The organism is Kribbella sp. NPDC051587 (genome assembly GCF_044453945.1).
Lineage (GTDB): Bacteria > Actinomycetota > Actinomycetes > Propionibacteriales > Kribbellaceae > Kribbella.
On record NZ_JBITDE010000008.1, the window covers coordinates 109,998 to 166,059 of the forward strand.

Sequence of the window (56,062 nt, forward strand, 5' to 3'; positions counted from 1 at the left end):
GGTTGGCCAATGGGGTGGTGCGGAATCGGTTGCGGGAGGAGGTTCCGTACGGGCGCCAGGAGGCGGCTCGGGCTCGGTTGGTGGAGCCGATGCTGCATGAAGCGTGGCCGAGGCTGCCGACTCACGACGCAGCCGCCGGGCAGCAGGTGGCCGACGAGATCCGCACCAGCCTGAACTCCACCGTCGAGGAGCTCCGTCACGAACACCACCCCGCCAGTACGGCGCAGGCTCCGACCGGTACGTCGATGGACGGGCAGCTGCGGTTTCTCGCGGGACAAGCGAGCCCGGCGCGCGCGACGTCGTACCGGCCTGAGCTCGGCGACGGGGCGCGCGGGCGCGGCGGTCCGAAGACCCAGGCGGTGGAGCGTGGCCTGGAGTAGGCGCTACGATCTCCTAACCGAAAGATCGATCATGACCGGTTAGGGAGGGATTGTGGGGCGGAGTCGGGTGGTGGTGGACGGGCCTTCGAACCTGGGCTTGCGGCCACCGGCGGAAGGGACCGTGCCGGGCTGCTACAAGCTCGCGGGCGCGTTGCGGGATCAGGGGATCGTCCAGCGGATCGGTGCGACCGATGCGGGCTGCGTGGTGCCGCCGCGCTACGACCGCGGCGACTGGAAGCCCGGCGACGGCGTCTTCAACGCCGAGGCCATGGCGTCGTACAGCGTGCGATTGGCGGATCGCGTGGGCGCACTACTGGACGACCAGAAGTTCGTGGTCCTGCTGGGCGGGGAGTGCAGCAACCTGCTCGGACCGGCTCTGGCGCTCAAGAGGCGAGGCCGGTACGGCGTCGTCTACCTGGACGGGCATTCGGACATGAGGACCGTCGACAACGACGAGTACGTCGGCGCTGCGGGCGGTGAGGCGTTGGCGCTCGTGACCGGGCGTGGGCAGGACGACCTGACCGACCTGGAGGGGCTGAAGCCCTACGTGCGCGACACGGATGCCGTGATGCTGGGCTACCGCGAAGACGAGGCCTACCTGGACACGCTCAACCAAGCAGGCATCCCGCACTGGTCGGCGCTCGACGTCATTGCCGACGCCGCAGGCGCGGCCGCCGGGGTGCTCGACCATCTCCAAGGGCTCGACGGATTCTGGGTGCATCTCGACGTCGACATCCTGGATGCGGAGATCATGCCCGCGGTCGACAGCCCGAATCCGGGCGGCATCGACCACGCCCAGCTCCAGGCACTCCTCCGGCCGTTGCTGGCCGACGAGAAGTGCGTCGGGATCGACATCGGCATCTACGACCCCGACCTCGATCCCGACCAAACCTATGCGGCGGAGCTCACCGACAGCCTGGTAGCAGCACTCAGCTAGCTAGACGGCGTTCCAGACCAGCCCTTGGCCGTGATCCCCGATCCGCCCGAGCACCCGCCGTACGCCGCCCGGCCAGGTCTCCAGCTCGATCAGGAAGTCGCCACTCGCTGTCGTCGGCTCGAACCGCAGTCGTGCCAGCGGCGCCGACGCATCCGCCCGCTCTCCCAGCTCAGCCAGCTGCGCGTCCACCGCTGCGCGGTCCGCCTCGGTCAGGTACTGCCACATGATCGAGTGCCACAGCACCGTCACGTGGCCCGGTGACAGCTCCAGCCCGCGCACGAACGAGACCGCGTCCTCACGGCGTACGTCGGCCGGCACCTGCCGCGCGACCTCCAACGCACCGCGCAGCCGCACCAGCCGCTCGGACATGTCCGGCCACACGTACGACGTCAGCGTCCGAGCGCCCTCTGCCGACAGCGGGTTCACCGGCGCGATGTCGGATCCGACCCGCTCAGCGATCCGCAGCGTGACTGGCTCAAGCCTCCGCCCCGACCAGGCGTCCTCAATGACCACCGGGCTGTCGGTAGCGCCGTACGACTCACCATCCGCGAGGTAGTGGAAGTGATCCGCTCGCAGGTTGAGCCCAGCGCTCGCACCGATCTCGAACAACCGCACCGGCAGCGGGACTTCCTGCATCAACTGCAGCAGACCGCCGTAGAGCGCGGCCGCCCGCCGAACCTCGTTGGTCTGCGGCGGCTGCGTCAGCAACGCCCGCACCTCGGCGGACCGGGACTGCAGCACCTGCTCGAACGCCTCCCACCCGAGCACGGGGTCCCACTCCCCACCAACGCTCGGATAGAAGACCGCCAGCTCAGGCACCTCCCCCGCCAGCACCAGACCGTGTACGGCGCCCAGCAACCGCAGCCCGATCACCGCCCCGGGCGGCGGGTCCTCATACCCAGCCAGTACGTCGGCAGCCACGCCACCGACCTCGTAGTTGTCCACGAGCCGCCGCAGGATGTCGGCGTACATCGGGGACCCGAGGTCTTCGCACCGGACGGCCTGACGCTGAAGAGACCCTAGGAGACGCACAGCACCGAGGTTAGAACGTCAGGCGATCCAGCACGGTCTTGGACGTGGTCCGCGCGTCCTCCTCCTCAAGAGGAGAGCCATGGCGATCAGTGAGGTAGAAGACGTCCACACACTCGGCACCGAGCGTGCTGACGTGCGCTGACCGGATGTCGGCCCCGGTCGCCGCTATGGCCGAGGTGACGTCGTACATGAGCCCGGGTCGGTCATGGGCTCGCACCTGCAGCACCGTCGCGGTTTCAGATGCCCCTGGCAACAAGTCCACCCGGCTGGCGACTCTCGGCGCAGACGAGTCGCGTGCGGCCAAACGCCGTACCAGGTCGGTGTTGTCGCGGAGGGCGACGGCCAGCCGGTCGCGCAGGCGCACTGGGTCGGGAGGCGAGCCGGCGACGGACCACTGCGAGATGCCAAGGCCGTCGACGGAGGAGACGACGGCGGCCCGGACAGCGAGCCGTTCCACCGCCAGTACGGCGGCCACCGTCGACAGCGTGCCTACCTGATCCGGTACGGCGACGTTGACGCGGAGGTCGCCGTGGTGATCAGTGACGGAGACTCCGATCTGGCCGATGCCGACGACCTGGTGCAGAGGCGGGACCGGGATCGGCGGGTTGTCGGTCCACATCCCCTCACCGCCACCCGACAGCTCACCGCGCACGCGACGGCACAACTCACCGACCAGCCGCATCCGCCACGGCGACGACGCAGCGGGGCCGGCCGCGCGCGCATCGGCGTACGTGAGCGCCTCCAACAGATCCAGCGTCTCGGTGTCCCGGACGATGCCCGAGACAAGCTCGACCGTCATCGGGTCGTCCAGATCGCGTCGGGTGGCGACCTGCGCCAGCATCAGGTGCTGGCGGACCAACAGCGTGATGATGTCGGAGTCTGCCTCGCTGAACCCGATCCGGCGCGCAACGCGAGCTGCGATCACCGCACCGGTGACACTGTGATCGCCGTCGACCGCCTTGCCGAGGTCATGCACCAGGGCTGCGATCAGCAGCAGGTCAGGCCGCCGTACGTCGCGGACCATCTTGGACGCCTCGACACACGTCTCCAGCAGATGCCGGTCGACGGTGAAGCGGTGGATCGCCGACTGCGGCGGCCGGAACCTCACGGTGTCCCACTCGGGCAGGATCCGCGTGATGTAGCCGGCCTGGTCCAGCGCCTCCCACACCTCAAGCAGTCCCTCACCCGCACCCAGCAGAGCGCACAGCAACCGCCGCGCCTCACCAGGCCAAGGCTCAGACAGCGCCAGCGCTTTAGAGGCCAGCCGCGTGCACACAGCAGGAGACAGTCCCAGCTCACGATCCGCAGCAACCGCCGCAGCCCGCAGACCCAGTACGGCGTCCCGCTCCGGCCGCGCATCCGGCATCAGCACGACTTCGCCCTCGTGCTGGGCGACACCCTCATCCAGCGCGAGCAACAGCGGCCCACCGGTACGTTGGAACCGTCGCGTCCGTGGCGGCCGAGTCAGCAGACTCTCCACCCGCCGCCACGACATGTCGCAGACGTAGGCGAGCGTCCGGCCCGTCTCGTACACGTGGCGCAGCAACGCATCCCGGCCATCCAGTCCGAGCCCAGCCGCGACCTCTCCGGCCACATCCGCAACCAGCCGGTCGGTCGCACGGCCAGCCACCGTATGCAGCTCGTCACGCACGTCCAGCAGTTCCCGCCGCACCCGCTCCACCACGGGATGCGGTACGTCGATCAACCACGAAGCCACCAAGGCACGCAGTACGACGGCATCCCGCAGACCGCCGTACGCCTCCTTCAAGTCCGGTTCGGCCAGATGCGCGAGCTCACCGACCGACGACGCCCGGTCCCGGCAGGCCTGCGCCAGCTCGGGCAGTCGGGTCTTCGCCGTCCGCCGCCAGTCGGCCATCAGCACGGACCGCAACTCCAGCGTCAGATGCGAGTCCCCCGCGACATGCCGGGCGTCCAGCAACCCCAGGGCGACCCGTACGTCGTCCGCCGCGGACTCGCGAGCCTGGACGACCGTCCGGACACTGTGGTCCAGCTTGGTGCGCGAGTCCCACAACGGGTACCAGATCTGGGACGCCAGCTCGTCCAGCCGTGGGTACCCGTCGACGTGCAGGAGCATCACGTCGAGATCGCTGTACGGCGAGAGCTCCTCCCGGCCGTAGCCGCCGACAGCGACCAGGGCAACGCCCTCGGTAGGTGTACCGAGGGCGTCGCATGCCTTGGAGAGGAGCAGGTACAGCAGCGCGTCGGCCTCCTCGGCTCGGGCGCGCCGCTGTTCTGCTCGGTCCACCATCTAGAGAGCGTCTCCGTCCAGCTCACCGGTGCGGACGCGGACGATCGTCTCGACCGAGGTCACCCAGACCTTGCCGTCACCGATCTTGCCGGTCTGCGCGGCCTTCACGATCACGTCGACCACGTCGGCGCCGTCACTGTCCTCGACGACCACCTCGAGCCGGACCTTCGGTACCAGGTCCACCTCGTACTCCGCGCCGCGGTAGACCTCGGTGTGGCCCTTCTGCCGGCCGTAGCCGCTGGCCTCGGACACCGTCATCCCGGTGACGCCGAAGGTCTCCAGGGCCGCCCGGACGTCTTCCAGCTTGTGCGGCTTGACCACCGCGGTGATCAGCTTCATGCGTTGGCACCTTCCTTCTCGGAAGTCTCGGTGGAGCCATTGTCCGTGGTCGCCACGACGCGGGCCGACAGCGCCCCGCGGACACCGCTCGCGCTGAGGAAGTCGTACGCCGTCTCGGCGTGCTCGACCTGGTCGACACCGGTGACCTCGTCCTCTTCGGACAGCCGGAAGCCGATCGTCTTGTCGATCACCTTGCCGAGGATGAACGCGACCCCGAAGGAGTACACGCCGACCACCACGTTGGCCAGTGCCTGCTTGCCCAGCTGCGAAGCGCCACCGCCGTAGAACAGACCGTCGACCGCCGACGGCGCCGCCGCCGTACCGAGCAGGCCGATCGCCAGCGAACCGAACAGACCGCCGACCAGGTGCACCCCGACCACGTCGAGGGAGTCGTCGAAGCCGAGCTTGTACTTCAGCGAGACCGCGAAGGCGCAGATCGCACCGGCGAGCACGCCGAGGATGATCGCGCCGATCGGGCTGACCGCGCCACAGGACGGGGTGATCGCGACCAGACCGGCCACCGCACCCGAGGCCAGACCCAGCGTGGTCGCCTTGCCGTGCACGAGCCGCTCGACGATCAGCCAGCCGATCACCGCGGCGGCGGTGGCGACTTGCGTGTTCACGAAGGTGACCGCGGCGGTGGTGCCGGCGCTCAGCGCCGAACCGGCGTTGAACCCGAACCAGCCGAACCACAGCAGACCGGCACCGAGCAGGACCAGCGGCAGGCTGTGCGGCCGCATCGGGTCCTTCTTCCAGCCGACCCGCTTGCCCAGCACGATCGCCAGCGCCAGCGCGGCCGCACCGGCGTTCACGTGCACCGCCGTACCACCGGCGAAGTCGATCGCCTTCAGCTTGTCGCCGATCCAGCCACCGTTGCCGTCGTCGAGGAACCAGACCGAGTGCGCGACCGGGAAGTACACCAGGCACGTCCAGCCGACCACGAACGCGATCCAGCCGCGGAACGTCACCCGGTCGGCGATGGCACCTGAGATCAGCGCCGGGGTGATGATCGCGAACATCAGCTGGAAGGCGACGAAGGCGAGCGTCGGGGTGCTCCCGCTGATCGCCTCCGGGGCCATCAGGCCCTTCAGCCCGACCTCGGAGAAGTTGCCGATCACATGCCCGCTGTCACCAGCGAACGTCAGTGAGTAACCGACCACCACCCACAAGATGGTGACGACGGCGATGGTGACGAAGCTCATCATCATCATGTTCAGCACGCTCTTCACGCGCACCATGCCGCCGTAGAAGAAAGCCAGGCCCGGTGTCATCAGCATCACCAGGGCGGCGCTAGCCAAGACCCAGGCGGTATCGCCGGCGTTGATCTCCATCAACGTCATCCCTTCCATGTCATCAGGGGGTGGCCGGCGTCCTCGTTCGGGAGAACTCCACAACTCCGGGGAGCCCGCGCCCAGCCACATCGCCCACGGTGTCGGCGCGCCGTTTCAGCCGATCGGTCCGTTTGTTTCCGGCATGTGACAAAGCGCCCGCCCAGGTGACATCGGCGTGACATGGCCACCGTTGGGCATCGGTGTGGCACTCTGGCCTGGACCACACGGGACCGCAGCCGCGCCACTGCACCCGTCCGAAGTAGGGAACGAAATGGAGATCGATCACGGGGTGACGCCGCGCCGCGGCAGGCCACGAGACCCTGACGCGGAGCCGAGGATCCGCCAGTACGCCGTGCAGCTGCTGTTGGAGCGTGGGTTCGACGGAATGACGGTGGACGACGTCGCGGAGGCCGCAGGAGTCGGCAAAGCGACGATCTACCGGCGGTGGGCGAGCAAAGAGGAGCTCGCCAACGACGCGATGACCGGCCTGTTCGACATCGAGATCCCGGATGCCGACACCGGCTCGCTGGCCGGAGACCTGCGAGAGGTCTACGGCACTGCTCTGATGTTCGTGAACACCCCGGCCGGGGTCGCCTTGATGCGGCTCGGGATCACCGAGGCGAACCGTGACGAGCGGTCCGCGGTGATCTACAAGTCGTTGCTCGATCGCCGGATCGAGCTCACGAAGGCTGCTCTGGAACGCGCCTGGGCCCGCGGTGAGCCGATCCGGCGCGATGCCGATCCGGTGATGATGGTGCAGTGGCTGTCCGGTTTGTTCGTGTTGCGCACCGTGCTCAACGAGTCGATGCCGAAGCCCGAGGACGCCGATCGCCTGGTCGAACTGACACTGCGCGTGATCCGCGAGCCCTCAGCGGGTGACGGGTAGCCAGCCGTAGGCGAACGCCGCCAGGACGGCCAGCGCGATCCCGACCGCCAGCAGTACTCCGACAAGCGCCGTACGGCGTCGGCGGCGGTTGAGGATCACGCCGGCCGTCCAGGCCGGGTCGGCCAGGCTGACCTCCGGCAGGTCGTCGGAAACCTGGTGCAGCAGCGGTCCGATGTCCTCACGCCTCATCTGGTCTCCCCTGCCGCGATAGCCCTCCGGAAACGCTCGAACGCGGACAGTCCCTGGGCATGCACCGCCGTGTGCGACATGGTCAGTACGTCGGCCACCTCGAACTCGGTGAGCTCTTCCAGATGCAACAGGACCAGAACCGTCCGCTGGGTAGGTGTGAGGTCCGCCAGGGCCCGTTCGACCGGGTCCTCGGTCTCCGGAAAGGGCCGCACCCGGCTCCACCGCGTCAGGGCCGGTTGGTAGAGCAAACGCTGGACGAAGACGTCCGGGTCGTCCACCTTGGGCCAGTGCAGTGACAGCCGGGTGAAGGCGCGCAACAGAGTGTGCTCGGCCCGCTCCAGCTCTCCGTACACGAGGTACGCAGTACGTAACCATCTGCCCTGTCTCGCATCAACGTACGAAGCGAACTCGGGGTCGACCGTGTCGAGCACGGCCCTATTAGACCTCTCAACTACGTCGCGCGGCGAGAGCCAACCGCGTCTCTTCTGCAATCAGGTCGCCGTTGATCGCCGCACCGGCCCGCAGCCCCGCACCGGCCGCGTGCAGGACCTGTCCCATCGGGTCGGTCACGTTGCCGGCTGCGAAGACTCCTGGCACCGCCGTCTCGCCCTTGGCATCGACCACGAGCGCATCGCCGTACACGACACCAGCAGCCTCCTGAGCGGTCACCTCGAGACCCAGTCCGGTCAGGAAACTCGCCTTGGCGCGCAGAGTGGTCTGGACCGTGAGGACGTCTCGCGAGATGACCTTGCCACCCTCCAGCCGGACGCCGGTGAGCTTGCCGTCCACCACCTCGACCTGCTCGACTTTCCCTTGTACGACGGCGATCTGGCGCGCGGCGAGCTCCTCCCACTGCTCGTCCGTCAGGTCTGGACCGGTGTGCAGGAACAGCGTCACGTCATCACTCAGCTGCCGGAACATCTGCGCCTGGTGCACTGCCATCGGACTGGTCGCCAGTACGCCGATCGCTTGGCCCTGCACCTCCCAGCCATGGCAGTACGGGCAGTGCAGCACGTCCTTGCCCCACTGCTCAGCCAGCCCGGCCACATCCGGCAGCAGGTCGGTCAGTCCGGTGGTGACCAGGATCCGTCGGCCCTGGTACGACGTACCGTCCGCCAGCTCGACGGTGAACACGTCACCGCGTCGAACCTCGGTGACAGTACCGCTCGCGAACTCACCGCCGTACCCGGCGACCTCGTCGCGGCCGAGCGCGTAGATCTCGCTGGGCGGCGTCCCGTCCCGGGTGAGGAAGTTCTGCACGTGGCCGGCCGGGGCGTTCCGCGGCCGGCCGTCGTCGATCACCAGCACCGACCGGCGCGACCGCACCAGCGCCAGCGCCCCACTCAGCCCTGCCGCTCCCCCGCCGACCACAATCACGTCATACATCGTCAAGCTCCTCTCGTTGATGAGAGGATCCGCAATGATTCTCGTTTTCGACAACATTCTTTGCCATAGTGGCAACATGGAAGACTTCGAGGATGTCCTGGACGCTGTCGGACCACGCTTGAAGATGTTGCGCGTCGAGCGCGGCACGACGCTGGCTCAGCTGTCGGAGTCGACGGGGATCTCGGTGAGCACGCTGTCCCGGCTGGAGTCCGGACAGCGCAAGCCGACGCTGGAGCTGTTGTTGCCGTTGGCACGCGCTCACCAGGTGCAGCTGGACGAACTGGTGGACGCGCCGACCACAGGTGACCCGCGGATCCATGCGAAGCCGGTCAAGCACCATGGCGGCGCGACGATCATTCCGCTCAGCAAACGGCCCGGTGGGCTGCAGGCGTTCAAGCAGATCGTGCCGAAGGGCTGGCCGGGCGGAGAGGTCACCCAGAAGACCCACGAGGGCTACGACTGGGTCTACGTGCTGTCGGGCAAGCTCCGGATCGTGCTCGGCGACAACGACTTCATCCTGACCGCCGGTGAGGTCGCGGAGTTCGACACCCGGGTGCCGCACTGGTTCGCCAACGCCGCTGCCGGACCGACCGAACTGCTGTGTCTCTACGGACCGCAGGGGGAACGGATGCACGTCAGGGCGCGCACCCGCTAATCTTCGGCAGTCGATCTCGGCTATTGAGGAGCTGGTAGTGAGCGTCGCGTTGTTCACCTTGGGCGGCACCATCGCGATGGCCGGCGGCCGCCGGCTGAACGGAGCGGACCTGACCGCGGCTGTGCCCGGTCTGGCCGAGCTAGGCCATCCAGTGGAGATCCAGGACATCGAAGCGGTCCCGAGCGCCAACCTGACCGCAGCGAAGGTGCTTGAGGTCGTCGACGCCGCCTCGAAGGCAGTGGCCGCCGGTGCGACTGGAGTCGTGGTCACGCAAGGCACGGACACCCTGGAGGAGACGTCGTTCCTGGTTGACCAGGTGTGGCCGCACTCGCAGCCGTTCGTCCTGACTGGCGCCATGCGCAACCCCACCCTCGCAGGACCCGACGGGCCGGCCAATGTGCTGGCTGCCTGCCGCGTCGCGTGCTCACCAGTCGCCCGCGACCTCGGTGCGCTGGTGGTGTTCAAGGAAGAGATCCACGCCGCCCGCTGGGTTCGCAAGACCCACAGCACCAGTACGGCGACCTTCGTGTCGCCCAACGTCGGTCCGATCGGCCACGTGGTCGAGGACCAGGTCCGCATCCTCGCCCGTCCGGCACGGCTGGACGGCGTCCAGGGCAGTGCGGAGCCGGCCGACCTGGACGCCAACCGGGTCGCGCTCTACACGATGACCATGGACGACGACGGTCTGCTGCTGAAGGGTTTGGCTGAGACTCACCAGGGTCTGGTGGTGGCCGGCTTCGGTGCGGGACACGTGCCCGCGGCGCTCGCTCCGGTCCTCGGTGAGCTCGCAGCGGCGATGCCCGTCGTACTGACGTCGCGCACCGGCGGTGGCTCGATCGTGCGGAACACGTACAGCGGTCCGGGTGCGGAGACCGATCTGTTGCAGCGTGGCCTGATCGACGGTGGCTTCCTGGACCCCTACAAGGCGCGGGTGCTCCTACGGTTGCTGCTGGCAACCGACGACGACATCAGTGCGGCGTTTGCTCAGTACCAGTGAGTGCGTCGGCCTTCTTCAGTAGATAGTCGCGCTCGGGCAGACTCGTCGTGGTGCGAGCTGCCTCCCGGAAGTGCTTCACCGCGGCGTCGTGGTCGCCCTGCATCTCGTACAGATGGCCGCGGGTCGCATCGAGCCGGTGGTTACCGCTCAGCTCCTTGTCCAGCGGCTCCAGCAGCTTGAGACCTTCGTCCGGTCCGTCGACCATGGCTGCCGCGATGGCGCGGTTGAGCTTCACCATCGGGTTGCCCGACAGGTCTTCGAGCAGTCCGTAGAGCGCGAAGATCTGCGGCCAGTCGGTGTCCTCCGCACGCTGCACCTCGTCATGGAGGGCAGCGATCGCGGCCTGCAGCTGATACTCACCCAGTGGTGGCGTGTGGAAGGCCTTCACGGCCAGCTCGACACCTTCGGCGATGTACTCGGCGTTCCAGAGCGTGCGGTCCTGCTCGGCGAGTGGGATGAGCTCACCGGCGCTACCGGTGCGTGCTGCCCGCCGAGCGTCGGTCAACAGCATCAGGGCCAGTAGGCCGGTGACCTGTCCGTCGTCGAGCTGCGCGTGCACAGCGCGGGTCAGCCGGATCGCCTCACTCGACAGGTCTCCCCGGTGCAGCTCTGAGCCGCCGCTGGTCGCGTAGCCCTCGTTGAACATCAGGTAGAGCACATGCAGCACGTTGCGCAGCCGGTCCGCATCGGCGGTCAGCTCGAAGGTCTCTCCCTTGAGCTTGCTCTTCGCCCGGCTGATCCGCTGCGCCATCGTTGCCTCTGGCACCAAGTACGCCGTCGCGATCTCGGCGGTGGTGAGGCCACCGACCGCCCGCAGCGTGAGCGCGATCGCCGAGGCCGGCGTCAGCCCCGGGTGACAGCACAGGAACAGCAGCCGGAGAGTGTCGTCGTACTCCTCGACCTCCTCCGGCGGCAGCTCGCGCAGCGCGGCCCGTTCCTCCCGGGCCCGCCGGGCCTGGGCCTGCCTGATCTCGTCGATGAACCGCCGCGACGCGGTCTGGATCAGCCAGGCCTTCGGATTGTCCGGCTGCCCGTCCCGCGGCCACGTGGTCGCGGCCGCGAGCAAAGCCTCCTGTACGGCGTCCTCGGCCGCGGCGAAGTCACCGGACCGCCGGACGACAGCCCCGAGGACCTGCGGTGTCAGCTCACGCAGCAGGTCCTCCAGGTGGTGCTCAGATGTCCCAGAAGTCTGCATCCGAACCCATCAGTCGGCGAACCTCGATCGGCTGCTCGATCGGCACGCCACCGGGCCCAGGCGCGCTGGACTGCTCGGCGGCGATCTCCAGGGCACGCTCCTCCGACTCGACGTCGATCATCGTGTACCCGGCCAGGATCTCCTTGGCCTCGGCATACGGCCCGTCGGTGATCACCGGCGCGCTCACACTCGCCGCCCGCACCACCTTCGCGTGCTTCGGCCAGGTCAGCCCCTGTACGTCGACCAGCTCGCCGCTCTCGCGGAGCCGGTCCAGCGTCGCGGTCAGGTGGTCCAGGTGGGCCTTGCGGTCCGCCTCGTCCCACTCGTGCATGGTCGTCGTCGACGTACCGCCGTCGTGGTTCATCAGCAACAGGAACTTGGTCATCTCAGGGTCCTCCTCGGTTGTGCTTTTCCCGAAGGACGAAGCCGGAACCAGGCTCTCGACATGGTCCGGCGAATCAGTCCAGAAGGGCGTCGACGAACTGCTCCGGCTCGAACGGGGCCAGGTCGTCGGCGCCTTCGCCGAGGCCGACCAGCTTGACCGGTACGCCGAGTTCGCGCTGCACGGCGATCACGATGCCGCCCTTCGCCGTACCGTCGAGCTTGGTCAGCACCAGGCCGGTCACGTTGATGACCTCGGCGAAGACGCGGGCCTGGGTGAGGCCGTTCTGACCGGTGGTGGCGTCGATGACGAGCAGCACCTCGTCGACCTCGGCCGACTTCTCGATCACCCGCTTCACCTTGCCGAGCTCGTCCATCAGGCCGGTCTTGGTGTGCAGCCGCCCGGCGGTGTCCACCAGGACGACGTCGGCCTCCTCCGCGATGCCCTGCTTGACCGCGTCGAACGCGATGCTGGCCGGGTCGCCGCCCTCGGGGCCGCGCACGGTCCGGACGCCGACCCGCTCGCCCCAGGTCTGCAGCTGGTCCGCAGCCGCAGCCCGGAATGTGTCCGCCGCCCCCAGGACCACGTGCTTGTCCTCGGCGACCAGCACCCGGGCGAGCTTGCCGACCGTGGTGGTCTTGCCGGTGCCGTTCACGCCGACGACCAGGACGACGGCCGGCTGCGTCTCCCGGCGGGTCACCGCGAGCGAGCGGTCCATCGACGGGTCGACCAGCGCGATCAGCTCCTCGCGGAGGATGTCCCGGGCCTGGGCGGCCCCGACGCCCTCGACGCGCATCCGCGTGCGCAGCTTCTCCACCAGTTCCTGGGTGGGCGCGACGCCGACGTCGGCGGTGATGAGCGTGGTTTCGATGTCCTCCCACGCCTCCTCGTCGAGCTTGTCCCGCGACAGCAGCGCGAGCAGGCCCTTCCCGAGGGAGCCCTGCGAGCGGGCCAGGCGCGCCCGCAGCCGAACCAGCCTGCCCTGCGCGGACTCGGGCTTGTCGAGCGTCGCCGTCTGCTCCGGCAGCTCCGTGTCCTCGAGGGTCCGCGTCGGGGTGTCGCGCGGTGTCTCGGCGTCGTCACCGACCTTCGGCTCCGCGGTGTCCAGCGAGGCCGGACGCTCTGCCGTGGGCAGCGCCGAGCGCCGGCGCCGGGTCACGACGAGTCCGGTCGCGCCGCCCAGTACAACGACCGCGACGACGATGATCGCGATCAGGACCTGGTCAGTCAGCAAGGTGACAAGCTGTGAGGTGAACACGGTTACTCATCTTGGCAGACGCCCGGCCCGCCCCTCGCATCCCGCACGAAGGATGCCGCGTTCGTCACGGGAGGCGCACCGCCCGTCGCAGCGCGTGAGCGGGTGCCAGCTCGGGCCGATGCGTCAGCAGTACGACGGTCCGCCGCCCGGCCGCCGCGAACAGGTCCGCCAGCAGTGCCCGGCCGGTCTCCTCGTCCAGGTGCTCCGTGGGCTCGTCCAGCACTAGTACGTCGCGGTCCGCGAGCAGCAACCGGGCGAATGCCAGCCGCTGCCGCTCACCACCGGACAGCCGGGCACCGTGCTCACCGACCATCGTGTCGAGTCCGTCCGGCAGCCCTTCGACGAACACCCCGAGCCGCGCGAGATACAGCGCCCGCCACAGCCGGAGGTCGCTCGCGCCGGGCTGGGCCAGCAGCAGGTTCTCCCGGATGGTCGTGTCGAACACGTGGCTCTCCTGGGTCAGCAGGCCCACCACCGACCGCACCTGGTCGCCTTCGAGACTCGCCAGATCCACACCGTCCATCAGCACCTCACCACCGCGGGGCTCCAGGAACCGGAGCAGCACCGCGGCCAACGTGCTCTTGCCGGACCCACTCACCCCGGTGATCACCACCCGGCTCCCGGCTGGCATGTCCAGGCTGAGCCCATCCAGTACGTCGTCGTCGCCGTACCCGACGTGCAGGTGCTTCACCTCCAGATCGCGCCCGCGCGGTAGTGCCACGGCCGCCGCGGGCTCGTGCACCGGCTCGGGCGCGTCGACGAGCTCCTGGACCCGGCCGAGCGCCGCCCGGACCCGGATGGCGAGCTGAGCGGCCGCCGGGATCCCACCGAGGACATCGGCCAGCGCCAGCGGAGTAAGGACGAGTACGGCGAACACCGCGCCGGTGATATTCGCCGTACTGCCCAGCACTAGCCCCGCGACGCTCGCCCCGCCCACGCACAGCACCAGGAGTGCACCGCCGAGCCCAGCGCTCCAGGCCGACCGACGCTCTGCCGCCGCCAGCCGATCGTCGTGCGCACTGAAGGCGGCCAGCACGTCATCGACCGCGTTGAAGGCGACGATGTCGCCCGCGGTCAGCAGCGTCTCGGTCGCAGCCGCAGCCACGTCACCACGCTCACTCGCAAGCCGCCGTTCGGCCCGCGCCGCCGTCTTCGCAGTCAGCCACGGCACGACGGTGCACGCGATCAGCACCGCCAATGCGACGGCCACTCCCGCCACCGGCAACAGCAGCACCAACAACGCCACAGTCGCGGCAGCCGTGACCAAGGCGACTGCTACCGGCAGCAGCACTCGCAACCACAGGTCGAGGACGGCATCCACATCCAGCACCAGCCGGGCCAGCAGGTCCCCTTGCCGACGACCACTCAACCCACCCGGCGCGATCCGCTCCAACCGACCGGTGATCCGCGCCCGCGTTTCCCCCAAGACCCGGTACGCCGCGTCGTGGCCGGCCAGGCGTTCGACGTACCGGAAGACGCCACGACCGACTCCGAACGCGCGCACCGCCACGATCGGCACCATCAGGATCAGCACCGGCGGCTGAGCCGCCGCAGTAGTAATCAGCCAAGCCGACGTCGCCAGCAACGCCACCGCAGAGCCAGACGCAGCAACGCCTGCAACCAATGCGAGCACCAGCCGCCACCACACTCGACCCTCCGGCCGCACCAACGCCCAACTGCTCATGCCGGCACCAACTCTCGGGTTCCCACGACGACTGTTCGGTCGGCGGCTGCTAGTAGCGCAGGCCGGTGCGCGACCATCAGCACGGTCCGGCCACTGGCTCGCAGTCCTGCAACGACTGCTGCCTCCGCCTCGGCGTCCAGCCCGGCCGTCGGCTCGTCGAGCAACAGCACGGGTGCATCCGTCACCAGTGCACGGGCCAGCGCGACCCGCCGCTGCTGACCACCCGACAGCAACTGCCCGCGCTCCCCCACCGCCTTGTCCAGCTCCAGCTCACCAGCACCCGCCGCCAGCAAGGCCAACCGCACCTCGTCATCAGAAGCAGCAGACCGGCCCAGCCGCACGTTGTCCGCGACCGTCCCCATCCGCAGTCCCGGCCGCTGCGGAACCCACGCGAACTGCCGCCGCCACACACCCGGCTCGAACTCGTCCGCCGCACTCCCACCAGCCACGACCACACCTCGCTCCGGCACCACGAACCCGAGCAGCACCGCGAGCACCGTCGACTTCCCAGCCCCGCTGGCTCCACTCAGCGCGACCACCTCACCCGGCCGAACCTCCAGGTCGAACCCGTCAAGCGCCGGCTCCGACCGACCCGGGTACCGCACCGTCACGTCATGCAGTTGCAGAGTCGTTGCCCTGAGATCCGGTACATCGGTCCGCTCCCCACGCTCCGGCAGCGGCGTCTCCAACACCCGGAACACCTCTTCACTGGCCGCCACCCCATCCGCACTGGCATGGAACTGCATGCCGACCTGACGCAACGGCAGATACGCCTCGGGCGCCAGGATCAGCACCATCAGCGCGGTCTCCAGCCCCAGGTGCCCGTTGATCAGCCGCAGTCCGACGCCGACCGCGACCAGCGCCACCGAGATGCTGGCCAGCAACTCCAGCGCGAACGACGACAGGAACGCGACCCGTAGACTGCTCATCGACGCAACCCGGTGCCGATCCGTCACCCGCCGTACCGCGTCTTCCTGGGCCTTGGCGCGGCCGAACAGCTTGAGCGTCGGCAGACCGGTCACCACGTCGGTGAAATGGTGCGCCAGCACGTCCAGCGCACGCTGCCGCCGCCGGCTGTGCGTCTGCGTCGCCCAGCCGATCAGCGCCATGAAGATCGGGATCAGTGGCAGCGTGACCACGACCGTCCCGGCCGCGATCAGATCGCCGGTCGCCATCCAGCCGATCACTCCGGCCGGAACCGTTGCCGCGAGCACCAATTGCGGCAGGTAGCGGGCGAAGTACGGATCGAGGTCGTCGAGTCCCTTGGTCAGCAGCGTGGTCAGCGCACTACTGCGCTCACCACTCAGCCACACCGGCCCGAGCCTCAGTGAGTGCTCCAGCACCTGCCGCCGCAGAGTGGACTTCACCGCAGCCGCACTGCGCTGCGCCACCACCTCCTGCACCCACAGCAGCGCCGCACGACCAGCCACCACCGCAGCCAGCGCCCACGCCACCCCGGTCACGTCAGCACCGCGGAGCACCACCCCAGCAATCCCACGCGCCAGCAGGACCGCCTGCACCACGATCAGCACGCCACTGGCGATACCGATCAGAACCGACGCGGCCAGGAAGACCCGCGCCGCCTTGGCCCGGCGCAGCAACCGGGGATCGAGTGGTCCGTGGCGGGTGTTGTTTGAGTGATTGCGGTGTTCAGGTGCGTGCATCGGGGTTCCGGAGGGGCAGCCTCGATGCTTTTCCATCGTGGCTGTTCCTCCGGGGCCGCGAGGTGCGTGCCTGGGCGCCGCAAGCGCCAAAGAACTCCCGCCACGGACCACTTGGGGCCTCATGCCACCACGACCCGCTTGCGGAACACCCAGTACGTCCAACCCTGGTAGAGCAGCACCAGTGGAGTGAAGATGCCGGCGATGATCGTGAGGATCTTCAACGTGTACGCCGTTGAGGCCGCCTCGACCGCGGTCAGCGTCGACTGCGGATCCAGCGTGGACGGGATCACTATCGGGAACAGGGCCGCGAACAACGACACCACGGCCAGCCCGGTGGCGACCGCCGTACCGGTGAAGGCCCAGCCTTCGCGGCCGAACCTGTTGGCCACCAGACCGCCGACGAAGGCCAGTGCGGCAGCAGCGGCCACGATCGCCGAGCCCGTGTCACCACGCAGCGCTTGTGCCCACCAGAGGAAGGCCACGGCCAGCACTGCGGTCACCAGCCCGAGCCGCGCGGCCAGACGGTTCGCCCGCTCGCGCAGTACGCCGTCGGTCCGCAGCGCCAGGAAGATCGCGCCATGCGTCACGAAGACCGCCACGAACGTCACCCCGCCGAGCAGGGCGAACGGACTGAACAGATCACCCAGGCTGCCGACGAACTCGTGAGAGTTGTCCAGCGGTACGCCGCGGACCAGGTTGGCGAAGGTGATCCCCCAGAGCAGTGCCGGCACCAATGAACCGATGGTGATCAGCGTGTCCATCCGTCCACGCCACAACAGGTCGGCGCGTTTGCCGCGGTACTCCAACGCGACCCCGCGCAGGATCAGCGCCACCAGAATCGCGAACAGCGGCAGGTAGAACCCGCTGAACAGAGTCGCGTACCACTCCGGGAACGCGGCGAACGTCGCCGCACCCGCCATCACCAGCCAGACCTCGTTGCCGTCCCAGACCGGGCCGATCGTGGTGATCGCCGCCCGGCGCTCGGGCTCGTCCCGGCCGATCACCCGCAGCAGCGCGCCGACCCCGAAGTCGAACCCCTCCAGCACGAAGTACCCGGTCCACAGCCCCGCGATCGCGAGGAACCAGACAGTCGTGAGCTCCATCAGTCAGCCCCTTCAGTACGCGAACGAGAGCGGTTCGGCGGATTCGGAATCGTCGGGCTCGGAGCCGGGTGCCGGAGCGTCCGTGCCGGCCAGTCCACCCCGGATCGTGCGGAGCATCAGCTTCACCTCGACCACCGCAAGCACGCCGTACAGGACGGTGAAGCCGACCAGCGAGGTGATCACCTCGCCCGCGGTGGTGCCCGGCGAGACACCCGAGGCCGTGGGCAGCAGCCCGAACACCAGCCAGGGTTGGCGACCGGTCTCGGTGAAGATCCAGCCGAAGCAGTTGGCCACCAGGGGTAGCAGCGGCAGCGGTGCGACCACCCAGATCAGCCACTTGGCCGGCGCCCGGCCCCTCCTTGTTGCCCAGAGCAACCACAGGGCGATCGCGCCGGAGGCCATCCCGACCCCGATCATCAGCCGGAAGGTCCAGTACGCGAGCGGTACGTTGGGGCTGTAGGAGCCTGGTCCGTAGAGCGTCTCGTACGCCTGTTGCAGCGAGTTGATCCCTTTCACCTCACCGTCGAGGTGACCGGTGCCGAGGAAGGACAGCAGGTACGGCACCTTGATCGAGAAGATCTCCTTCGAACCGTCCAGCGTGCCGATCGTGAAGACCGAGAACGACGCCGGCTTCTCGGTCTCGTAGAGCGCCTCGGCGGCGGCCATCTTCATCGGCTGCACCTCGGTCATCACCTTGCCCTGCCGGTCACCGCTGAGCGCGACCCCGGCGCTGGCCACCAGCACGATCACCGCACCGATCTTCAGCGCGGACCGGAACACCTCGCGGTCCACCGTCGGCCGGCGGAGCAGATGCCACAACGCGACCCCGGCCACGAACGCGCCGCCGACCATGAAGGCCGCGAAGATCGTGTGCGGGTAGGTGACGAGCACGACCTTGTTGGTGAGCACCGCCCGCAGGTCGGTCAGCTCGGCCCGCCCGCGCTCGGCGTTGTAGCGGAACCCGACCGGGTTCTGCATCCAGGAGTTGGCGGCGAGGATGAAGTACGCCGACAGTTGCGTGCCCAGCACGACCATCCAGAGGCAGCCGAGGTGCACCAGCTTCGGCAGCCGGTCCCAGCCGAACATCCACAATCCGATGAAGGTCGACTCGACGAAGAACGCGAGCAGGCCTTCCAAGGCCAGCGGGGCGCCGAACACGTCGCCGACGAAGCGTGAGTAGTCGCTCCAGTTCATCCCGAACTGGAACTCCTGCACCAGGCCGGTGACCACGCCCATGGCGATGTTGATCAGGAACAGCTTCCCGTAGAACTTGGTCAGCCGCAGGTACTTCTCCTTGCCGGTCCGGTACCACGCGGTCTGCAGACCGGCGGTGATCGCGACCAGCGAGATCGTCACCGGCACGAAGAAGAAGTGGTAAACGGTGGTGACGGCGAACTGCCACCGGGCCAGATCCAGCGTGTCCACGGAACCCCTCCAGAACACATCTACGACGTTACGTAGTAGATGCTACAACGGATCTACTACAACGCGTAGTTATACTGGTCACGTGACCAGTGAAGAGAAGGCTCCGCGGCCGCTCGGCGATCTCGAGCGGGTCGTCATGGAGCAGCTGTGGGCGGCGCCCGACGCACTCACGGTGCGCGCTGTCTACGAGCAGGTCTCGACGACTCGCGATCTCGCCTACACGACCGTGATGACGGTCCTGGACCGGCTGGCCAAGAAGAACCTGACCGAGCGCGAGCGGGACGGGAAGGCCTGGCGCTACCGGGCCGCCGCACCGCGTGAGGAGATGGCCGCCGACCTGATGCGGGACGCCCTCGATCGTGCGGGCGACCGCCGCGAGGCATTGGTCCGGTTCGTCGGCCAGGTCAGTGACGAAGAGGCCGCGCTGCTCAGAGAGGCGCTGGCCAAGCTGGAGGAGCGGGAGGGGTGATCACCCCGGTCCTGCTGGCCGCACTGGCCCTGGTGCTCACCGGACCGGCGCCGGCTCTGCTGGCTCGCTCCGCCTGGCCGTATCGCGTCCCCCGCGCCGCCGTCGCACTCTGGCAGGCGATCGCGCTGGCCGCCGTACTGGCTGCGCTTGGCGCCGGCATCGCGCTCTCCTACTCCACAGCGGGTGAGCCGGGTGAGCCACGCTTCGATCCGTCGTCACCACGCGACCTCCTGGCCGCGGCAATCCTTGCCATGACCGCTCTGGTTGTCCTCAGACTGCTGTGGGCGACAGGGAAGGTGGCCGTCGGCACGCGAGCCCGGCGACGACGGCACCGCGACCTGGTCGACGTACTGGCCACACCTGACGGCCTGATCCCCGGACTGCGTGTCCTGGCTGAAGAAACGCCGCTCGCCTACTGCCTACCTGCCATCAGCGGTCACCGCGTGGTCGTGTCCGTCGGCGCGCTCGGTCGTCTCGACGACACCGAACTCAAGGCAGTCCTCGCTCATGAGCAAGCACACCTACGTGCGCGGCACGATCTGGTCCTGGAGGCGTTCACCGCACTCCACGCCGCCTTCCCGCGCTGGGTCCGCAGCGAGGTAGCGCTAGACCAGGCCCGCACACTCGTCGAACTCCTGGCCGACGACGACGCCCGCCGCCGCAACGGCCCACGTCCACTGGCCAGAGCGCTGGTTGCTCTGGCCGGCTCCCCCGCCCCCGAAGCCGCTCTGGCCGCCGCCAAGTCCTCGACGGTGTTGCGCGTCCAGCGCCTGGCCGACCCAGAGCCTGACAACACAGCCCTAGCCGTTGGCACCTACACGGTCGCCGCCCTGCTCCTGGTCGTCCCCACCATCACCGTCGCGGCCCCCATCGTGAAGGCCATCATCAACGCCGTCAACTAACCGGACCGCACGGCGCAGGTCGTCCACATAGGCGATCGGCTGTTCCCAAGCAGCGAAGTGACCGCCGGCCGGATGCTGCACATACTCGCGGACATTCACGAACACCTCCGCATAGCTGCGAGGCTCAGGCTTGGTGTCGCCCGCGAACACGGACAGCACGGTCGGCGTCTCGACCCGCTCCGGCAGGACAGCCGGCTCGGCGTAGGTCGCAAAGGAGGTGCCGATCGCCCCGCTGACCCAGTACGCCGTCACCCAGGTCAGGAGGTCGTCCGGCGTGAACGCGCCGTCGTCGGACCATGACTCCAGCTTCTCGACGATCCAGGCCGCGAGTCCGGCCGGCGAGTCGCCGAGAGCGACCGCGAGCGTGTTCGGTCGGGTGGACTGCGTCGCGATGTAGCCACCCTCAGCCCGGAACCACTGCCCTGCCAGTTCCAGGAAGGCCGCCGCATCAGGCGCGAGCTTCGCCGGGTCCACTGTGAACGCATGCTGCGGAGCCGTGTTGGTCAGATGTAGGGCAGTCACTCGATCTGAATGTTCGGCCGCGAGCACCTCCGCGACAGCACCACCCACATCACCTCCGGACACCGTGTAGTGCGAGTACCCGAGCGCCTCCAGGGCGTCCGCCACCAGACCGGCGATCCGGTTGACCGACATACCGGGAGCCGTGAGCGGTGCGGCGAACGGGAAGCCTGGCAAGGCAGGTACGACGACCTGCAGGTCCGTCAGCAGCGGCAGGACACGTTCGAACCGCAAGACCGAGTCCGGCCAACCATGCAGCAGCACGACGACAGGCGCGGCAGGATCCGCGGCACGCTGATGGATCACCCGCAACTCACCCGCCGTCTCCCACGGCAGCCCGGCGATCCGGCGCTCGTGCACGCCCCAGTCGTAGTTGTTCGCCCAGCGGTCGAGCAGGTCATCGAGGCCGGCGCCGCTGAAGCCCCGCTCCGCACCCCAGGGGGTCGGCACCCGCCGCGTCCGCCGCAGTCGTTCCCGCAAGTCATCGCTCATGTGTATCAGCGTACACATATTGTGTATGCTCGTACACATGACCGTACGCAACGCCGCCGCGACCCGGGAACGGCTGCTGACCGAGGCTCGCCGGCAGTTCGCCCAGCACGGGTACGGCGCGATCACGGTGAAGGGCGTGGCCGACGCGGCCGGCGTCTCACCGAACCTCGTCACCCGGTACTTCGGCGGCAAGGACGGACTCTTCCTCGCCGCGACCCAGGTCGAGATCCCGGTCGTGGACTCCTTCGACGGCGAGCTCGCCACCCTGGGCGCACGTCTCGCGGCGAGCATCGTCCAGCGCTGGTTCGGTCTGCCGGGCGACGATCCGCTGCTCGTCCTGCACCGCGCGTCCGGCGAACGCCCGGAGGCCGCCGAGGCCCTGGCCACGTTCCTGGACACGAACTCGCTCGAGCCGTTGCAGCGCTACCTGTCGGAGAGCGGCCTCGACGACACGGACGCCCGCAGCCGGGCCGCGGCGATCGATGCCTTCGTGCTCGGGGTCTCGACCCGCCGCCGCGTCCTGCGCCAGGAACTCGGCGACGCCACCCAGCTTGAGAGCTGGCTCGCCGCCACCATCCAGCGTCTGGCCAACGGTTAAGCGACGCTCTTGATCGGCATTACCAGGAAGGCGGCGGCCAGGCCGGCGAAGAACGAGGCGAGGAAGAGGGTCGGGAAGCCGAAGGAGTTGATCAGCCAGCCGCCGGCGCCGGCGGCGAAGACGTAGGGCAGTGAGTTGGCGATCTGGATGACGCCGAGGTCCTTGCCGCGATCCTCGGCGTGCGGCAGGACCTGGGTGACCAGCGCTTGGTCGACCGACAGATAAGCGCCGTACCCGAGTCCCAGGACCACGGCACCGACGATCGCGGCCGGCATCTGCGGGACGAAGGCGAAGAGCAGCGCCGCGGAACCCTGAAGGACCGAGGCGATCACCACCATGCGCTTGCGCTTGCCGGACTTGTCCGAGCGGCGGCCCGACGGCACCGCGATAGCCACCACGGCGGCGGTGTAGATCAGGATGAGGATCAGCGTGCCGTTGTCGGGATCGGTGTGCACCTCATCCTTGAGGTATTGATAAAGGAAGATCTGCGCCAGCGCGTTGGACAGCTGGATCATGAAGCGCTGCCCGAAGGCCCAGGCGAAGTCCGCGTGCTTGAGCGGAGCGACAACCCCGACCGCGATCGCCTTGAGGTCCAGCGGTGGCCGTTCGCTGCGCGCGAGCGGGATCCCCTTCGTGAACAGGGCAAACGGGAGCACCAGCACGAACATCAGCACGGCGAGGCCGACGTACGCGTCGAGGATGCCGGTCAGCAGCAGCGTCAGCACCACGACACCGGCCACCGGTCCGACCGACTGAGCGACACCCTGGTAGCCGGAGATGGTCGCTCGCTGGTTGACCGGAACCTCATCCGGTACGGCGGTCTGCAGCGCGACGCTGACGGCGGCGTACCCGACCTGGAACACGGCCCAGCCGAGGACGATGCCGAGTACGCCGTGCTGCAGTCCCTGGAAGACGAACGCGACGGCGGCGAGCGCCGTACCGTAGAGGACCCAGGGCTGGCGCCGGCCACGCCGGTTCAGCGTGCGGTCCGAGAAGGCACCGGCCAGCACCGAGACGACGACGGTGACCAGGGCAGCCACGAGGTTGGCCAAGCTCTGCGCGGAGACCGCGGCCGAGCTGACGTTGTCGGTGACCTCGTTGGTATGGCGCGGCAGCAGCACCTGCTGGGTGGCGAAGTACGCCATGAAGATGCCGAAGTTCGCCAGCGTCCAGTACCGCGCCCAGTACGCCGGGACGCGGGTGACCGGCTCCTGCAGCGCGGAGGTCCGCGCAACGCCGAGATCTGTCATAGCACAACAGTCGGGCATCGGCGCCCGCAAGGGAATAACTGAACTATTGTCAGTTTCTGTGCTGAGCTGCCTACGATGGGGTATGGACAGCACAGCGCTCGACCAGGCGATCACTGACCTCACCGGTGCCAAGCAGGGGTGGGCCGAGCTGCCGATCGCCGGCCGGCTTGACTACCTGAACCGGGTCCGGACCCTCGTAGCCGGGCGAGCGGACGCGTGGGTCGCTCTGGCCGCCAAGGCCAAGGGGCTGCGCCCGGACTCCCCGCTGCTCAACGAGGAGTGGCTAGGCGGTCCGTACGCCGTACTGGGCTGGATCAACGCGATCACCGAGACACTGCAGGCCCTCGACGCCGGTACCGACCCGCTGCGTGGGTCCAAGGTCAGCCAGCGCGCTGACGGGCAGACCGTCGTACGGGTCGCACCGCACGACTTCAACGAGTGGCTGCTGCTCAACGGCTTCAGTACCGAGGTGTGGATGCAGCCGGGTGTCACACCCGCCAACGTCCGCGACAGCCTCGGGAGCGCGTACCGAGGTCAGCGCTCGGCCGGCCAGGTCGCACTGGTCCTCGGCGCGGGCAACGTCTCCTCGATCGCTCCGCTCGACCTGCTGTACAAGCTGTACGCCGACGGCGAGGTGGTCGTCTGCAAGCTGAACCCGGTCAACGACCACCTCGGTCCGACGTTCGAGGAGATCTTCGCGCCGCTGATCGAGGACGGGTACGTCCGGTTCGTGTACGGCGGCGCTGACGTCGGCGAGTACCTCTGCACGCACCCCGGGGTCGACAGCATCCACGTGACCGGCAGCGAGCGCACCCACGACGCCATCGTGTACGGCGTCGGCCCGGAGGCCGTGGGCCGTCGGGAACGGGATGAGCGCGTCAACCCGAAGCCAGTCTCCGCGGAGCTCGGCGGGGTCGGCCCGACGATCGTCGTACCGGGTCCGTGGTCGAAGGCCGACATCGCGTTCCAGGCTGAGCACATCGCTACCCAGAAGCTGCAGAACAGCGGCTTCAACTGCATCGCCGCACAGGTGCTGGTGCTGCCTGAGGGCTGGGAGCACACCGAGGCGTTGATTGCCGCCGTACGGAGTGCACTCGAGAAGGCCGAGCAGCGGCCGGCGTACTACCCAGGTGCCGACGACCGGCGGCAGGGCGCGGCTGACGCGTACCCACAGGCCGAGGCGCTCGCCAGCAACCGCACTCTGGTGACCGGAGTCGACGCGTCGGACTCGAAGGCCTACGCGTTCACGACCGAGTTCTTCGCACCTGTGCTGGCGACCACGACGCTGCCTGCCGAAGGGTTCTTGGAGCGAGCGGTGACGTTTGCCAACGAGCAACTGCACGGCACACTCGGTGCGAACATCCTGGTGCACCCGCGAACGCTCCGCGAGCTGGGGCCGAAGCTGGACGACGCGGTGGCGGCGCTGCGGTACGGGACGGTGGCGATCAACGCGTGGACGGGTGTCGGCTACACCAGCCCGCGTGCGACCTGGGGCGCGTTCCCCGGTCACACGCCGGACGACATCCAGAGTGGGACCGGAGTGGTGCACAACGCGTTGCTGTTCGACCGGGCTCAGAAGAGCGTCGTGCGTGGACCGTTCACGCCGTTCCCGCGCTCGATCGGTGCGGGTGAGCTGGCGATGTCGCCGCGGCCGCCGTGGTTCGTGAGCAACAAGACCGCGCTGACCACGGCCGAGCGGCTCACCCACTTCGCCGCGGACGGCAAGCTGAGCCGGCTCCCCGGCATCCTGGCTTCGGCTCTGCGCGGCTGAGTCAGGATCATGGCTGCGGGTTTCGGCCTCACGCTGATCACCTACAACATCCTGCAGTTGCCGCTGCTCGGCTCCGCACGCCGAGCGGCGCTGGCCGCGCAGGTGCTCGAGACGGCCGACGCGGACATCGTCGTACTCAACGAAGCCTTCAACCGACCAGCTCGCAGGCTGGTCACAGGCCTCCGAAGCCGTGGGTACGACGTCACACCTGAGGTCGGACACGCTCACCGTGATTGGACGAGTTCGTCCGGCCGGGACCGCCGCTGGAGCACGCTGGCGGGCGGGGGCGTCTACATCGCCAGTCGGCTCCCGATCCTCGAGCAGCACCAGCACCGCTATCGCGCGTACCAGCCGCTGACCTCGGACGCGCTGTCCAACAAGGGCGCCGCCCTGGCAGCCCTGCAGACACCGGTGGGCCGGCTCTGGGTTGCTGCGACCCATCTGCAGGCTGATGAGCGCGGCTCCCACCACGCCGTACGGATGCAGCAACTGGACGAGCTACGCCACTTCGTCACCAGTACGGCGGGAGCCGGTGACCCGGTGCTCGTCGTCGGCGACTTCAATGTCGAGTACTACCCCGACGGCCGCGAGCTGGCCGAGGCCGAACGAACGCTGGGCGCCACGATCAGCACCGACCCCATCCACGAGCCCACCTTCGACGGCAGCCTCAATCGGGTGCTCCCCACGCGCTACCGCACCTACCGCAACGTTCTCGACTACATCGGCAGCATCGGTCCGAGCCTGGACATCACCACACGTACCCTCACCGACGAGACGGCCCGCGACGCCTCCGACCACTTCCCGGTCCAGGCCACCGTGAGGATCAGCTAGCCGGCCGGTAGCGCATCAGTACGCCGTTGCCGCCCCACGGGCGCGCCTCGATCAGCTCAAGCGCCACCTGCTGATCAGAAAAGACAGGCCTGCCCGCACCGAGCAGCACCGGACACACGCGCAACTGAATCTCGTCGACCAGTCCGGCGGCGAGAAGCGAGTGGAAGAGCGAGATGCTCCCCCACAGGATGATGTCCTTGCCGTCCTCGGCCTTCAGCGCGCGCACTGCCTCGACGTCACGCACCACCGTCGCCGGCTCATGCGTGCCCCACGGAGCCTCCGCGAGGGTCGTCGAGACGACCACCTTGCGCAGCCCGTTGAGCAGCGGGGTGATCGGCTCGGCGGCCGCGGCCTCCGTCGGCCAGAACGCCACGAAGATCTCGTACGTCGCGGCGCCGAGCAGCATCGTGTCGATCCGCTCGAACGTCGCCAGGTCCTCGGCATCGTGCTCGCCGACCGTCGCGAAGAACGGCGTCTCGCCGTCCGCGTCGGCGGCGAACCCGTCGAGCGTCACGTACTCCTGGAAGATGAGCTGTCTCATCTCCGCAGAGTAGGGCTAGCCGAAGTGTTTGCCTTCGCCGCGGGCGACGGCGAGCAGGACCAGTCCGGCCAGGACCAGCAGAACAACCATGGTTACAACGAACGTCAGCACTTCTCTCCCCGATTTCCCGACCCAGATCCCCAGCGTCTCACCAGTGGACGATCTCAGTCGCGCAAAAGTTCCCCGAACGCCTTGGTGATCTCGGCCACTGACCACTGCAGGGTGTGCGGCGTGATCACCAGCTCGATCCACGACCAGCCCGGTACGGCGGTTGGTTGCCAAGGGCCACAAATGGATTCGCGGGTGCGTTCCATCCGGTCGACCGCCGCGGCCTCGATGACGGCGGCGGCGCGGGGCGCGTAGACCTGGAACGAGTTGGTGTGCGGCGGTTCGGGGACCACCCGATAGCCCGCGGCCTGCAGCGCGGTGGCGACTTCGACAGCTCGCTTGTAGAGGTCGTCCATCTGCGGCAGGACTGTCCGCAGCCCCTCGCGCGCGGCGACGGCGTACGGGAGCATCGTGTAGAGGTTGCCACCGAGGCGTCGCTGCCAGCGCCGGGCCTCGGCGATCACGTCCTCCGGCCCGGCCAGGACTGCGCCGGCCAGTCCACCGAGCACCTTGTAGAACGACAGGTACACCGAGCTAGCCAGTGCGGAGATCTCCGCCAGGCTGTGTCCCAGGTACGGCGTGCTCTCCCACAGCCGGGCGCCGTCGAGGTGCAGCGGGACGCCGCGCTCCGCGCAAGCCTCCGCGAACACCACCAGCTCGTCCCACGTCGGCAGCAGGAACCCTGGCTCGCGCAGCGGCAGTTCCAGCGTCACCGCGGCGAGCGTCCCCGGAATCGCAGCCAGCTCGTCCGGCCGCGGCTGGCGCGGCTCGGAGGTGAGCCGCTCGATCCGGAGGTGATGCACCTCTTCCAGTGCGTTCAGCTCGTGCACCAGGAGGTGAGACTGCCCGTGGACTGCTACCCGCTTGGTCCCCGCACGGTCGGCGTACACGCGCAGGACGCTCTGCTGCGCCATGATGCCGGACGGCATGAAGACCGCGGCCGGCTTGCCCAGCAGTTCGGCGACCTCCTGCTCGAGCGCCTCGATGTCTCCACCAGCGCCGTAGATGTCTGTGCGCTCTTCGGTAGCCGCCTCCGCCAAGCGTCGGAGCCGCTCCGGCGCCGGGACTCGCGCCTGCGACAGCCAGCGGTCACAGGCGTCGCTGGCGGACTTACGACGGGCGCGGAGATCATCTGCGGAAGTAGCCACGCCTCAATCCTCTCCCGAGGCCGCAACCAGATTTCAGACGGTGGTGGTGACGACGTGCTCGCCCTGCACGGTCTTGATCTCGACCGACTGCACCTGGTCCGGCCGCACCAGCACACCGCCACCGAACCGGCTGCCGTCCTGCGCTGCCTTGTCCGAGACCAGCCAACTGCCCGCAGTCCAGGTCTTGCCGGCCTTGTCGGTCACGAACATCACGCACTCGGCACCAGGCTTCAGACCGGTGATCTGCACCCGCACCCACGTCCAGCCCTCACGTGGCTCCACGGTGGTCGTCATCGACGTACCGGTCGCTGCGTCGACCGCGCTGACCTGCCTGGAACCCGGAACGGGCGCATCGGCCTGGTCAACAGTCTGACGACCGATCAGTACGCCGCCACCCAGCACACCGGCCACGACGACCACTGCGGCCGCTACCAGCAGCCATGGCTTCCGGCTCTTCTTCTGGACCGGCTGACGCACCTCACGCAGAGTGCGCTGCAGTAGCAGCTCACCGTCCGCGGGCGGTCCGTCCAGGAACGCCTCCGGCGGCACCTCGCCGAGGAACTCCTTCATCTCCTCGAGCTCGGCCAGCTCGGTCCGGCATTCGGCACATGTCGCCAGGTGCTCGTCGACCTCACGGATCTCGGCAGGCTCCAACGCACCCAGTGCATAGGCGCCCAGCTGCGAGTGATCGTGTTCACTCATCGGGTCACCTCCGGTCCTGCCATCACCGCGCGCAGAGCTCGGAGGGCGTAGTACGTTCTCGATTTCACGGTACCCGGCGGCACTCCGAGTTCCTTGGCCGCCTCGGCCACTGAGCGACCCCGGTAGTACAGCTCGACCAGCACTTCACGGTGCTCGGGTGAGACCTGGTCCAGTGCGCCCAGCACCACCATGGTGTTCACCACTGCCTCGGAGTGGTCCCGCTCGACCGGAGGTTGGTCAACCACGTCGGCAACCTCGACAGGTCGGGCCGCTCGCGCTCTGGCCCGGTCAGTGACGATGTTGCGCGCCACCGTCAGCAGCCAGCCCCGCACCGAGCCCTTGGTCTGGTCCAGGTCGTCTGCATGCTTCCAAGCCCGGACCAGAGTCTCCTGTACGACGTCCTCCGCCGCAGCGCGGTCGCCGGTCAGCCGGGTCGCATACGCCAGCACGCTCCGACCGTGCTCGGCGTACAGGGTGCGGACGAACGTCTCGGCCGCGTCCTGTCCCTGGTTGGCACCCACCGTCGGAACGATAGCGGGTGCCCAGCCAAGGAAGTACTCAGTAGCCGGAATTGCCATCGGCCGACGGCTGGGTCGTGATCTTCTTACCGTCCGGGCCGACGACCCACCAGACACCACCGACGGCCTGCCCCTTGGTCTCACCAGCTTTGGAGTCAGACGCGAACAGGTAGATCGGTAGTCCGCCCACAGCCAACTGCTTGCTGCCGTCGGACCGGGTGATCGTGGAGACCTCCACACCGTCCAGCTTCGGCGTACTGTCGCCCGCGGCCACAGCCGGCCACTTCGCCTGACAGTCGCCCTCACAGTTGGACTTGCCGGCCGTGTCCTTGTCGAACACGTACACGGTCCGACCGTTGCCGTCGACAAGGATCTTGCCGAGTCCGCTGTCCGCGACCTTCAGCTGGTCGGCGGACTGCGACGTACCGCCGCTCGCATTGCTGTCCGCGCCCTTGTCGTCACCACAAGCAGTCAACGCGCCGAGCCCCAGCACGACTACTCCCACCACAGCGGCCACACGCCTCATCAGGTCCTCCTCGAAAGTCCGTTGAACACCTGCCATACGTGGCGATCCGGCGAGTGGTTCAATCGGCTTATGAGCCAAGAGATCCCGGCCGCGGTCCAGCGTGCGCTCACCGCGATCGACGAGCAGGACAACGAGGCGTTCGTGGCAGCCTTCGCCGCTGACGGGTACGTCGACGACTGGGGCCGCCAGTTCCGTGGACCCGACCAGATCCGGTCCTGGAGCGACAACGAGCTGATCGGCAAGCGCGCGACGTTCACCGACACCCAGGTCTCCACACCGGGCAACCCGATCACCCTGGTCACCCAGGTGGGCGGCGACGGGTTCAACGGCCCGTCCCACTTCACCTTCGACGTCCAGGGCGATCAGCTCGCCTCGATGACCATCACGGCCTGAAGAGCACCTTGCCGCCGCCGCCCTGGCCGGCGTGCTGCAACGCCTTGGTGTACTCGGCAACCGGATAGGTCGCCGCCACCTCCGTGGGTTACACGGGTTCGGGTTCGCGGATGCGTTGGGAGATGACGGCGGAGACGCCGTCGCCGCGCATGGTGACGCCGTAGAGGGCGTCAGCGACCTCCATGGTGCGCTTCTGGTGGGTGATGACCAGGAGCTGGCTGTTCTCGCGGAGCTCTTCGTAGATCTCCAGGAGGCGGCCGAGGTTGGTGTCGTCGAGGGCCGCCTCGACCTCGTCCAGGATGTAGAAGGGCGAGGGGCGGGCCTTGAAGAGGGCGACCAGGAAGGCCACCGCGACCAGGGAGCGCTCGCCGCCGGACAGCAGCGAGAGGCGCTTGACCTTCTTGCCGGGCGGGCGGGCCTCGACGTCGATGCCGGTGGCGAGCATGTCGCTGGGATCGGTGAGGATCAGGCGGCCCTCACCGCCGGGGAAGAGCCGGCTGAAGACGTGCTGGAAGGCGATCTCGACGTCGCGGTAGGCCTCGGTGAAGACCTGCTCGACGCGGTCGTCGACCTCCTTGACGATGTCCATCAGGTCGCGGCGGGACTTGCGCAGGTCCTCGAGCTGCTCGGACAGGAAGCGGTGCCGCTCCTCCATCGCGTCGAACTCCTCGAGCGCGAGCGGGTTGATCCGGCCCAGCTGGTTCAGCGACCGCTCGGCGGACTTGAGCCGCTTCTCGACCTTGGCCCGGTCGAACGGCTCGCCCTCGAGCTCGAGGGTGTTGTCGTCGCCGTCCTTGGGCAGCGGCGGCACCAGCTTGTCCGGCCCGTACTCCGCGACGAGCGTCTCGACCGCGACGCCCAGCTCACCGAGCGCCTTCTCGTACAGCTGCTCGAGCCGCATCTTCTGCTCGGCCCGGGCCAGCGCGTCGCGGTGGACGGTGTTGGTCAGCTGCTCCAGCTCGGAGCTCAGGTTGCGGGTCGCCGAGCGCGCCTGCGACAGCGCCTGCTCGCGGTCGGACCGCTGTGCCTGGATCGCGGACCGCTCGGAGGCAGCCAGCTGCAGTGAGTGCTCCAACCGGGCCAGCACGTGACCAGTCGCCAAGTGCACGGCCTGCGCAGCCTCGGACTGCCGCGCCCGGCGGGCAGCACGGGCGATCGCGCGGGCACGGGCCTCGCGCTCCTGCCGCGCCGCACGCTCCAGCTGGTCGGCCCGGCCGGACAGCGCCCGGGCCCGCTCCTCGGTGGTGCGCAGCGCGAGCCGCGCCTCCATCTCGGCCGCCCGCCCGGCCTTGGCGGCCTCGGCGAGCTGGTCACGCGTCGACGTGTCCGGTTCGTCGCCGTCCTCGTCGAACATCTCGGCGTCGTTCAGCCGCTCTTCGAGCTCGGCCAGACCGGACAGGTTCTTGTCGCGCTCGGCCTCGGCCGCGGCGATCGCCTCGGCCATCCGCTGCGCCTCACCCCGGGAGGCCTTGGCCAGCGACCCGAAGTGCGCGAGCTGCTCGGCCACCGCCGCCATCGCGGCATCCGACTCGTGCAGCCGGGCCAGCGTGATCTCGACGGACTCCTTCTGCCGGGAGCGCTCGTCCTCCATCCCGGACAGCTCGAACCGCAGCCGCTCACTCCGCGCGGTCGCCTCGATCAGCTTCTCCGCGGCCTCGTCGACCGCAGACTGCACCTCGATCAGGCTCGGCGCCGCGTCAGAACCGCCGTACGCGAAATGCGCCCCCAGTACGTCGCCCGCCCGGGTAGCGCAGGTGACGTCGGGAAGGTTCCTGACCAGCGACTGCGCCGCGGCGACGTCGTCGACGACCGCGACCTTGCGGAGCAGCCGGCGCAGGCCGGGACGCAGGTTCTGCGGGCACTCGACGACATCGACGGCGTACAAAGCGCCGTACGGAAGGCTTGGCCAGGTTGCGTAATCGTCAGCCGGGGCGTCGCCCAGGAGCATCCCGGCTCGGCCGAGGTCGTGCTCCTTCAGGTGGCCGACCGCGGCCAGCGCGGCGTCGGCGTGAGTGACGGCGACCGCGTCGGCGGCTTCACCGAGAGCGGCCGCGATGGCCGTCTCGTATCCGGAGCGCACGCTCAGCAGCGCCGCGACCGAACCCATCAGGCCGGCGATCTGCTCGGAGGCGGCCAGCAGAGCACCGGCGCCGTCCTTGCGGTTCAGGCCCAGCTCCAGCGCCTCCTTGCGCGCGCTCAGACCGGTCCGCTCTCGCTCGGCGTCCCGCTCCTCGGCGCGCAGCTTGGCCAGCCGCTCGTCCAGCTCGTCCAGAACCGACTGAGCCGCCTCGTACTGATCGTCGAGCCCACGCTCACCGGCATCCAGCCCGGCAACCTGGGTCTCGAGCGCGGTGAAGTCGTGCTGAGCCTTGGCGGCCCGCGCCTCGGCCTCGTTCATGTTCGTCGCCAGGCGGCCGATCTCGGACTCGGCGGCGGCCGCGCGGCTCTTCAGCGCGTTCACCTGGCCGGTCAGCCGGGCCAGACCCTCACGACGGTCGGAGGCCGCCCGGATCAGTGCCGAGATCCGGCGGTCTTCCTCGGCCTCTTGGTTCTCCAGCGCCTGACGGCGCTCGACGGACTCGGCCAGCAGCTCCGAATGCGCCTCGACCTCGGCCTCGATCTGGGCCTCGGTCTCGCGGACCCGCGCCGCCTCCAGCTCGAGCTCATCGGGGTCGCGTCCCGAGCGCGGGCCGTCGTCGGCCTCGTCGTTCAGCGAGCGGATCCGGTCGGCGGCGATCCGGGCGGTGCCCTTGATCTTCTCGCCGAACCCGGACAGCTGGTACCAGGTGTCCTGGGCGGCCTGCAGGGCCGGCGCGTCCTCGCGGAGCGCCTCCTCGAGCTCGGCCTCCAGGTCGCGCGCCTCGCGCAGCTTGGCCTCGATCTCGGTACGGCGCTCTGTCATCCGCGCCTCATCGGCCAGCTCGGCCTCGAGCGCGGACTGGGCCTGGACGATGTCGTCGGCCAGCAGCCGGGAGCGGCCGTCGCGGACCTCGGCCTGGATCGTCACGGCCCGGCGCGCCACCTCCGCCTGGCGCCCGAGCGGCTTCAGCTGGCGGCGGATCTCGGCGATCAGGTCGCCGAGCCGGTGCAGGTTGCCCTCGGTGGCCTCCAGCTTCCGGATCGCCTTTTCCTTGCGCTTGCGGTGCTTCAGGACACCGGCGGCCTCCTCGACGAAGCCGCGGCGACCCTCCGGGGTCGCGCGCAGGATCGAGTCGAGCTGGCCCTGACCGACGATGACGTGCATCTCGCGACCGATACCGGAGTCGCTGAGCAGCTCCTGGACGTCCAGCAACCGGCAGCTCTGGCCGTTGATCTGGTAGTCGGAGCCGCCGTTGCGGAACATCGTCCGGCTGATCGTGACCTCGGCGTACTCGATCGGGAGCGCGCCGTCGGTGTTGTCGATGGTGAGCACCACCTCGGCGCGGCCCAGCGGGGCGCGGCCCGAGGTGCCGGCGAAGATGACGTCCTCCATCTTGCCGCCACGCAGGGATTTCGCGCCCTGCTCGCCCATCACCCAGGCGAGGGCGTCGACGACGTTGGACTTACCGGAGCCGTTCGGGCCGACGATGCAGGTGATCCCCGGTTCGAAGTTCATCGTCGTGGCCGACGCGAACGACTTGAAGCCTCGGAGCGTCATGCTCTTCAGATACAAAGCGATGCTCTCCAACCCGTGAAAGGACAGACGATACCGAAGGAACCGTCGCAACTCGTAACGCTGTCGCTACCCGGGGAAGTAGTTCCGCCGCCCAGTCTACTAAGCGCCGGACGCGAAACCGTGGAGGCCTACCGGTCGCAACGGCAGGCAGGTGTGGTGGGAGCACAACATCGGGACAAGCACAACCGGCGGGGGCCCGGACGGGGGCCACCGCCGTCTATCGTGCGGTTTCAGCGTGCAGGGTGCGACCGGAGCTGGTCGCGACCAGGGTCGTCAGACCGTGGCAGGCGTACGCAGAGCCTCGTCGACTGTCAGCAGCCGGCCCTCATGGACCTGTGCGACGAGATGGTCGTTCTCTGCCTGCAGGCGCATCACGTGCGCCTCCAGATCGGCGACACGCCGGTTGAGCAGACGAACCTGCTCGAGCATGCGCGGGTCAGTGCCTCCAAGGTGCCCTAAAAGAGCCTTGGCCATTGTGCTGTCCTCCGGAAGGGTTCTGGCCGGGTGTGCGCGCCCTCGCAGTCAAGACACGATAGGGTGCGCCGAAAATGTGTACCGTCTTTCAGGGTGACACCGGCGAGGCCGACGGTCAACCTGGGCCACACTTATTAACAATACCTCGCTTACCAGCGGACCAGCCGCGGTACCGGCTGACATCTCGGGCAGCGGAACGACGAACGGTTCATGAACGGCTCACGGCGGATCGGCCGGCCGTCCCGCGGACACGGCGAACCCTCTTGCCCGTAAACGTTCAGGCCGCGTTCGAAGTAGCCGGACTCGCCGTTCACGTTGACGTACAAGGCGTCGAAGCTGGTCCCGCCGACGCCCAGCGCCTCAGCCATCACTTCGTGGGCATGGCGGAGAATTTCCCTTGCCTGTAAGGGTTTCAGCGAATCCGTGGCCCGGGCGTAGTGCAGCTTCGCGCGCCACAAGGCCTCGTCGGCATAGATGTTCCCGATCCCGCTGACCACGGTCTGGTCCAGCAGCGCTCGTTTGAGACCGGTCTTGCGGCGCCGCAGCGCGGCCGCGGCCGCCTCCGGATCGAACAGAGGATCGAACGGGTCCCGGGCGATGTGGGCGATCTCGCCGGGGAGCTCGGCGCCGCCTTCGGAGTACGACAGACCACCGAACATCCGCTGGTCCACAAACCGGACCTCTCCGCCGTCGTCGGCGAAGCGGAACCGGACCCGCAGATGGGCCTCGTCGGGCGCGCCGACCGGCTGGACCCGGAATTGGCCGCTCATACCCAGATGAGTGAGAACCGCGTCACCCGAGGTGAGCGGCAGCCAGAGATATTTTCCGCGCCGGGCCGGCTCGGCGAAGACCTGGCCCTTGAGCCGGGCCACGAAATCGTCCGGTCCGGCGAGATGACGCCGTACCGGACGGGGGTGCAGGACCTCGACCGCATCGATGGTGCGGCCGGTGGTGAAGTCCGCCAGACCTCGGCGGACCACCTCAACCTCTGGGAGCTCGGGCACCTGCGGATACTACGGCTGCTGCGAGGGATCCGTGCTGTCGGGATGCGCGGCGCGCAGGGCCTTCCAGGCGGTCTCGGCGGCCTGCTGCTCGGCTTCCTTCTTGCTGCGGCCGATGCCGTGCCCGTAGGTGTCCGCACCGATCCGCACCCGCGCCTCGAACGTCTTGGCGTGGTCGGGACCGGACTCGGCGATCACGTACTCCGGGACGCCGACGCCGAGCTGGGCGACCAGCTCCTGCAGCGACGTCTTCCAGTCCAGGCCGGCACCGAGCCGGGCCGAGGACTCCATCAGATCGTCGAACAGCCGGTGCACGACCATGCCGGCCACCTCGAACCCACGGTCCAGGTAGACGGCACCGATCAGCGCCTCGACGCAGTCGGCCAGGATCGACGACTTGTCGCGGCCGCCGGTGGCTTCCTCGCCGCGGCCGAGCCGCAGGTACTTGCCCAGCTTGAGTTCCCGGGCGACACCCGCGAGGGCGCGCATGTTGACCACGGCGGCACGCAGCTTGGCCAGCCGTCCCTCGGACAGGTCCGGATGGTTGCGGAACAGCGACTCCGTGACGATGACTCCGAGCACCGAGTCCCCCAGGAACTCCAGCCGCTCGTTGGTCGGCAACCCACCGTTCTCGTACGCGAACGAACGGTGGGTGAAGGCGTGCTCCAGCAAATTGTCAGCCAGCGCTACGCCGAGCCGTACGTTCAGCTCGGCGTAGGGCCCCCCATGCGCCGGGTCAGGCCCGGCGTCGACTGATGAATTCACTGATAGGTGCCGTTTAGCTCTCGACGACCTGGCGACGCTCGCCCTTGGCGCCGTACTGGCCGCAGGTGGGGCAAACGGTGTGCTGCAGGTGCTTGGCGCGGCAGGCGGGGTTCACGCAGGTCACCAGCGACGGGGCAGTGGTCTTCCACTGAGCCCGGCGGTTGCGGGTGTTGCTGCGCGACATCTTCCGCTTCGGAACGGCCACGGTTATGACTCCTCGGTTCGGCCGGGGGCTGGTTGACCCGGCCGGCTGGTGTGCGTGTATTCGGTCTTCAGTTGTCTTGCTGGTCGTTCTGGAGCTGCCCGAGGGCCGCCCACCGCGGGTCCACCGCTTCCTCGTGCCGGTGACCGGGCTCCTCGACCAGGCGCACCCCACACTCGGGGCACAGTCCCGGACAGTCGTCCGAACACAGCGGCTGGAACGGTAGCGCGAGCACCACCTGATCCCGCAATGCCGGCTCGAGGTCGATCAGATCGCCCTCCATCCGGCTGGCCTCGTCCGGCTCGGCCTCGCTCACCGGGTAGACGTACAGCTCCTGGACGTCAGCGAGGAACTCGTCCTCGATGTCGACCAGGCACCGCGCGCACTCCCCGACCAGCCGGCCGGCGGCCGATCCGGAGACGAGCACCCCTTCGACAACCGACTCCAGCCGTAGATCGAACTGGATCGGGTCGCCCTCGGGGACGCCGATCACATCGATACCGAGATCAGCCGGTGCTGCGGCCGTGAAGGAGACTTCGCGCTGGGACCCGGCGCGGCGTGACAGCTCGTGCGTGTCGATCACGAGTGGGGACCGCGGATCCAAGACGCTCAGGACATCCCTTTCAGGCGTGGGCAGGCATAAATCTCGGTCTCAACGAGACCGGTAGACCACATTATCAACTACCTGGCCGGACACCCAATTCGGGGCCTACCGGTGTTTCGCCAGTAACCGTGTGTGAACACTCGCCGTCACGAAGGAGGACACGTCGCCGCCCAGTGTGGAGATCTCCTTGACCCAGCTGGAGGAGATGAACCCGTGCTCGGCGGCGGTCGGCAGGAACACCGTATCGACCCCGGTCATCCGCCGGTTCAGGTGGGCCATCTGCAGTTCGTAGTCGTAGTCGGCCGCGGTCCGCAGACCCTTCACGATCACGCTCGCGCCCTGCTCGGTGCAGAAGTCGACCAGCAGGCCGTCGAAGGTGGCGATCCGGACGTTCGGGAACGGCTCGGCGAGCTCGGTCAGCATCTCGACCCGCTCGGCGTCGCTGAACAGGCGGTTCTTGGACTGGTTCACCCCGGCCGCGACGATCAGCTCCGTGAAGGCGCCGGCCGCGCGGGCGATGACGTCCAGGTGACCGATGGTCGGCGGGTCGAACGAGCCCGGAAACACAGCCTTAGCCATGGCGGTGACCGTACCAAAGCCGGGCCTCGCCGTACTTGCGGTCGCGCAGCCCGGTGAACCCCTCCGGCCACTCCCACGGCTCCCGCTTCCCGCGCTCGACCACCACGAAGGCGTCCGCGGCCAGCCAGCCGTTGGCCGCCAGGGCGACCAGCACGTCCTGCAGTTCGGCGGTCTCCAGCCGGTACGGCGGATCGGCGTACAGCAGGTCGAATTCCGCCAGCGGCTCCCCCGCCGCGAGCTTCTCGACCGGCCGGCTCAGCACGGTCACTCCCGGCAGCCCGACGACCTTGATGTTGGCCGTGATCACCTCGGCCGCCTTGCGATCCGACTCGACCAGCACCACCTTGGCCGCTCCCCGCGAGAGCGCCTCAAGGCCGATCGCCCCGGAACCGGCGTACAGGTCGAGGACGTTGACCCCGTCGAAGCTGCTGAACTCCGCCTCCAACGACGAGAACAGCGCCTCGCGGGTCCGGTCTGTGGTCGGTCGTGTCCCGTCTCCCGGCGGTACGGCGATCCGCCTGCCGCCCGCCACTCCCCCGATGACACGTGTCACGTCTTCTCCAGGTATTCGGTGGACTCGGATGCCAGCGCGCTCTGCACGAACGAGCGCAGCGCCGGGTACTCGGCGAGCTCCGCGTCGACCGAGATCAGCGACTGCGCCACATGGCGGGCGGTGAAGATGAGGTCCTCGTCCCGCAGCACGCTCAGCAGCTTCAGGCTGCTCCGCTTGCCCGACTGAGCCACGCCCAGTACGTCGCCCTCGCGGCGCGTCTCCAGGTCGATCCGGGACAGCTCGAAGCCGTCCGTCGTGGACGCCACCGCGGCCAGTCGCCCGTACGACGCCGTGCCGTCCCACAGGTCGGTGACCAGCAGGCAGAGCCCGGGCACCTTGCCCCGGCCGACCCGCCCGCGCAGCTGGTGCAGCTGCGAGATGCCGAACCGGTCGGCGTCCATGATCACCATCGTCGAGGCGTTCGGTACGTCGACGCCGACCTCGATCACCGTGGTCGCGATCAGCACGTCGACCTCGCCGGCCGCGAACCGGGTCATCACCGCGTCCTTCTCGTCGGCCGGCAACCGGCCGTGCAGGATCTCCACCCGCAGGTCGTGCAGGATCTCGCCGAGCGCCTCGGCCACCTGCATCACCGAGATCGGCGGCCGGGCCTGCTTCTTCCCGTCGCCCTCGTCATCCCCGGCGGCGAGATCGCCTTCCTCGTCGGCCGCGTTCTTCACGTCGTCACCGATCCGCGGGCAGACGACGTACGCCTGGTGGCCCTTGCCGACCTCCTCGCGGACCCGCGCCCAGGCCCGCTCCAGCCACTCGGGCTTCTGCTTGGCTGGTACGACGGACGACTGGATCGGCGAGCGACCGGCCGGGAGCTCGGTCAGGGTCGACACCGCGAGATCGCCGAAGACGGTCATCGCGACCGTCCGCGGGATCGGGGTCGCCGTCATGACCAGCACGTGCGGGGTGTTCTCACCGGACTTCGCGCTCAGCGCGGCGCGCTGCTCGACGCCGAACCGGTGCTGCTCGTCGACCACCACGAGCCCGAGATCGGCGAACTGCACCTTGTCCTCGAGCAATGCGTGGGTGCCGACCACGATTCCGGCGGCTCCGCTCGCGGCGTCCAACATCGCCGTACGGCGGGCTGCCGCGTTCAGCGAACCGGTCAGCAGACCGACCTTCGTGGCGTGCTCGGCGCCGCCCAGCATGCCCTGCTCGGCGAGGTCACCGAGCATCTTGATCAGCGTCTTGTGATGCTGGGTGGCGAGCACCTCGGTCGGTGCCAGCAGGACCGCCTGGCCGCCGTTGTCGACCACCGACAGCATCGCCCGCAGCGCGACCACGGTCTTGCCGGAACCGACCTCCCCCTGCAGCAGCCGGTGCATCGGGTGCGGCCGCTTCAGGTCGGCGAAGATCTCCTCGCCCACGTCGGCCTGGCCGGTGGTGAGCGAGAACGGGAGCCGCTTGTCGAACTCGTCGAGCAGACCGCCGGCGGTTCGCGGGCGTGCGACCGCCTTCAGCGCATCGGTGACCGCTCGGCGCTGCGCCAGGATCGTCTGCATCACCAGCGCCTCCTCGAACCGGAAGCGTTGCTGGGCGTCGCGGATGTCCTTCTCGGTGTCGGGCAGATGCACCTTCTGCAGCGCCTCGACCAGGCCGAGCAGCTTCTCCTTGCGCAGGATCAGCTCCGGGACCGGGTCCTCGAGATCCTCACTCAGGTTGTCCAGAACGATCTTGATGCTGCGCTCGATCGTTGCGGTCGGCAACTTCGCGGTCGCCGGGTAGAGCGGGCGGAACGGCCGGGCCCGGCGCTCGATCTCGGCCTCGGTGAGGTCCTCGTCGTCGAGGATCTCGGTGCCCGGCCCCTTGAGCTGCATGATGTCGCGGAACATCGTCACCTCGCCCCAGAACAGGGCCGCCGTACCGGGCGTGAGCTTGGTGGCCAGCCAGGGCTGGTTGAAGAAGGCGAGCTCGAGGTCGTGTTTGCCGTCGGTGACCACGACCTTGGTCAGCGTCTTGCGCCGGGTCCACTTCTGCACCTCGACGAGCGGGATCTCGGCCTTGGTGTCGAGCGAGCGGACGGTGACCTTCTTGACCCGGCCGTTGACCGTCGCCTGGTCGCCGACCTCGAGCTCGTCGAACGGGGTCAACTCGCCCTTCTTCAGGTACCGCCGCGGGTAGTGGCGCAGCAGCTCGCCGACGGTCTCGATGGCGAGCACGTCCGCGAAAGTCTTGGCCGTCTTGGCTCCGACGAAGTCGCGGAGCTTGCGGTCCATGTCAGTCTTCATTCGACCCCGATCAACAACGGGTACCTGTCCTGCCCTCCGTCGTACACCACGACATCGACATCTTTGCGTTGCTTGCGCACGTGCCGCTCGATCGCGGCGGCCAATTCGGGGTCCGCATCGCGTCCCGTGACGATCGTCAGCAGCTCACCGCCACCGCCCAACAGCCGGTCGACGACGCCGAGCGCGGCCTCGGTGATGTCCTGGGTGATGAGGGCAAAGTCACCGTCGATCACACCCAATGCGTCACCGACCTGGCAGCGGCCGGCCATCGTCCAGGCTTCCTTCACCGCGATCGTGACCGCGCCATGCCGGGTCTGCCCGGCGGCCGCGGACTGGTGCACGACATCGTCGTCGAAGCTCGCAGCAGCATCATGTACGGCGATCGCCGCCAACCCCTGGACCTGGGCCCGAGTGGGGATCACAGCCACCCGGATTCCGTCCTGGCGGGCCGCCGTGGCGGCTGCCTCGGCGACCGCGATGGAGTCCTTGTCGTTCGGCAGCAGCACGATCTCGGTCGCCTTCGACTTCTCGATCGCGGTCAGTAGCTCGCCGGTCGAACACCGTCGGCCCGGTCCGCCGACCACGACCTGGGCACCGGCTTCGGTGAACAGGTCGGCCAGTCCTTCCCCGGCGACGACCGCGATCACGGCTCGGCCGGGTGGCGGCTCGTGATGCGCCTGGTCCGCACTCTGTTGATCTTTACTGAAATGGGTGACCCGGATCCGGTGCGGGCGGCCGATCGCGATGCCCAGCTCAATCGCCGTACCGACGTCGTCTGCATGTACGTGGACGTTCCAGAGGCCGTCTCCGCCGACTACGACCACCGAGTCACCCAGGGCTGCGAGCTGCCGCCGGAAGTCCCCGACAGCCTCGTCAGCGGCGTCCAGGAGGTACATCACCTCGTACGCCGGTCCCTCCGGGCTGAGGTCACCGGCAACCTCCTGCGGTTCGACCCGAGCCGGTACGTCGATCGTCACGGTCCGACCGGTCAGCACCGACTCCATCGCACCGAGGATCACGACCAGGCCGGCTCCCCCGGCGTCGACCACTCCGGCCCGGCGCAGTACGTCGAGCTGCTCGGTCGTCTTGGTGAGGGCCTTCCGTGCGGACGCGACTGCGGCCAGGCAGACATCCGCCAGGCTCTTGCCGTCGTTGGCCGCGGTCATGGCTCCGTTGGCGGCCTGGCGGGCGACGGTGAGCATGGTCCCCTCGACCGGTTCCGCGACAGCGCCGTACGCGGCATCAGCGGCGTACGTGAGCGCATCGGCGAGCGCGGCCGCCTCACTCATCCGCGGATCAGCCAGTACGCCGTCGGTCACCTGGTCGCGCGGCAGGTTCTCGGCCAGCCGCATGCCACACGCCCGGACCAGCTGCGAGGTGATCACTCCCGAGTTCCCCCGGGCGCCGAGCAGCGCGCCGCGGCCGAACGCCTGCACCGCCTCCGCGAACGTCAACTCCCCTTTGGGCAGCGCCTCGCAGGCCGCCTCCCACGTCAGGTAGAGGTTCGTCCCCGTGTCGCCGTCGGGCACCGGATACACGTTCAGCTCGTCGATCCCGGTCCGCGCCCGTCCCAACTCCACCAGCGCGGTCCGAGCCCAAGCGCGCAACACCCCGACCGTCAATTCCTCCACGCCCGGAACATTAACGCCCCGCCCGCCCCCAGTCCTCTCCCCCGGCCCGGCGACCGAAGCCGGCGTGCGAGTGCAGGAGGTGTGCACGCGAGTGAAAGGACCGTGACGCCGGCAACCGATTTCCCACGACACGGTCGCCACACTCACCCCTAGGCACCGCACCTAGGCACCCAAGCTCGGCCGATGAAGTCCACCTTGAGCACGGGTCGGCCATGGGGTGGGGGCGGATGTGGTTGATGGGTGCACAAGGTCCGGTACGGCGGGAGTCGGGTTTGGGGACGGGGTGATGTGGCGCGAGCGCGTCGGCGGTGGAGCGGGTGGGGTCTGGGGCTGCGGATGGGGGGATGTGGGGTGGGCTTCGGTACGGTCGGGCGGTGAATGTGTTGTTCTCGGTCGCGGGTGACAGTTACGAGTGGGCTGTGCGGGAGATCCGTGCCGAGTTCGGGAAGGTGCCGTTCCAGCGGGTCGGTGCGGATATCGGGCGGGTGACCGGGCCTGGGGTGCAGGAGCTGGCCGAGGCTTGCGACTCGGGGCGGATCATGTTCGTCCGGCATCTGACGAACGAGATCGCGAGCCTGGACGAGCTGCCGCCCAGCTATGAGCTGGCGGAAATGATCCTGAGCGAGCTGCCGACGTACCCGAAGACGCTCGCGGTGCAGGCGTGGACGGATCGCGCGGGGACCGGCGGGACGTACTACCACCGGATCGAGGAGGCGCTGGCCGAGCGCGGGGTGGGAGTGACCCGGTCCGGTCAGGAGTGGGTGGTCTCGTGCTTCGAGAGCCCGCGCGCGCTGCTGCTCGGCGTGAACCGGCTGGCGGACAGCCTGTCGGACTGGCCGGGTGGCCGGATGCGGCTCGCGAGAGGTGAGGAACGCGTCTCGCGGTCGGAGTTCAAGCTGGAAGAGGCGATCGCGACCTTCGGGCTGGAGCTGCCGCCGGGAGGGAAGGCGGTCGACCTCGGCGCCTCACCGGGTGGCTGGACGCGGATCCTGCGGCTGCAGGGGCAGGAGGTGTGGTCGGTGGACCCCGGCTATCTGGACGAGCGGCTGCACGGCGATCGCGGGATCCATCACGCGGCGACGACCGCCGGCCGGTTCTTCGCCGAGAACCGCACGCGGTTCGACGTCGCGGTGAACGACATGCGGATGGACCAGGTGCTGAGCGCGCGGATGATGATCGACGCGGCCGACCACCTCAAGCGCGGCGCGCTGGCCGTGGTGACGCTCAAGGGCGGCGGCAAGAACCCGCTCGACGGAGCCCACCGCGGACTAGACGTCCTGAACACCGAGTACGACGTACTGCACGCGCGCCAACTCCACCACAACCGCAACGAAATCACGGTCGTAGCGCGCCGACGGTAAACACGACAAGGCGCCCCGGGTCGAAACCCGAGGCGCCTGTGTCAGCCCTACACGGAAGACTTGCAGGCGGTCGTCAGCCAACTACGCGCTGGACCTTAGCCGACTACGCGCTGGACCTTGCCGGCCTTGATGCAGGACGTGCAGACCTTCATGCGGGTCGGGGTTCCCTTGATGATCGCCCGGACCGGCTGGATGTTGGGGTTGAAACGGCGGGGCGTACGAGCCTTGACCCGCCGGATCATCGCGCCCTTACCCAGGCGGGCAACGCTGTTGCCGAACGTCGGCTGCTTGCCGCAGACATCGCACTTCTTAGACATGATTCTCCGTGTTCAGGGTCGTGACACCGACAAACCATGTTACATGGGTGTCAGGGCTCGACCAATTCGGTCAACCTACGCTCGTCACGCAGTGAGGTACGCCACTTCTTCGTCGCTCAGCGACACTGTCAGACCAGGCGTGGAGGTCCGCGTCTCACTGATGTGCCGAGGCCCGATCAACGGGAACACCGGGTACGGCTGATGCAGCAACCAGGCCAGTGCGATCGCGGTCGGCTCGACTCCCTTGGCGGCCGCGAGCTCCCGGGCCCGGTCCAGTCTACGGAAGTTCTCGTCGGAGTAGAAACAGCGGACCAGTTCCTCGTCCGAGCGGTCCTCCGGCTTGGCCCGTCCGGTGAAGAATCCGCGGGCCTGACTCGACCACGGGAACAGCGCCACCTGCCGGTCCCGCAACCACGCCTGCGACTCGTCGTCCGACACGTGCCGGCACCCGGCCCACGGTACGTCGTACGCCCGGGCCAGGCTGAGGTGATTGCTCAGCAGGGTGAACGGCTGCTTCCCGTGCGCCTCCGCGTACGCGTTCGCCTCGTCGAACCGCTCGAGCGACCAGTTGGATCCGCCGTACGCCTTGATCCGGCCGGCCTTGAAGTGTTCGTCCAGTACGTCGACGAACTCGCCGACCGGGATTTCCTCGTTGTCGCGGTGCATCAGGTACAGGTCGATGTGGTCGGTCTGCAGCCGCCCGAGGCTCTCCTCCAGCTGGCTGGTGATGGAGGCGGGATCGCAGTGCGGGGTGTGCGCACCCTTGCCGATGACAACGACCTCGTCGCGGTTGCCGCGCGTCTTCATCCACTGGCCGAGCAGCTTCTCGCCGTACCCGCCGCTGTAGATGTAGGCAGTGTCGAACGTCGTCCCGCCGCGCTCGACGAAGTCGTCGAAGACCGTGGCCGCGTGGGTGAGGCTGTGCTGGTTGTCCACGCCCATCACGACCCGCGAGACCTGCTTGTCCAGGCCGGGGACAGTCCCGTACTTCATCGGAGCATCGGTACGTCGGGCCAGCGGCCTGCCGCTGGCGGTCGGGATCGCGGCGTCGTCGCGCTCGATCGCGTACTGCTGACCGATCGCCGCCCGCCACGCGTCCTGGACGGTGAGGTTGCCGAGGGTGTCGGCCCAGTTCATCTCGGGGGCCTGACGCTCGGCGATGGCCGCGGCGACCGCCTCGGCCTCGGCCGCGTAGATCAGCGCGGGCTCGGCCGAGACCTCGCGCACGCTCTCGCCGACCTTGTGCAGGGTGACGTGGGTCGGCTTGCCGTCGCCGCCGAACCACGGGTCCTCGACGATCAGGTAGCCCTTGCTGCCGACGATCCGGACCTGGTTCTGGTCGCCGAGCCGGACGCCGGTGGTGACGTGCGCGGTGACGCCGCCGTCGAAGAACAACGTCGCGGCGGTCCACTCGTCGGCACCGGTCTCCCCCACTGTCCCGACCGCGTTCACGGCGGCAGGTTCGGCGTACGGGAGTCCTCGGTCGGCGCCCGCGATCAGGCGCGCGTACGAGACCGGGTAGCCGCCGACGTCGAGGATGCCGCCGCCCGCGAGCTCGTCGGCGTAGATGCGGCTGGTCGGATTGAAGGAGGCGTTGAACGCGAACGTCGCCTCGATCTGGTGGATCTTGCCGAGCTCACCATCGCGGACCAGTTGGGCGACCAGCTTGGTCTGCGGGAGGCAGCGGTACATGTACGCCTCCATCAGGAAGACGTCGTTGCGCACCGCGGCCTCGATGATCGCCTCGGCCCAGGCCTTGTTGATCGCGAGCGGCTTCTCGCACAGCACGTGCTTGCCCGCGTCGGCCGCCTTGATCGCCCACTCGGGGTGCATCGGATGCGGCGTCGCGACGTAGATCGCGTCCACGGTCTCGTCGGCCAGCAAGGCGTCGTACGAGCCGTGCCTGGTCGGGATGTCGAAGCGGTTGCCGAACTCGTCGGCCGAGGCGAGCGACCGGCTGCCGACCGAGACCACCTCGTTGGTCGGTGAGGTCGGCACCTGCTCGGCGAACCGGGACGCGATGTTCCCGGTGCCGAGAATGCCCCAGCGGAGTTTGCTGTCAGTCAAAGGAGATCCCTCGTAGTCGGTTTGAGGACGGGTCAGGACTTCATCGCGCCGGCCGCGAGGTCGGCGATGAACGAGCGGGCGCCGATCAGGAAGACCCCGATCAACGGAATCACACTCATCAGCGCACCGGCCATCACCATCGAGTAGTCGGTGTTGTACAGGCCGTTGAGCTGGTCGAGTGCGACCTGCAGGGTGAGCCGGTTGGGATCCGTCATCACGATCAGCGGCCAGAGGTAGTCGTTCCAGACGTTGATGAAGGTGAAGATGCCGAGGAAGGCCATCCCGGGCCGCAGCACCGGCAGACCGACGCTCAGGTACTGCCGGAAGAAGCCGGCCCCGTCCACCTTGGCGGCCGAGATCAGCTCGTCCGGGATCGCGCCCGCGGCGTACTGGCGCATCCAGAAGATGCCGAACGCGTTCGCGGCCCCGGGGATGATGAGCGCCTTCAGCGATCCGATCCACCCGAACTGCGCCAGCGTCACGAACTGCGGTACCAGCGAGAGCTGGGCCGGGATCATGAACGTTGCCAAGAGCAACCCGAAGAGCAGTTTGCGGCCGGGGAACTCGTACTTCGCGAACGCGAAGGCCGCCAGCGAGTCGAAGAACAGCACCAGCACGGTGACGGAGACCGAGGCGATCAGCGTGAGCAGCATCGACCCGAAGAAGTCGACGTTGTCGAGCACCTTGCCCATGTTCTCGAACAGGTGCGAGCCGATCCACAGCTTCGGCGGGTAGGCGAAGATGTCGGGTGTGGTGTTGGAGGCCATCACGACCATCCAGTAGAACGGGAACAGCGAGACCACGACGCCGAGCATCAGTACGACGTGACCGACGGTGGTGCGCAGGCGCTCAGCGGGCGTCATCAGCAGCCTCCTTCTGTACGGCGATCTTCCGTTCCACCCGGCGTTTGGCCCGACTGGTCAGGCGTTCCTCGTCGTTGCCGCCGATCAGCCGCCAGTTGATGATGCTGAACAGCACGATCAGGATGAACAGCGCCCAGCCGATGGCGGCGCCGTACCCGAACTGGTTCTTGATGAACGCGCTCTGGTAGAGGTACGAGACGATCGTCATGCCGGCGTCGCCCGGACCGCCGATGTTGTTGGTGTCGCCGAACAGCACCCGCGACTCGGTGAAGATCTGCAGCCCGCCGATGGTCGAGGTGACCGCGGTGAACAGGATCACCGGCCGCAGCATCGGCACCGTGATCCGCCAGAACGTCTGCCGCGGACTCGCACCGTCCACCTTGGCGGCCTCGTAGACGTCGGCCGAGATCGCCTGCAGCCCGGCCAGGTAGATGATCGCGTTGTAGCCGACCCAGCGCCAGGTGACGATCGTCGCGATCGCGATCTTGATCCCCCACGGCTGCGTCAGCCAGTCGAACTTGGCGAGCCCGATCGACTGCAGGAACGCGTTCAGCAGGCCGAAGTTGTTGCTGAAGATCGACCCGAAGACCAGCGTGACGGCGACCACCGAGGTGACGTTCGGGATGAAGTACGCGATCCGGTAGAAGGTACGGAACCGGGTCGCGTTGTGCAGCGCGTTCGCGATCACCAGCGCGAGCAGCAGCATCGGGACCGTCGACAGCACCCAGATGATCATCGTGTTGCCGATGGCGTGCCAGAACTTCGGATCGCTGAGCAGGTAGCTGTACTGCTCCAGTCCGACCCACTTCATCGGGCCGATGCCGTCCCAGGAGTGGAACGAGATCCAGATCGAGAACAGGATCGGGAACGCGCCGAAGACCGCGAACAGGATGAAGAACGGCGAGATCGCCGCGTACTGCGGGAACGCCTGCCGGAACTTGTTCGGCGGCTTCTCGGCGGTTTCGTCCTGCACGGTGGCCGGGACCGGAAGGGTTTTGGTGACAGCCATCTCAGATCGCCCCCGCCCGGGTCAGCTCGCGGGTGATCTGGTCCTGGGCGTCTTTCCAGGCCTGGTCCGGCGCCTTGCCGCCGGTCTCGACGTTGACCAGCTGCGCGCTCAGCTGGTCTCCGATGATCGAGTCGTACGGCGAGAAGTACGCGCCGGGGTACTTCTTCGCGGACTCGGCGAACACGTCCACGATCTTCTGCCCGCCGAAGAACTCGTCCGGCGCGCTCAGCCGGGCGTCGGTGTAGGAGGCCGGCGTGGACGGGAACAGCACCGGGTCGAGGAAGGACTGGGCCTGGTTCTTCGCCGATTCCAGCCAGCTGATGAAGGCGAAGGCCGCGGCCGGGTTCTTGCAGTACTTCGTGATCGCGAGGAACGAACCACCGCGGTTGCCGGGTCCACCAGGAGCCGCCGTCACCCGCCACAGGCCCTTCGTCTTCGGCGCCGCGTTCTTCGGTCCGAGCTGCGCCCACCAGACCGCAGCGTTGAACGCGACCAGCTTGCCGTTGCTGATGATGGCCTTGGCGTCGGTCGACCCGTCCTGAGCGTTGGCCGACAACCCTTCCTTCACCACCCGTACGGCGAGATCGAACGCCTCCCGCACGTGGTCCTGATCGCCGATGTACTGACCGTCGGCGCTCATGTATCGCTTCGGCGCCTGCGCCATCCGGTAGGCGAAGATGCTGTTCACGTTGTCGGTGATCGCGGAGCCGGGAGCCGCCTGCTGGATCTTCTTGCCGAGCGCGATGTAGGTGTCCCAGTCCGGCGCCTGCTCGGCGAGCGCGGCCGGATCGACGTCGACCCCGGCCTTCTGCAGCAGGTCGCTGCGGTAGAACAGCGCGGTCGGGCCGGTGTCCATCGGGTAGGCCATCATCTTGTTCTGGGTGACGCCGAGCTTCCATTTCCAGGGCAGGAAGTCCGCCTCCCGGTCCCGGGCGCCGAGCTCGTACAGGTCGTGGAACTGGTCCGCGTTCGGGAAGTAGGTCGCGACGTCGTCGTTGATCGCGACGATGTCGGGGACCAGGGACTTGCCGGCCAGCGCGGTCAGCACCTTGGTCTTGTAGTTGCTCCCGATCCGCGTCATCGACAGCTTCAGGCCGTCGTACCCGGGGATCGTCTTCTCGGCCTGCGCGATCAGGTCGTCGTTGACCGAGCCGACCCAGGTCCACATGCTCAGTTCGCTCGCGGTCCCCAGCGAGCTGCGGGAACCGCATCCGGTCAGCCCCGCGGCAGCAGCGGCGGCACCGCCTGCGAGGAACGTCCTTCTGCTCAGCGGCATACGCCTCACCCGGCGCTTTCTGTTGGAAGCTGTCCGATCATGTTTACGTAGCCATTAGGTAAGCGCATACCGGCTGAACCGGTCAAGAGCCCGGGCTGACAGGATGGGTTCTCATGACGCCCGAGATCACCACTGTCCTCTTCGACGCCGACGGCGTCATCCAGCGCGGCACCCAGGACTGGACCGCCCGGCTGCACTCGATGGTCGCCGGCGACGGCGAGGGTTTCATCAACGACCTGATGCTGTCCGAGGGGCCCGCGCTCGTGGGCAAGGAAGAGTTCCGGGACGCGGTGACCGGCGTACTGAAGCGGTGGAACGTCACGGCGAGCCCCGACGAGGTGCTCGAGCCGTGGGGCTGGTTCGCCGCCGAACCGGTGGTGGTCGAGCTGATCCAGAAACTGCGCCAGGCGGGCATCAAGTGCCACCTGGCCACCAACCAGCACGCTTACCGCCGCGACGTGATGCAGGACCGCGGGTACGACGACTGGTTCGACCAGTCGTTCTATTCGTGCAACCTGGGTCTCCGCAAACCCGACCCGGCCTACTTCCGCGCGATCCTGTCCGCGACCGACGCACCGGCCTCCTCGGTCCTCTTCGTGGACGACCTCTCGGCGAACGTCGAAGGCGCCCGCTCCATCGGCATCACCGCCGAGGTCTACGACCTCAACACCGCGGGAACGGACGCCCTCACTGAACTGCTGCGGAGCTACGGACTACCGGCCTGACACTGCGGCTCAGGGCAAACAGGACCAGTAGCAGCGGGATGGTGATCAGGTAGGCCAGGCGGAGGTCGACCAGCCGCGCCAGGCCTGCCAGGGCGGCCGGGGTGATGAGGATGGCGGTGCCGGAGGCGAGGGCGCCGAGGGCTGCCAGGCGGGTGGGGCTGAGGCCGGGCATCGCTACCAGCGCAGCGAGGGTGACTGGGTAGAGCGGGGCGACGCCGATGCCGGCGATGATCAGGCCGAGGGCGATCAGCGCGGGCGCGTTGAGCAGGCTGACGAACAGGGTGCCGATGATCGCGAGGCTGCCGCCGATGACCACCGGCGACACCGAGCGCCAGTGGACTGGGCCGATGGCCCGCCCCACGGCCATTCCGATCGGGAAGCTGCTGCCGAGGAGTGCTGCGACCGCCAGGGTCAGTCCGGAGTCGACCAGGCGAGCTACTGCCCAGACGACGAAGCAGAACTCGACACCGACAGCCAGTACGACGCGCAGCCAGCCGAGGGCGACGGTCCGGCCGACCGCGTGACCAGTGGGCGCCTCGGACAGGACAGGCGGTACGACGTCCGGGCCTTTGACGGTGGCCAGGATCAGCAGCGGCGGTACGGCGATCAGCATGGCGACGCGACCAGTGATCCCGAGAGCGTCGATCAAGCCGATGGTGAGCGGGGCGAGGATGCCGGATGCACTGGCGACCGCGTTGACCCGACTGAGGCGTGCGGCGGCAGTGGGGCCGTGGAGCATCAGTGGGGCGAGCAGGACAAGCAGTGCACCGCCTAGGCCGATACAGAGCCCGCCGACGACCACAACGGCGTACAAGGGAGCTAGCGCAAGCAATGCGGCACCGGCGGCGCAGATGACAGAGCCGGCACGCAGTACGACGCCGATCGACCAGGAGCGGAGGAGTCGGGGGCCGACTGCGGCCACGATCACCAGTCCGACCGCGAAGGCCGACGAGAGCAGGGCGAGCCGACCAGTGGGCTCGTGGAGGTCGCGGGCGAGGATGGCGACGCAGGCGCCCAGGCCTGCGAGCAGATAGCCCAGTGAGGAGAGGCTGATCCCGATCTGGACCTCCTCGGACCGCGCGGTCATTCGGTGAACAGCTGAACGAGACGGTGGAGGTCCGGCAGCCGGATGTCGGCCGGGATGCCCTTCACACCGGCGGTGGTGGCACCTGAGGCTTTGCCAGCCGCGAGGCCGACGGGGGTGTCCTCGACGACCAGGCACTGCTGGATGTCGACGCCCACCAGCTCGGCGGCGCGGAGGTAGCCCTCGGGGTTGGGCTTGCCGTGAGCGACGTCGTCGATGGTGACCAGGATCGACGGCGCGATCCCCGCGGCGGCGAGCCGGACCTTGGCCAGCACGTCCGGGGCGCTCGTGTAGACGGCCCAAGGGATGCCCAGGCGCTCGAGGGTCGCGATCAGCTCGTGCGCGCCTGGGGTCGGCACGACATCGGTGACGTCGTCGGTCTCGAGCTCGAGGACGCGGGCGCCCGCGGCGGCACGCTCGGAGTCGGTCAGGTCGGGCAGGAACTGCGCGACGGTGGCGGCTGCCGGGTTGCCGTGGGCGACTGCCAGCACCTCGGTCGGCGAGAGGCCGTACTCCGTCGCCCAGGTGCTCCAGCTCCGGTCGACGACCGCATCGGAATCGACCAGCGTGCCGTCCATGTCGAACAGCACGGCGCGGATGTCCCGGATCTCCACTACTCCTCCATTAAACTCGGTGCACGAGTATAAGATGGGACAATGTTATGACCAGTGGGCGCCGTGGACAATGGCAGACCGCCGCCGAGATCCTCACCCGGGTGAGCCGGCACCCGGGCATCACTCGCGCCGCCGTAGCGCAGGAGCTCGGACTGAGCACCAGCTCAGCTACTGAAGTGACGGCCCGGCTCCGTGACGCGCAGCTGCTATCCGAAGCGCCTGCACCGAGTCGTGGGCGTGGTCGGCCGACCACGCTGCTGCAGGCGCACCCGTCTGGTCCGCTGGCGCTGGCACTCGACCTGCGGCAGAGCAACTGGCGCACTGCGGTCGTCGGGCTCGACGGCTCGTTCCTGAGCCAGGACGACCACCGGCACCGCACACGCCGTGCGTCAACAGTGCTCGGGAACCTGCGCCGCGCCGTACTGGAGGCACAGGACCTGTACGGCGAGCGCCTGCGCGCCGTCGGACTGGCTGTCCCCGGAACCCTGCGTGGCAGCCTGCTGCTGCAGTCGTCGGCGCCGGAGTGGGCAGCACTCGACCTCGAGACGATCACTGCGGACACGGATCTGCCACTGGTGGCCGGCAACGACGCCACCCTCAGCGGCCTCGCCGAGGCACGCGGCGGGGCTGCCGTCGGCGCTGGGACCGCGCTGCACCTCATCATCGAGGCGGGTATCGGCGGGACGCTGCTCATCGACGGCGCACCCGCGCTTGGCGCATCTGGCGCGGCCGGCGAGTTCGGGCACACGCCGTACGGCGACCGGAGCCGCGCCTGTCTCTGTGGAGCACACGGGTGCTGGAACCTGGAGGTGGACGGACGCGCGCTCGCCTACCACCTACAGGAGCCCGATCCGGACGATCCGCACGCCTACACCCTGCAGGTCCTGGCCCGCACTGACGCCGCGGCCGTACAGGCGGTCGAGAAGGTCGTCGCGGCGATCGGCGCCGGGCTGGCCGGGCTGGTCAACGCTCACGACCCGGACGTGATCACCATCGGCGGCCTCGCGGTCCCTCTCCGAGCAGCCGCCGAGGACGTCTTCCACCAGGCTTATCTGGCCAGCCTCATGCACTTCCATCGCGCGGACCCGCCGCCCGTCGTACCGGCTGCACACCAGTCTGACGGTCCCCTGCGGGGTGCCGCCGCGCTGGCGCTCGACCACCTCACAACAGAGGAGGCTCTCGCCAGCTGGGCGGCTACTCGGTGACCGCCTCTTCGGCTTCGGTTTCGGTCTCTTCCACCTCGACCGGCTTCGGCTTGGGCACGATCGGCGGCTCCACCTTGGCCAGGATGCCCAGGATGTCGTGGCGGTGGTGCTGGACCTCGTGGGCGGTGTGGCGGATGACCCAGCCCAGCGAGCGAGGCATGCGGACCGGGTAGTTGTAGAGGCCCAGCTTGCCCAGCTGTGGCGGCGTGAGGACCCGCGCGGCAGCGCCGAACTCCTTGGCGAACCGCACGAGGGCAGCAGCGACCTCCATCGGGTCCTGGTGTTCGTACTTGGCCTGCTTCACCCGGCCGGTGCGGTCCATGGGCGCATACACCGGCCGGTCCTCGGCCAGGCACTGTGCGATCCGCAGGCGCTGCACTTCCAGTACGTCGCGGACGTGGCAGGCGTACTCGATCGCCGACCACACCTCGGGCTCGGGCCGCAGCCGTACGACGTTCGCGTCCGGACCTGCGGCAGCCTTGGTGAGCGCCATGCTGCAGTCGGCGGACTGGCGGACGAGCAGGGTCACTGTGCCCTGCAGGTCACCGGTGTCGTAGTTGAAGCCACACTGCTCGCAGTACCCGTCGACCGGGGGCTGCTTCGTCAACTGCCACTCCCTCGAAATCTCCACGCATGATCGACCGGACCGATCCCACCACCGAGTGCGAACCCGGCCTGGATCGCACCGGTCACGTACTCCTTGGCGGCACCGACCGCGCTTTCGACGTCGTACCCACGAGCCAGGTACGACGCGATCGCGCTCGCCAACGTACATCCGGTGCCGTGGGTGTGCCGGTTGTCGGCCCGGACCGCACTGTAGGCCCGTCGGACCCCAGCACCGTGCAACACGTCAACAGCGGCCGTGCCCACATCATGCCCGCCTTTGACGAGCACCCAGGACGCACCGGCCTCCAGCAGGATCTTGGCGGCCAGATCGCGGTCTTCCACGGTCTCCAGTGAGACGCCGGCGACCGGACCCAGTTCAGTCAGGTTCGGCGTCAGCACGGTCGCCAGTGGCACGATCTCAGCCCGTACGGCGTCCATCGCGTCCGCGGCGAGTAGGGCGTCACCATGCTTGGACACCGACACCGGGTCGACCACTACCGGCACCGACGGCGGCAGCGTCCGCAGGAGCGACGCGACGACGCGCACCATCGAGACGGACGCCAGCATGCCGGTCTTGACCGCGTCCACACCGATGTCGTCGACCACACTGTGGAACTGCGCCCGCACCTGTTCCTCAGGCAGCTCCCAAGCCCCTTGCACACCCAGACTGTTCTGCGCGGTGATCGCGGTCAGCACGCTCATCCCGTGCACGCCGTTGGCCAGCATCGCCTTCAGGTCGGCCTGGATCCCGGCGCCTCCCCCGGAGTCCGAGCCGGCGATCGTCAGCACGCGTGGCGGTCGGTTCATCTCAGCTCCTGAAGTGGGCGTGGCCGGACTCGGCGGCGTACGGCGCTCCGTCGACGGTGACCGTACCGGCCGGGCGATCCTCATTGCCTTCGGCAACCGATCCGATGACGGTCCAGCCCTCCGGTACGTCGGCCGGCTCGAAGGTACCGACCAGCGCGTGGTCCTCTCCCCCGGTCAGCACGAACTTGAGCGCATCCACCCCCGTGGCCGCGGCCACGGCCTGCAGCGGCTCCGGTACGGCGAGAGCCTTCGTGTGGAGGTCGATGACGACCTGACTGGCCACAGCGATGTGACCGAGGTCAGCCAGCAGTCCGTCGCTCACATCACACATCGACGACGCCCCGGCGAGCGCTGCCCGCGGACCTTCGCCGTACGGCGGTTGTGGGCGCCGGTGTGCCTCAACCACGCTCCGCGGTGACCGGAACCCCCGTGTCAGCACGGCATACCCGGCCTCGGCCCAGCCCAGGCGGCCGGCGACGGCCACCTCATCACCGGGCCGCGCGCCAGACCGTAGTACCGGCGCCCGTCCGTCGAGTGAACCGAAGGCGGTCACCGAGATGACGATCTTGTCCGACTGCACGGTGTCGCCGCCCACGATGGCAGCAGAGACCAGCTCGCACTCGTCCACGAGCCCCTGGTAGAGCTCCTGGACCCAGGCGAGCGGCAGGTCCGCCGGTGCGCCGAAACCGACCACCAGGGAAGTGGGCCGAGCCCCCATCGCCGCGACGTCGGACAGGTTCTGTGCAGCGGCCTTGCGGCCCACGTCGTACGCGGAAGACCAGTCCTGACGGAAGTGGCGGCCCTCCACCAGCAGGTCGGTGGTGATCACCATGCGGCCGTCGGGCGCGGCGACAACGGCGGCGTCGTCACCCGGACCGACCAGGACGTCCTCACTGGTGGACAGCCCCTTGGTGAGGGCCTCGATCAGGCCGAACTCACCTGTGCTCCCCAACGTCTCTGTCACGTCAGCAGACCTCCCATGTACCGGAACGGAGTCTAGGCGGTACCGTGACCGGGCAACGAAGAGTACGCCCGGCGCATGTGCAGTACCGTGGCCGGTGCCCAGCTGAGGACGACTGAGTGGAGAACGACGTGGTGGTCCAGGCCTACATCCTGATCCAGACCGAGGTCGGCAAGGCCGCCGATGTCGCAGCGCAGATCGCCGAGGTCCAGGGCGTCACCCTGGCCGAGGACGTCACCGGTCCGTACGACGTGATCGTCCGCGCGGAGGCCCGCAACGTCGACGAACTGGGCAAACTGGTGGTTGCCCGCGTTCAGAACGTGCCCGGGATCACCCGCACGCTGACCTGCCCTGTCGTCCACATCTGATCCGACGCGAAGCCGCCACTCCCTTTTCGCATGCCCAAGTTCCTGCTAGCTGCACTCGGCCTGCTCGTGCTCGCCGGGTGCAGCCCGGGCCCCACGCCGGTCCCGGTGCCGTCTCCTGCTCCGGAGGTCGCGGCGGCCTGTGAGCCGCTGATCAAGGCCCTGCCGGCCAAGGTGCTCGATGCCAAGCGCCGCAAGGCCGACCCGCCGAGCCCGCTCACCACCGCGTACGGCGATCCGCCGATCGAGGTGACCTGTGGGGTCGCCCAACCGGCCGGGATGGCGCAGGCGCAGTCCCAGTGCTTCGAGGTGAACGGCGTCGGCTGGTTCGCCAAAGAGGTCACCAACGGCACCATCTTCACCACCATCGGCCGGGCGCTGTACCTGGAGATCGCGGTCCCCGACAAGTACAGCCCCGAGGCGAATGCCCTCACCGACGTCTCCGACGCCGTCAAGCAGCACAACAAGGTCATCACCCCCTGCACCTGAGCGCCTCAGCGCAGTCCGGTCGAACGGGTCATAGCCAGGGTCAGCAGGCGGTCGACGAGAGCCGCGTAGTCGAGGCCGGACGCGTTCCAGAGCAGCGGGAACATGCTCTTCGGCGTGAAGCCCGGCATGGTGTTGATCTCGTTGATGACGATCCGGCCGTCCGGCTCCAGGAAGAAGTCGACCCGGGCCAGCCCCTCCCCCTCGATTGCCTCGAACGCGGTCACCGCCTGCGCCCGCAGTTGCGCCGCGACCTCGTCCGGGAGCTCCGCCGGGATCGTCAGCGCGGCGAAGTCGTCGCCCTCGGGCAAGTACTTGGTCTCGAAGTCGTAGAACTCGTGCCCGCCGCCCGAGACCGTGATCTCGCCACAGACACTCGCCTCGGGACGTGCGCCGTTCAGACCCTGCAGTACGGCGACCTCGACCTCCCGCGGGTCCGTCGCGGCAGCCTCGATCAGAACCTTCGGGTCGTGCACCCGCGCCGCGGCGATGGCCTCGTCGAGCTCCTCCGGGCCGTCCACCTTGCTGATGCCCAGGCTCGACCCACCGCGCGCAGGCTTCACGAACACCGGGTAGCCGAGTGCATCGACCGCCGCCCGGTCCACCTGGTCACCCCGTACGACGACGTACGGGGTGATCTGTAGGCCGGCAGCCTGGAGGACGACCTTCATGAAGTGCTTGTCCATGCCGACGGCACTCGCCAGTACGCCGGAACCGACGTACCGGATGTCT

At 68.5% G+C, this 56,062-nt stretch carries 58 protein-coding genes (2 of these 58 only partly in view); 16 read left to right on the plus strand and 42 right to left on the minus strand.

The features are described from left to right. Together ACIA49_RS26940 and ACIA49_RS26945 are read left to right on the plus strand one after the other, a co-directional pair. Window positions 1-380 carry the final stretch of a hypothetical protein gene (locus tag ACIA49_RS26940; RefSeq protein WP_396380107.1) on the plus strand. 538 nt of this gene lie to the left of the window's left edge, so the window shows 380 of its 918 coding nt (coding positions 539-918); its start codon lies beyond the left edge, outside the window; it ends in the stop codon at window positions 378-380. Between the two features lie 52 nt (window positions 381-432). Continuing rightward, window positions 433-1,317, plus strand: a complete 885-nt coding sequence (locus ACIA49_RS26945) for an arginase family protein (RefSeq protein WP_396380108.1) — start codon at window positions 433-435, stop codon at window positions 1,315-1,317. Here the strand turns inward: ACIA49_RS26945 and ACIA49_RS26950 are convergent, their stop codons facing one another. Genes ACIA49_RS26950 through ACIA49_RS26965 form a run of 4 tightly spaced genes read right to left on the minus strand, consistent with a single transcriptional unit; the run spans window position 1,318 to window position 6,297 of the window. Beyond that, window positions 1,318-2,349, minus strand: coding sequence for a DUF2332 domain-containing protein (locus tag ACIA49_RS26950; protein WP_396380109.1), 1,032 nt, complete (start codon window positions 2,347-2,349; stop codon window positions 1,318-1,320). Between the two features lie 10 nt (window positions 2,350-2,359). After that, window positions 2,360-4,618 carry a [protein-PII] uridylyltransferase gene (locus tag ACIA49_RS26955; protein ID WP_396380110.1) on the minus strand — a complete coding sequence of 753 codons (2,259 nt, stop codon included), beginning with the start codon at window positions 4,616-4,618 and terminating at the stop codon, window positions 2,360-2,362. Beyond that, entirely contained in the window at window positions 4,619-4,957 is a 339-nt protein-coding gene (locus tag ACIA49_RS26960) for a P-II family nitrogen regulator (RefSeq protein ID WP_391546457.1), read from the minus strand. It abuts the gene before it with no gap. Next, on the minus strand, window positions 4,954-6,297 hold the full coding sequence (locus ACIA49_RS26965; protein WP_396380111.1) for an ammonium transporter: 1,344 nt from the start codon (window positions 6,295-6,297) through the stop codon (window positions 4,954-4,956). Before ACIA49_RS26965 ends, ACIA49_RS26960 begins: the two co-directional genes overlap by 4 nt. Window positions 6,298-6,559: 262 nt before the next feature. On the opposite strand from ACIA49_RS26965, the gene ACIA49_RS26970 reads away from it, so the two are divergent. Next, window positions 6,560-7,174, plus strand: coding sequence for a TetR/AcrR family transcriptional regulator (locus ACIA49_RS26970; protein ID WP_396380112.1), 615 nt, complete (start codon window positions 6,560-6,562; stop codon window positions 7,172-7,174). Here the strand turns inward: ACIA49_RS26970 and ACIA49_RS26975 are convergent. The 3 genes from ACIA49_RS26975 to ACIA49_RS26985 form a co-directional block, all read right to left on the minus strand. Further along, entirely contained in the window at window positions 7,157-7,363 is a 207-nt protein-coding gene (locus ACIA49_RS26975) for a hypothetical protein (protein ID WP_396380113.1), read from the minus strand. The genes ACIA49_RS26970 and ACIA49_RS26975 overlap by 18 nt on opposite strands. Continuing rightward, window positions 7,360-7,716, minus strand: a complete 357-nt coding sequence (locus ACIA49_RS26980; RefSeq protein ID WP_396380114.1) for an RNA polymerase subunit sigma-24 — start codon at window positions 7,714-7,716, stop codon at window positions 7,360-7,362. The genes ACIA49_RS26975 and ACIA49_RS26980 overlap by 4 nt, the downstream gene beginning before the upstream one ends. A gap of 94 nt (window positions 7,717-7,810) precedes the next feature. Next, window positions 7,811-8,749, minus strand: coding sequence for an NAD(P)/FAD-dependent oxidoreductase (locus tag ACIA49_RS26985; protein WP_396380115.1), 939 nt, complete (start codon window positions 8,747-8,749; stop codon window positions 7,811-7,813). A gap of 76 nt (window positions 8,750-8,825) precedes the next feature. On the opposite strand from ACIA49_RS26985, the gene ACIA49_RS26990 reads away from it, so the two are divergent. After that, window positions 8,826-9,404 (plus strand): helix-turn-helix domain-containing protein, encoded by a 579-nt coding sequence (locus tag ACIA49_RS26990; protein WP_396380116.1) that lies wholly within the window; start codon window positions 8,826-8,828, stop codon window positions 9,402-9,404. A 37-nt stretch (window positions 9,405-9,441) separates the two neighbouring features. Then, entirely contained in the window at window positions 9,442-10,401 is a 960-nt protein-coding gene (locus tag ACIA49_RS26995; protein WP_396380117.1) for an asparaginase, read from the plus strand. On the opposite strand, the gene ACIA49_RS27000 is transcribed toward ACIA49_RS26995, so the two are convergent. The 7 genes from ACIA49_RS27000 to ACIA49_RS27030 all read right to left on the minus strand — a co-directional run bounded on the left by ACIA49_RS27000 (window position 10,373) and on the right by ACIA49_RS27030 (window position 19,112). Beyond that, entirely contained in the window at window positions 10,373-11,596 is a 1,224-nt protein-coding gene (locus ACIA49_RS27000; RefSeq protein WP_396380118.1) for an RNA polymerase sigma factor, read from the minus strand. The two genes, ACIA49_RS26995 and ACIA49_RS27000, sit on opposite strands and share 29 nt — an antisense overlap. Further along, window positions 11,574-11,981 (minus strand): YciI family protein, encoded by a 408-nt coding sequence (locus tag ACIA49_RS27005; RefSeq protein ID WP_396380119.1) that lies wholly within the window; start codon window positions 11,979-11,981, stop codon window positions 11,574-11,576. Before ACIA49_RS27005 ends, ACIA49_RS27000 begins: the two co-directional genes overlap by 23 nt. A 73-nt stretch (window positions 11,982-12,054) precedes the next feature. Then, window positions 12,055-13,236 carry a signal recognition particle-docking protein FtsY gene (gene ftsY / locus ACIA49_RS27010; RefSeq protein WP_396380120.1) on the minus strand — a complete coding sequence of 394 codons (1,182 nt, stop codon included), beginning with the start codon at window positions 13,234-13,236 and terminating at the stop codon, window positions 12,055-12,057. Window positions 13,237-13,300: 64 nt separating this feature from the next. Then, complete coding sequence (gene cydC, locus ACIA49_RS27015; protein ID WP_396380121.1) at window positions 13,301-14,920, minus strand: thiol reductant ABC exporter subunit CydC; 1,620 nt, start codon at window positions 14,918-14,920, stop codon at window positions 13,301-13,303. Beyond that, the gene (gene cydD, locus ACIA49_RS27020; protein ID WP_396380122.1) at window positions 14,917-16,584 is read right to left on the minus strand and encodes a thiol reductant ABC exporter subunit CydD; all 1,668 of its coding nucleotides are present in this window, start codon (window positions 16,582-16,584) and stop codon (window positions 14,917-14,919) included. Before cydD ends, cydC begins: the two co-directional genes overlap by 4 nt. A gap of 119 nt (window positions 16,585-16,703) precedes the next feature. Then, window positions 16,704-17,687, minus strand: coding sequence for a cytochrome d ubiquinol oxidase subunit II (gene cydB, locus ACIA49_RS27025; protein ID WP_396380123.1), 984 nt, complete (start codon window positions 17,685-17,687; stop codon window positions 16,704-16,706). Between the two features lie 12 nt (window positions 17,688-17,699). Continuing rightward, the gene (locus ACIA49_RS27030) at window positions 17,700-19,112 is read right to left on the minus strand and encodes a cytochrome ubiquinol oxidase subunit I (protein WP_396380124.1); all 1,413 of its coding nucleotides are present in this window, start codon (window positions 19,110-19,112) and stop codon (window positions 17,700-17,702) included. Window positions 19,113-19,194: 82 nt separating this feature from the next. Here ACIA49_RS27030 and ACIA49_RS27035 point away from each other — a divergent pair, with 82 nt between their 5' ends. Then, a complete protein-coding gene (locus tag ACIA49_RS27035) occupies window positions 19,195-19,581 on the plus strand; it encodes a BlaI/MecI/CopY family transcriptional regulator (RefSeq protein WP_396380125.1) in 387 nt (128 codons plus the stop codon). After that, window positions 19,578-20,483 (plus strand): M56 family metallopeptidase, encoded by a 906-nt coding sequence (locus tag ACIA49_RS27040; RefSeq protein ID WP_396380126.1) that lies wholly within the window; start codon window positions 19,578-19,580, stop codon window positions 20,481-20,483. Before ACIA49_RS27035 ends, ACIA49_RS27040 begins: the two co-directional genes overlap by 4 nt. On the opposite strand, the gene ACIA49_RS27045 is transcribed toward ACIA49_RS27040, so the two are convergent. After that, window positions 20,382-21,494 carry an alpha/beta fold hydrolase gene (locus ACIA49_RS27045; RefSeq protein WP_396380127.1) on the minus strand — a complete coding sequence of 371 codons (1,113 nt, stop codon included), beginning with the start codon at window positions 21,492-21,494 and terminating at the stop codon, window positions 20,382-20,384. The two genes, ACIA49_RS27040 and ACIA49_RS27045, sit on opposite strands and share 102 nt — an antisense overlap. 37 nt (window positions 21,495-21,531) lie before the next feature. Between ACIA49_RS27045 and ACIA49_RS27050 the strand changes: the two genes are divergently transcribed. Further along, window positions 21,532-22,092, plus strand: a complete 561-nt coding sequence (locus ACIA49_RS27050; protein ID WP_396380128.1) for a TetR/AcrR family transcriptional regulator — start codon at window positions 21,532-21,534, stop codon at window positions 22,090-22,092. Here ACIA49_RS27050 and ACIA49_RS27055 read toward each other — a convergent pair. After that, window positions 22,089-23,342, minus strand: a complete 1,254-nt coding sequence (locus ACIA49_RS27055) for an MFS transporter (protein ID WP_396380129.1) — start codon at window positions 23,340-23,342, stop codon at window positions 22,089-22,091. The genes ACIA49_RS27050 and ACIA49_RS27055 overlap by 4 nt on opposite strands. 82 nt (window positions 23,343-23,424) lie before the next feature. Between ACIA49_RS27055 and ACIA49_RS27060 the strand changes: the two genes are divergently transcribed. Then, window positions 23,425-25,113 (plus strand): aldehyde dehydrogenase family protein, encoded by a 1,689-nt coding sequence (locus ACIA49_RS27060; RefSeq protein WP_396380130.1) that lies wholly within the window; start codon window positions 23,425-23,427, stop codon window positions 25,111-25,113. Window positions 25,114-25,122: 9 nt separating this feature from the next. After that, window positions 25,123-25,944 carry a sphingomyelin phosphodiesterase gene (locus ACIA49_RS27065; protein WP_396380131.1) on the plus strand — a complete coding sequence of 274 codons (822 nt, stop codon included), beginning with the start codon at window positions 25,123-25,125 and terminating at the stop codon, window positions 25,942-25,944. Here ACIA49_RS27065 and ACIA49_RS27070 read toward each other — a convergent pair. The 5 genes from ACIA49_RS27070 to ACIA49_RS27090 all read right to left on the minus strand — a co-directional run bounded on the left by ACIA49_RS27070 (window position 25,937) and on the right by ACIA49_RS27090 (window position 29,487). Further along, window positions 25,937-26,485 carry a dihydrofolate reductase family protein gene (locus ACIA49_RS27070; RefSeq protein WP_396380132.1) on the minus strand — a complete coding sequence of 183 codons (549 nt, stop codon included), beginning with the start codon at window positions 26,483-26,485 and terminating at the stop codon, window positions 25,937-25,939. The genes ACIA49_RS27065 and ACIA49_RS27070 overlap by 8 nt on opposite strands. Window positions 26,486-26,649: 164 nt before the next feature. Continuing rightward, a complete protein-coding gene (locus tag ACIA49_RS27075) occupies window positions 26,650-27,741 on the minus strand; it encodes a threonine aldolase family protein (protein ID WP_396380133.1) in 1,092 nt (363 codons plus the stop codon). Between the two features lie 33 nt (window positions 27,742-27,774). Beyond that, window positions 27,775-28,443: an anti-sigma factor family protein gene (locus tag ACIA49_RS27080; protein WP_396380134.1), complete on the minus strand. Its 669-nt coding sequence runs from the start codon at window positions 28,441-28,443 to the stop codon at window positions 27,775-27,777. Next, complete coding sequence (locus ACIA49_RS27085; RefSeq protein WP_396380135.1) at window positions 28,440-28,964, minus strand: sigma-70 family RNA polymerase sigma factor; 525 nt, start codon at window positions 28,962-28,964, stop codon at window positions 28,440-28,442. Before ACIA49_RS27085 ends, ACIA49_RS27080 begins: the two co-directional genes overlap by 4 nt. Before the next feature lie 37 nt (window positions 28,965-29,001). Further along, window positions 29,002-29,487 (minus strand): hypothetical protein, encoded by a 486-nt coding sequence (locus ACIA49_RS27090; RefSeq protein ID WP_396380136.1) that lies wholly within the window; start codon window positions 29,485-29,487, stop codon window positions 29,002-29,004. A gap of 69 nt (window positions 29,488-29,556) precedes the next feature. Between ACIA49_RS27090 and ACIA49_RS27095 the strand changes: the two genes are divergently transcribed. Further along, on the plus strand, window positions 29,557-29,880 hold the full coding sequence (locus ACIA49_RS27095; protein ID WP_396380137.1) for a nuclear transport factor 2 family protein: 324 nt from the start codon (window positions 29,557-29,559) through the stop codon (window positions 29,878-29,880). Window positions 29,881-29,968: 88 nt separating this feature from the next. Here ACIA49_RS27095 and smc read toward each other — a convergent pair whose 3' ends face one another. The 10 genes from smc to ACIA49_RS27145 all read right to left on the minus strand — a co-directional run bounded on the left by smc (window position 29,969) and on the right by ACIA49_RS27145 (window position 41,584). Further along, window positions 29,969-33,517 carry a chromosome segregation protein SMC gene (smc, locus tag ACIA49_RS27100; RefSeq protein WP_396380138.1) on the minus strand — a complete coding sequence of 1,183 codons (3,549 nt, stop codon included), beginning with the start codon at window positions 33,515-33,517 and terminating at the stop codon, window positions 29,969-29,971. Between the two features lie 291 nt (window positions 33,518-33,808). Further along, a complete protein-coding gene (locus tag ACIA49_RS27105) occupies window positions 33,809-33,964 on the minus strand; it encodes a hypothetical protein (RefSeq protein WP_238176310.1) in 156 nt (51 codons plus the stop codon). A 194-nt stretch (window positions 33,965-34,158) separates the two neighbouring features. After that, window positions 34,159-35,013: a bifunctional DNA-formamidopyrimidine glycosylase/DNA-(apurinic or apyrimidinic site) lyase gene (gene mutM, locus ACIA49_RS27110; RefSeq protein ID WP_396380139.1), complete on the minus strand. Its 855-nt coding sequence runs from the start codon at window positions 35,011-35,013 to the stop codon at window positions 34,159-34,161. A 9-nt stretch (window positions 35,014-35,022) separates the two neighbouring features. Further along, the gene (gene rnc, locus ACIA49_RS27115) at window positions 35,023-35,775 is read right to left on the minus strand and encodes a ribonuclease III (protein ID WP_396380140.1); all 753 of its coding nucleotides are present in this window, start codon (window positions 35,773-35,775) and stop codon (window positions 35,023-35,025) included. Between the two features lie 13 nt (window positions 35,776-35,788). Next, window positions 35,789-35,980: a 50S ribosomal protein L32 gene (rpmF, locus tag ACIA49_RS27120; RefSeq protein WP_131355175.1), complete on the minus strand. Its 192-nt coding sequence runs from the start codon at window positions 35,978-35,980 to the stop codon at window positions 35,789-35,791. Between the two features lie 67 nt (window positions 35,981-36,047). After that, on the minus strand, window positions 36,048-36,560 hold the full coding sequence (locus tag ACIA49_RS27125) for a YceD family protein (RefSeq protein ID WP_396380141.1): 513 nt from the start codon (window positions 36,558-36,560) through the stop codon (window positions 36,048-36,050). Between the two features lie 126 nt (window positions 36,561-36,686). Then, window positions 36,687-37,160: a pantetheine-phosphate adenylyltransferase gene (coaD, locus tag ACIA49_RS27130; protein WP_396380142.1), complete on the minus strand. Its 474-nt coding sequence runs from the start codon at window positions 37,158-37,160 to the stop codon at window positions 36,687-36,689. Beyond that, the gene (rsmD, locus tag ACIA49_RS27135) at window positions 37,153-37,713 is read right to left on the minus strand and encodes a 16S rRNA (guanine(966)-N(2))-methyltransferase RsmD (RefSeq protein WP_396380143.1); all 561 of its coding nucleotides are present in this window, start codon (window positions 37,711-37,713) and stop codon (window positions 37,153-37,155) included. The genes coaD and rsmD overlap by 8 nt, the downstream gene beginning before the upstream one ends. Further along, window positions 37,710-39,953: an ATP-dependent DNA helicase RecG gene (gene recG, locus ACIA49_RS27140; protein ID WP_396380144.1), complete on the minus strand. Its 2,244-nt coding sequence runs from the start codon at window positions 39,951-39,953 to the stop codon at window positions 37,710-37,712. Before recG ends, rsmD begins: the two co-directional genes overlap by 4 nt. Then, complete coding sequence (locus tag ACIA49_RS27145) at window positions 39,950-41,584, minus strand: DAK2 domain-containing protein (protein WP_396380145.1); 1,635 nt, start codon at window positions 41,582-41,584, stop codon at window positions 39,950-39,952. Before ACIA49_RS27145 ends, recG begins: the two co-directional genes overlap by 4 nt. 374 nt (window positions 41,585-41,958) lie before the next feature. Between ACIA49_RS27145 and ACIA49_RS27150 the strand changes: the two genes are divergently transcribed. After that, window positions 41,959-42,945: an SAM-dependent methyltransferase gene (locus ACIA49_RS27150; protein ID WP_396380146.1), complete on the plus strand. Its 987-nt coding sequence runs from the start codon at window positions 41,959-41,961 to the stop codon at window positions 42,943-42,945. 95 nt (window positions 42,946-43,040) lie between these two features. Here the strand turns inward: ACIA49_RS27150 and rpmB are convergent, their stop codons facing one another. From rpmB to ACIA49_RS27175, 5 genes are all read right to left on the minus strand, one after another. Beyond that, window positions 43,041-43,262: a 50S ribosomal protein L28 gene (gene rpmB / locus ACIA49_RS27155; RefSeq protein ID WP_184830723.1), complete on the minus strand. Its 222-nt coding sequence runs from the start codon at window positions 43,260-43,262 to the stop codon at window positions 43,041-43,043. 84 nt (window positions 43,263-43,346) lie between these two features. Beyond that, the gene (locus tag ACIA49_RS27160; protein ID WP_396380147.1) at window positions 43,347-45,329 is read right to left on the minus strand and encodes an aldo/keto reductase; all 1,983 of its coding nucleotides are present in this window, start codon (window positions 45,327-45,329) and stop codon (window positions 43,347-43,349) included. A 32-nt stretch (window positions 45,330-45,361) separates the two neighbouring features. Then, window positions 45,362-46,192 (minus strand): carbohydrate ABC transporter permease, encoded by an 831-nt coding sequence (locus ACIA49_RS27165; protein WP_396380148.1) that lies wholly within the window; start codon window positions 46,190-46,192, stop codon window positions 45,362-45,364. Continuing rightward, window positions 46,179-47,201 (minus strand): carbohydrate ABC transporter permease, encoded by a 1,023-nt coding sequence (locus tag ACIA49_RS27170; protein WP_396380149.1) that lies wholly within the window; start codon window positions 47,199-47,201, stop codon window positions 46,179-46,181. Before ACIA49_RS27170 ends, ACIA49_RS27165 begins: the two co-directional genes overlap by 14 nt. A 1-nt stretch (window position 47,202) precedes the next feature. Continuing rightward, entirely contained in the window at window positions 47,203-48,477 is a 1,275-nt protein-coding gene (locus ACIA49_RS27175) for an ABC transporter substrate-binding protein (protein WP_396380150.1), read from the minus strand. Window positions 48,478-48,590: 113 nt separating this feature from the next. Here ACIA49_RS27175 and ACIA49_RS27180 point away from each other — a divergent pair, with 113 nt between their 5' ends. Beyond that, window positions 48,591-49,202 (plus strand): HAD-IA family hydrolase, encoded by a 612-nt coding sequence (locus ACIA49_RS27180; protein WP_396380151.1) that lies wholly within the window; start codon window positions 48,591-48,593, stop codon window positions 49,200-49,202. On the opposite strand, the gene ACIA49_RS27185 is transcribed toward ACIA49_RS27180, so the two are convergent. Next, a complete protein-coding gene (locus ACIA49_RS27185) occupies window positions 49,165-50,289 on the minus strand; it encodes an MFS transporter (protein ID WP_396380152.1) in 1,125 nt (374 codons plus the stop codon). The two genes, ACIA49_RS27180 and ACIA49_RS27185, sit on opposite strands and share 38 nt — an antisense overlap. Continuing rightward, window positions 50,286-50,900 (minus strand): HAD-IA family hydrolase, encoded by a 615-nt coding sequence (locus ACIA49_RS27190; RefSeq protein WP_396380153.1) that lies wholly within the window; start codon window positions 50,898-50,900, stop codon window positions 50,286-50,288. Before ACIA49_RS27190 ends, ACIA49_RS27185 begins: the two co-directional genes overlap by 4 nt. 47 nt (window positions 50,901-50,947) lie before the next feature. Between ACIA49_RS27190 and ACIA49_RS27195 the strand changes: the two genes are divergently transcribed. Continuing rightward, entirely contained in the window at window positions 50,948-52,105 is a 1,158-nt protein-coding gene (locus ACIA49_RS27195) for an ROK family protein (protein ID WP_396380154.1), read from the plus strand. Here ACIA49_RS27195 and ACIA49_RS27200 read toward each other — a convergent pair. Genes ACIA49_RS27200 through ACIA49_RS27210 form a run of 3 tightly spaced genes read right to left on the minus strand, consistent with a single transcriptional unit; the run spans window position 52,095 to window position 54,482 of the window. Then, window positions 52,095-52,712 (minus strand): DinB family protein, encoded by a 618-nt coding sequence (locus tag ACIA49_RS27200; RefSeq protein ID WP_396380155.1) that lies wholly within the window; start codon window positions 52,710-52,712, stop codon window positions 52,095-52,097. The genes ACIA49_RS27195 and ACIA49_RS27200 overlap by 11 nt on opposite strands. Next, window positions 52,709-53,518 carry a bifunctional hydroxymethylpyrimidine kinase/phosphomethylpyrimidine kinase gene (thiD, locus tag ACIA49_RS27205; RefSeq protein ID WP_396380156.1) on the minus strand — a complete coding sequence of 270 codons (810 nt, stop codon included), beginning with the start codon at window positions 53,516-53,518 and terminating at the stop codon, window positions 52,709-52,711. Before thiD ends, ACIA49_RS27200 begins: the two co-directional genes overlap by 4 nt. Window position 53,519: 1 nt before the next feature. Continuing rightward, a complete protein-coding gene (locus ACIA49_RS27210; protein WP_396380157.1) occupies window positions 53,520-54,482 on the minus strand; it encodes a thiamine-phosphate kinase in 963 nt (320 codons plus the stop codon). 131 nt (window positions 54,483-54,613) lie between these two features. Between ACIA49_RS27210 and ACIA49_RS27215 the strand changes: the two genes are divergently transcribed. Together ACIA49_RS27215 and ACIA49_RS27220 are read left to right on the plus strand one after the other, a co-directional pair. Then, entirely contained in the window at window positions 54,614-54,847 is a 234-nt protein-coding gene (locus ACIA49_RS27215; RefSeq protein ID WP_041290445.1) for an Lrp/AsnC family transcriptional regulator, read from the plus strand. A 30-nt stretch (window positions 54,848-54,877) separates the two neighbouring features. Next, window positions 54,878-55,333, plus strand: coding sequence for a DUF3515 domain-containing protein (locus ACIA49_RS27220; protein WP_396380158.1), 456 nt, complete (start codon window positions 54,878-54,880; stop codon window positions 55,331-55,333). Window positions 55,334-55,338: 5 nt separating this feature from the next. Here ACIA49_RS27220 and ACIA49_RS27225 read toward each other — a convergent pair whose 3' ends face one another. Continuing rightward, a protein-coding gene (locus tag ACIA49_RS27225; RefSeq protein ID WP_396380159.1) for a D-alanine--D-alanine ligase family protein crosses the window boundary here: on the minus strand, window positions 55,339-56,062 show its 3' portion. Its footprint extends 377 nt past the window's final position; the window shows 724 of its 1,101 coding nt (coding positions 378-1,101); its start codon lies beyond the right edge, outside the window; the stop codon is at window positions 55,339-55,341.

Bases quoted from the DNA above. Each gene is read 5' to 3' on its own strand.
- ACIA49_RS26955 (WP_396380110.1), bottom strand. From the start codon at position 4,618: ATGGTGGACCGAGCAGAACAGCGGCGCGCCCGAGCCGAGGAGGCCGAC.
- ACIA49_RS26960 (WP_391546457.1), bottom strand. From the start codon at position 4,957: ATGAAGCTGATCACCGCGGTGGTCAAGCCGCACAAGCTGGAAGACGTC.
- ACIA49_RS26965 (WP_396380111.1), bottom strand. From the start codon at position 6,297: ATGACGTTGATGGAGATCAACGCCGGCGATACCGCCTGGGTCTTGGCT.
- ACIA49_RS26970 (WP_396380112.1), top strand. From the start codon at position 6,560: ATGGAGATCGATCACGGGGTGACGCCGCGCCGCGGCAGGCCACGAGAC.
- ACIA49_RS26975 (WP_396380113.1), bottom strand. From the start codon at position 7,363: ATGAGGCGTGAGGACATCGGACCGCTGCTGCACCAGGTTTCCGACGAC.
- ACIA49_RS26985 (WP_396380115.1), bottom strand. From the start codon at position 8,749: ATGTATGACGTGATTGTGGTCGGCGGGGGAGCGGCAGGGCTGAGTGGG.
- ACIA49_RS26990 (WP_396380116.1), top strand. From the start codon at position 8,826: ATGGAAGACTTCGAGGATGTCCTGGACGCTGTCGGACCACGCTTGAAG.
- ACIA49_RS27000 (WP_396380118.1), bottom strand. From the start codon at position 11,596: ATGCAGACTTCTGGGACATCTGAGCACCACCTGGAGGACCTGCTGCGT.
- ACIA49_RS27005 (WP_396380119.1), bottom strand. From the start codon at position 11,981: ATGACCAAGTTCCTGTTGCTGATGAACCACGACGGCGGTACGTCGACG.
- cydC (WP_396380121.1), bottom strand. From the start codon at position 14,920: ATGAGCAGTTGGGCGTTGGTGCGGCCGGAGGGTCGAGTGTGGTGGCGG.
- cydD (WP_396380122.1), bottom strand. From the start codon at position 16,584: ATGCACGCACCTGAACACCGCAATCACTCAAACAACACCCGCCACGGA.
- cydB (WP_396380123.1), bottom strand. From the start codon at position 17,687: ATGGAGCTCACGACTGTCTGGTTCCTCGCGATCGCGGGGCTGTGGACC.
- ACIA49_RS27045 (WP_396380127.1), bottom strand. From the start codon at position 21,494: ATGAGCGATGACTTGCGGGAACGACTGCGGCGGACGCGGCGGGTGCCG.
- ACIA49_RS27050 (WP_396380128.1), top strand. From the start codon at position 21,532: ATGACCGTACGCAACGCCGCCGCGACCCGGGAACGGCTGCTGACCGAG.
- ACIA49_RS27055 (WP_396380129.1), bottom strand. From the start codon at position 23,342: ATGACAGATCTCGGCGTTGCGCGGACCTCCGCGCTGCAGGAGCCGGTC.
- ACIA49_RS27060 (WP_396380130.1), top strand. From the start codon at position 23,425: ATGGACAGCACAGCGCTCGACCAGGCGATCACTGACCTCACCGGTGCC.
- ACIA49_RS27065 (WP_396380131.1), top strand. From the start codon at position 25,123: ATGGCTGCGGGTTTCGGCCTCACGCTGATCACCTACAACATCCTGCAG.
- ACIA49_RS27070 (WP_396380132.1), bottom strand. From the start codon at position 26,485: ATGAGACAGCTCATCTTCCAGGAGTACGTGACGCTCGACGGGTTCGCC.
- ACIA49_RS27080 (WP_396380134.1), bottom strand. From the start codon at position 28,443: ATGAGTGAACACGATCACTCGCAGCTGGGCGCCTATGCACTGGGTGCG.
- ACIA49_RS27090 (WP_396380136.1), bottom strand. From the start codon at position 29,487: ATGAGGCGTGTGGCCGCTGTGGTGGGAGTAGTCGTGCTGGGGCTCGGC.
- ACIA49_RS27095 (WP_396380137.1), top strand. From the start codon at position 29,557: ATGAGCCAAGAGATCCCGGCCGCGGTCCAGCGTGCGCTCACCGCGATC.
- smc (WP_396380138.1), bottom strand. From the start codon at position 33,517: ATGACGCTCCGAGGCTTCAAGTCGTTCGCGTCGGCCACGACGATGAAC.
- ACIA49_RS27105 (WP_238176310.1), bottom strand. From the start codon at position 33,964: ATGCTCGAGCAGGTTCGTCTGCTCAACCGGCGTGTCGCCGATCTGGAG.
- coaD (WP_396380142.1), bottom strand. From the start codon at position 37,160: ATGGCTAAGGCTGTGTTTCCGGGCTCGTTCGACCCGCCGACCATCGGT.
- recG (WP_396380144.1), bottom strand. From the start codon at position 39,953: ATGAAGACTGACATGGACCGCAAGCTCCGCGACTTCGTCGGAGCCAAG.
- rpmB (WP_184830723.1), bottom strand. From the start codon at position 43,262: ATGTCTAAGAAGTGCGATGTCTGCGGCAAGCAGCCGACGTTCGGCAAC.
- ACIA49_RS27165 (WP_396380148.1), bottom strand. From the start codon at position 46,192: ATGACGCCCGCTGAGCGCCTGCGCACCACCGTCGGTCACGTCGTACTG.
- ACIA49_RS27170 (WP_396380149.1), bottom strand. From the start codon at position 47,201: ATGGCTGTCACCAAAACCCTTCCGGTCCCGGCCACCGTGCAGGACGAA.
- ACIA49_RS27175 (WP_396380150.1), bottom strand. From the start codon at position 48,477: ATGCCGCTGAGCAGAAGGACGTTCCTCGCAGGCGGTGCCGCCGCTGCT.
- ACIA49_RS27180 (WP_396380151.1), top strand. From the start codon at position 48,591: ATGACGCCCGAGATCACCACTGTCCTCTTCGACGCCGACGGCGTCATC.
- ACIA49_RS27185 (WP_396380152.1), bottom strand. From the start codon at position 50,289: ATGACCGCGCGGTCCGAGGAGGTCCAGATCGGGATCAGCCTCTCCTCA.
- ACIA49_RS27195 (WP_396380154.1), top strand. From the start codon at position 50,948: ATGACCAGTGGGCGCCGTGGACAATGGCAGACCGCCGCCGAGATCCTC.
- thiD (WP_396380156.1), bottom strand. From the start codon at position 53,518: ATGAACCGACCGCCACGCGTGCTGACGATCGCCGGCTCGGACTCCGGG.
- ACIA49_RS27220 (WP_396380158.1), top strand. From the start codon at position 54,878: ATGCCCAAGTTCCTGCTAGCTGCACTCGGCCTGCTCGTGCTCGCCGGG.